This window comes from Vibrio rumoiensis 1S-45 (assembly GCF_000286955.2).
Taxonomy (GTDB): domain Bacteria; phylum Pseudomonadota; class Gammaproteobacteria; order Enterobacterales; family Vibrionaceae; genus Vibrio; species Vibrio rumoiensis_A.
In genome coordinates this window covers 1-42,884 of sequence record NZ_AJYK02000065.1, presented here as the reverse complement: position 1 = coordinate 42,884, position 42,884 = coordinate 1, and the positions used below count along the sequence as shown (strand labels likewise).

At 38.6% G+C, this 42,884-nt stretch carries 31 protein-coding genes and 2 pseudogenes; 7 read left to right on the top strand and 26 right to left on the bottom strand.

Annotated elements, in window-relative coordinates:
- Nucleotides 1–11 precede the first annotated feature (11 nt).
- Complete coding sequence (gene wecB / locus A1QC_RS09200; protein ID WP_026025749.1) at nt 12–1,097, bottom strand: non-hydrolyzing UDP-N-acetylglucosamine 2-epimerase; 1,086 nt, start codon at nt 1,095–1,097, stop codon at nt 12–14.
- Nucleotides 1,098–1,674: 577 nt separating this feature from the next.
- Here wecB and A1QC_RS15780 point away from each other — a divergent pair.
- A pseudogene (locus A1QC_RS15780) lies at nt 1,675–2,851 on the top strand (IS3 family transposase).
- A gap of 301 nt (nt 2,852–3,152) precedes the next feature.
- Here A1QC_RS15780 and A1QC_RS09185 read toward each other — a convergent pair.
- Nucleotides 3,153–4,664 carry a CoA-acylating methylmalonate-semialdehyde dehydrogenase gene (locus tag A1QC_RS09185; protein WP_017024539.1) on the bottom strand — a complete coding sequence of 504 codons (1,512 nt, stop codon included), beginning with the start codon at nt 4,662–4,664 and terminating at the stop codon, nt 3,153–3,155.
- Nucleotides 4,665–5,018: 354 nt separating this feature from the next.
- Between A1QC_RS09185 and A1QC_RS09180 the strand changes: the two genes are divergently transcribed.
- Nucleotides 5,019–6,191 (top strand): Gfo/Idh/MocA family protein, encoded by a 1,173-nt coding sequence (locus A1QC_RS09180; protein WP_017024537.1) that lies wholly within the window; start codon nt 5,019–5,021, stop codon nt 6,189–6,191.
- Between the two features lie 117 nt (nt 6,192–6,308).
- Here A1QC_RS09180 and A1QC_RS09175 read toward each other — a convergent pair whose 3' ends face one another.
- The 5 genes from A1QC_RS09175 to iolD form a co-directional block, all read right to left on the bottom strand.
- The gene (locus A1QC_RS09175) at nt 6,309–7,130 is read right to left on the bottom strand and encodes a MurR/RpiR family transcriptional regulator (RefSeq protein WP_017024536.1); all 822 of its coding nucleotides are present in this window, start codon (nt 7,128–7,130) and stop codon (nt 6,309–6,311) included.
- 124 nt (nt 7,131–7,254) lie between these two features.
- Nucleotides 7,255–7,995, bottom strand: a complete 741-nt coding sequence (locus A1QC_RS09170; RefSeq protein ID WP_017024535.1) for a sulfite exporter TauE/SafE family protein — start codon at nt 7,993–7,995, stop codon at nt 7,255–7,257.
- A gap of 58 nt (nt 7,996–8,053) precedes the next feature.
- Nucleotides 8,054–8,944, bottom strand: a complete 891-nt coding sequence (gene iolE, locus A1QC_RS09165) for a myo-inosose-2 dehydratase (protein ID WP_017024534.1) — start codon at nt 8,942–8,944, stop codon at nt 8,054–8,056.
- Between the two features lie 22 nt (nt 8,945–8,966).
- Nucleotides 8,967–10,838, bottom strand: a complete 1,872-nt coding sequence (locus A1QC_RS09160; protein ID WP_241796584.1) for a bifunctional 5-dehydro-2-deoxygluconokinase/5-dehydro-2-deoxyphosphogluconate aldolase — start codon at nt 10,836–10,838, stop codon at nt 8,967–8,969.
- 344 nt (nt 10,839–11,182) lie between these two features.
- A complete protein-coding gene (gene iolD / locus A1QC_RS09155) occupies nt 11,183–13,123 on the bottom strand; it encodes a 3D-(3,5/4)-trihydroxycyclohexane-1,2-dione acylhydrolase (decyclizing) (RefSeq protein ID WP_017024532.1) in 1,941 nt (646 codons plus the stop codon).
- Between the two features lie 251 nt (nt 13,124–13,374).
- Here iolD and iolB point away from each other — a divergent pair, with 251 nt between their 5' ends.
- Nucleotides 13,375–14,190, top strand: a complete 816-nt coding sequence (gene iolB / locus A1QC_RS09150) for a 5-deoxy-glucuronate isomerase (protein WP_017024531.1) — start codon at nt 13,375–13,377, stop codon at nt 14,188–14,190.
- Between the two features lie 86 nt (nt 14,191–14,276).
- Here iolB and A1QC_RS09145 read toward each other — a convergent pair whose 3' ends face one another.
- From A1QC_RS09145 to A1QC_RS09125, 5 genes are all read right to left on the bottom strand, one after another.
- Entirely contained in the window at nt 14,277–14,996 is a 720-nt protein-coding gene (locus A1QC_RS09145; RefSeq protein ID WP_017024530.1) for an exonuclease domain-containing protein, read from the bottom strand.
- Entirely contained in the window at nt 14,993–16,852 is a 1,860-nt protein-coding gene (locus A1QC_RS09140) for a DUF294 nucleotidyltransferase-like domain-containing protein (RefSeq protein WP_017024529.1), read from the bottom strand. Before A1QC_RS09140 ends, A1QC_RS09145 begins: the two co-directional genes overlap by 4 nt.
- A 57-nt stretch (nt 16,853–16,909) precedes the next feature.
- Entirely contained in the window at nt 16,910–18,607 is a 1,698-nt protein-coding gene (locus A1QC_RS09135) for a solute:sodium symporter family transporter (RefSeq protein WP_017024528.1), read from the bottom strand.
- Between the two features lie 82 nt (nt 18,608–18,689).
- Nucleotides 18,690–19,676, bottom strand: a complete 987-nt coding sequence (iolG, locus tag A1QC_RS09130; protein WP_017024527.1) for an inositol 2-dehydrogenase — start codon at nt 19,674–19,676, stop codon at nt 18,690–18,692.
- 595 nt (nt 19,677–20,271) lie between these two features.
- Nucleotides 20,272–21,096 carry a shikimate 5-dehydrogenase gene (locus A1QC_RS09125; protein ID WP_017024526.1) on the bottom strand — a complete coding sequence of 275 codons (825 nt, stop codon included), beginning with the start codon at nt 21,094–21,096 and terminating at the stop codon, nt 20,272–20,274.
- 170 nt (nt 21,097–21,266) lie between these two features.
- Here A1QC_RS09125 and A1QC_RS09120 point away from each other — a divergent pair, with 170 nt between their 5' ends.
- Complete coding sequence (locus A1QC_RS09120; protein WP_017024525.1) at nt 21,267–23,045, top strand: SgrR family transcriptional regulator; 1,779 nt, start codon at nt 21,267–21,269, stop codon at nt 23,043–23,045.
- A 41-nt stretch (nt 23,046–23,086) separates the two neighbouring features.
- Here A1QC_RS09120 and A1QC_RS15830 read toward each other — a convergent pair.
- Nucleotides 23,087–23,200, bottom strand: a pseudogene (locus tag A1QC_RS15830) (IS982 family transposase); the annotation flags it as partial.
- A 277-nt stretch (nt 23,201–23,477) separates the two neighbouring features.
- Between A1QC_RS15830 and A1QC_RS09110 the strand changes: the two are divergent.
- Nucleotides 23,478–24,032 carry a YgjV family protein gene (locus A1QC_RS09110; RefSeq protein WP_017024523.1) on the top strand — a complete coding sequence of 185 codons (555 nt, stop codon included), beginning with the start codon at nt 23,478–23,480 and terminating at the stop codon, nt 24,030–24,032.
- 73 nt (nt 24,033–24,105) lie between these two features.
- Here A1QC_RS09110 and uxuA read toward each other — a convergent pair whose 3' ends face one another.
- The 6 genes from uxuA to A1QC_RS09080 all read right to left on the bottom strand — a co-directional run bounded on the left by uxuA (nt 24,106) and on the right by A1QC_RS09080 (nt 30,859).
- Nucleotides 24,106–25,170, bottom strand: a complete 1,065-nt coding sequence (gene uxuA / locus A1QC_RS09105) for a mannonate dehydratase (RefSeq protein ID WP_017024522.1) — start codon at nt 25,168–25,170, stop codon at nt 24,106–24,108.
- A 21-nt stretch (nt 25,171–25,191) separates the two neighbouring features.
- Entirely contained in the window at nt 25,192–26,694 is a 1,503-nt protein-coding gene (locus A1QC_RS09100) for a mannitol dehydrogenase family protein (RefSeq protein WP_017024521.1), read from the bottom strand.
- A gap of 193 nt (nt 26,695–26,887) precedes the next feature.
- Nucleotides 26,888–27,853, bottom strand: a complete 966-nt coding sequence (locus tag A1QC_RS09095; RefSeq protein ID WP_017024520.1) for a TRAP transporter substrate-binding protein — start codon at nt 27,851–27,853, stop codon at nt 26,888–26,890.
- A gap of 39 nt (nt 27,854–27,892) precedes the next feature.
- Nucleotides 27,893–29,197 carry a TRAP transporter large permease gene (locus tag A1QC_RS09090; RefSeq protein WP_026025745.1) on the bottom strand — a complete coding sequence of 435 codons (1,305 nt, stop codon included), beginning with the start codon at nt 29,195–29,197 and terminating at the stop codon, nt 27,893–27,895.
- Nucleotides 29,198–29,261: 64 nt separating this feature from the next.
- On the bottom strand, nt 29,262–29,762 hold the full coding sequence (locus A1QC_RS09085; protein WP_017024518.1) for a TRAP transporter small permease: 501 nt from the start codon (nt 29,760–29,762) through the stop codon (nt 29,262–29,264).
- Between the two features lie 326 nt (nt 29,763–30,088).
- Entirely contained in the window at nt 30,089–30,859 is a 771-nt protein-coding gene (locus A1QC_RS09080; protein WP_017024517.1) for a GntR family transcriptional regulator, read from the bottom strand.
- Between the two features lie 177 nt (nt 30,860–31,036).
- Between A1QC_RS09080 and uxaC the strand changes: the two genes are divergently transcribed.
- The gene (uxaC, locus tag A1QC_RS09075) at nt 31,037–32,452 is read left to right on the top strand and encodes a glucuronate isomerase (RefSeq protein ID WP_017024516.1); all 1,416 of its coding nucleotides are present in this window, start codon (nt 31,037–31,039) and stop codon (nt 32,450–32,452) included.
- A 92-nt stretch (nt 32,453–32,544) separates the two neighbouring features.
- Entirely contained in the window at nt 32,545–34,044 is a 1,500-nt protein-coding gene (locus tag A1QC_RS09070; protein ID WP_017024515.1) for a UxaA family hydrolase, read from the top strand.
- 373 nt (nt 34,045–34,417) lie between these two features.
- Here A1QC_RS09070 and A1QC_RS09065 read toward each other — a convergent pair whose 3' ends face one another.
- From A1QC_RS09065 to A1QC_RS09035, 7 genes are all read right to left on the bottom strand, one after another.
- Nucleotides 34,418–35,824 (bottom strand): EmmdR/YeeO family multidrug/toxin efflux MATE transporter, encoded by a 1,407-nt coding sequence (locus tag A1QC_RS09065; protein WP_017024513.1) that lies wholly within the window; start codon nt 35,822–35,824, stop codon nt 34,418–34,420.
- Between the two features lie 4 nt (nt 35,825–35,828).
- Nucleotides 35,829–37,457, bottom strand: coding sequence for a hypothetical protein (locus A1QC_RS09060; protein ID WP_017024512.1), 1,629 nt, complete (start codon nt 37,455–37,457; stop codon nt 35,829–35,831).
- 9 nt (nt 37,458–37,466) lie between these two features.
- Nucleotides 37,467–38,513 carry a pectinesterase family protein gene (locus A1QC_RS09055; RefSeq protein ID WP_017024511.1) on the bottom strand — a complete coding sequence of 349 codons (1,047 nt, stop codon included), beginning with the start codon at nt 38,511–38,513 and terminating at the stop codon, nt 37,467–37,469.
- A 132-nt stretch (nt 38,514–38,645) separates the two neighbouring features.
- On the bottom strand, nt 38,646–39,926 hold the full coding sequence (locus A1QC_RS09050) for an ABC transporter substrate-binding protein (protein ID WP_017024510.1): 1,281 nt from the start codon (nt 39,924–39,926) through the stop codon (nt 38,646–38,648).
- A 20-nt stretch (nt 39,927–39,946) separates the two neighbouring features.
- Complete coding sequence (locus A1QC_RS09045; protein WP_017024509.1) at nt 39,947–41,083, bottom strand: ABC transporter ATP-binding protein; 1,137 nt, start codon at nt 41,081–41,083, stop codon at nt 39,947–39,949.
- A 15-nt stretch (nt 41,084–41,098) separates the two neighbouring features.
- Complete coding sequence (locus tag A1QC_RS09040) at nt 41,099–42,013, bottom strand: carbohydrate ABC transporter permease (protein ID WP_026025741.1); 915 nt, start codon at nt 42,011–42,013, stop codon at nt 41,099–41,101.
- Between the two features lie 2 nt (nt 42,014–42,015).
- Nucleotides 42,016–42,884 (bottom strand): carbohydrate ABC transporter permease (locus A1QC_RS09035; protein WP_017024507.1); only part of this gene is annotated, 869 nt, incomplete at its 5' end.

The window sequence follows — 42,884 nt, the reverse complement described above, 5'->3', positions numbered from 1 at the left end:
AAACATCAAAACTAGTCATTAAAAACCTGTCTAATTTTATTCAAGATAAGTTTAGATGCTTGACCATCCCCATATGGATTAACTACATTACTCGCTTTACCCATTTCCAACATAGATATAGCAGATTCAACAATTCGACTCTCATCTGTTGCGCCAGACAAAACAGACAACCCTAATGCCAAGGCCTCCGGTCTTTCAGTTGTCTCTCTTAATACTACAACTCGTGTACCATAAGTTGGCGCCTCTTCTTGTATACCTCCAGAATCAGTCAATACTAATGGCGCGCTCAGTAGCACTTGTTGTAACTCAATATAATCTAATGGCTCAACCACATTCACAAAGTCACAATCAACCAAATTATCTAGAACCGACTGTTTAACTTTGGGGTTAGGATGAGAAGCAAACAAAAAATGTAAATCAGGTTTGCACTGTGCTAGTGTTTTTATGGCTTGGCAAATCGTCGGAATATATTCCCAGTTTTCTCTACGATGTGCCGTTACCAATACAGTGTTACTAACCTCAACCTTTAACACCCCACTTTCTATTAGATAATTTTGAGCATCAATTGCCGTATTTCCCGTGACTAAAATTGTCGCTGCATCAACCCCTTCTTTTAATAAAGATTCTTTTGCTAAATCAGTAGGAGCAAAATGTAAATTGGCAATTTTCCCTACCAAAGTACGATTTGATTCTTCAGGAAACGGATGTTGTAAATTGCCCGAACGTAAACCTGCTTCAACATGCCCAATAATCGGCACCTGATTATAAAAAGCAGCCAGAGCCCCGGCTAGTGTTGACGAAGTATCGCCATGCACTAAAACACACTGATATTTTTTACTTTGTAATATGCTTTCTACGCTCTTCATCAGACCGCCAACTAAATCACTTAGCGTTGCTCCTATTGGACGCTCTAATACATAAGTTGGTGCAATAGAAAAAAAATGAAATGTCTGATCTGCGAGTGAATCATGCTGACCAGTATGACACCAATCAATATGAACATTCTGTTCCTTAAAGTATTTATAGATTGGAGCCATTTTTATTATTTCAGGTCGGGTTCCTGTCACGATTAACATGTTACACATTTCAAAACTCACAGTGTGTCCTTACTTCCATATCAACAGAAATTATCTAGAGAGTAGATTGATTTAATATTTAGAATATATGAGCTTCCATAAACCTAAAAAATTAGAGACTATCCGCAAAATATTGATAATGACCACTCAAAAGAGTCATAACTATGCAGCGAAAGTCACAAATAAAGATAATTATTACATACTCCTGACGATATAGAACGTGACACTTCTATCACCAAGATCTATAAATTATACTTTATCTCATAAGTGAGACAGCCTCCCCCCCCCTCCCGCAACATAAAACCCAAATATATAAACAGCAGACACGCAAAATCACTCAATAAAGAGTGTTATTTATCAATTAATTAATTAGATTTTGTAGAGAGAAGATTTGGAGCGTGCGGCGGGAATCGAACCCGCATCATCAGCTTGGAAGGGTGTTAACCCACCCTAACGATAAATAGCCACATTTAAATATGTAATTAAAAATTAACAAGTTAAAAGCATAAAAACAATACCAAAATACTGTAGTGGCATAGTGAATTTGGTCACTTAGTTAGAGGTGATATAATCACCTCATAAGTTAACAGGTGACACTATGAAAAAACGTACAAGACGACTATTTAGCGCAGAATTTAAGTTAGAAGCAGCGCAGTTAGTCCTAGATCAGGACTACTCAGTGACTGAAGCTGCCCAAGCCATGAACGTGGGCAAGTCCACGATGGATAAGTGGGTTCGCCAGCTCAGAGAAGAGCGCCAAGGAAAAACACCCAAAGCTGCACCTATAACCCCTGAGCAAATAGAAATTCGGGAATTGAAAAAGAAGCTGGCTCGGCTTGAAGAGCATAATGAAATACTAAAAAAAGCCACGGCTCTGTTGATGTCGGACTCACTGAACAATTCTTGATAATCAAGAAACTCAAGCAGAGCTACAGCGTAAAAACATTATGCGAAGTCTTCAATGTTTACCGAAGTAGTTATAACTATTGGCTTAAACGCCCAACGGTAATTAATGCTGAAACAGTAAAACTTCGCAGCTTAGTTAGCGAGGCTCACGCCGCAAGTAATGGCTCAGCGGGAGCGAGAACCATTTCAGATATAGTTACCAATCAGGGCGTAAAGCTGAGCCGATACCGAGCAACAAAGCTTATGAAAACTCTTGGTTTAGTGAGTTGCCAAGAACCAAAGCATCGTTACAGAAAGGCTTCACAAGAACATATTGAAATTCCTAATCACTTAGGTCGTCAGTTTGCTGTGACCGCCCCAAATGAAGTCTGGGTTGGCGATGTTACGTATATTTGGACAGGTAATCGGTGGATGTATTTAGCGGTTGTTATCGATCTTTTTGCTCGCAAAGTGGTTGGTTGGTCGATGTCTTTATCACTGATACTCGGTTAACAGGTAAAGCTCTTTCGATGGCTTATGAGTCTCGTGGTAAGCCTAAAGGTGTCATGTTCCATAGCGATCAAGGTAGTCACTATACCAGTCGTAAATACCGCCAATTACTGTGGCGTTTTCAGATAAAACAGAGTTTATCTCGCAGAGGAAATTGCTGGGATAATGCGCCAATGGAGCGCTTCTTTAGAAGTCTGAAGACGGAATGGGTGCCAACTGTCGGTTATCGTAGCTTCGCTGAAGCTCAGCAAGAGATCACCCGCTACATTATCGGATATTACTGCCAACTTAGGCCACATCAGTATAACGGTGGCCTAACGCCCAATGAATCAGAACGATTATATTGGGAAAGCTCTAAAATCGTGGCCAATTTTAGTTGACCACTACATATCGTGGTTTTGAAAAAAGGGGGGTATTTTGAATGCCACTAACGAGAAATAGTTACTACCCTATTTTAACAGTAAGAAATTCTCACCAGTGCTAACTCCAAACAATACAATCAAAAACTACAGTCAATTTTTGTAGCAAAACACATACACACAATTAACATGGAACTTCGAACAGACTAATAAAAAGCCTGTAAACAATTAAGTTTACAGGCTATTAATAGGCAAGTGCGGCTTTTATTTCACTCAACTAGTCATGATTAATAAACAACCACTAAGATCAAAAATTAAAACATTACCCTAATGTAGGCATCACAAATGAGCTTTCATGCTGCTTCAAACGGACACTCGCAGGCCAAATACTTGTCACTGTTTTCATACGAGTATAGAAGCGCACCCCATCATTACCATGAACATTTAACGGTCCAAAAATAGAGCGTTTCCAACCACCAAAACTATGAAACGCCATAGGCACAGGAATAGGAATATTAATTCCAACCATACCAACTTGAACATTTTCACTAAATTGACGAGCGGTTTCGCCATCCCTTGTAAAAATAGCTGTCCCATTGCCGTATTCATGTTTGTTAATTAATTCAAGCGCAGTATCATAATCACTTACACGCACTATTGCGAGCACAGGTCCAAAAATCTCTTCCTGATAAATACTCATCTCAGGAGACACATTATCAAATAATGTTGGACCAACAAAAAAACCAGTTTCATGATCAGCGACTTTTAATTCACGCCCATCAACAAGAAGTGATGCTCCCTGCTGAACACCTGAATCTATATAGCTTTCAATTTTTTCTTTATGCTGTTGAGAAATAACCGGCCCCATATCATTCTCACCTTCTGAAATCACGCCTGGACCCACTTTCATTTTACTTATGTGATTTTGTAATCGTGAAATCAATTGTTCTGCCGTTTCATCTCCAACAGCTACCACCACTGATAGTGCCATACAACGCTCGCCAGCAGCGCCATACGCCGCCCCCATAATTGCATTTGATGCCATATCCAAATCTGCATCTGGCATTACTATACAATGGTTTTTAGCGCCACCTAGTGCTTGACAACGCTTACCATGTGCTGATGCTGTTGAATATATATATTCAGCAATTGGTGTAGAGCCAACAAAACTAACGGCTTGCACTCGGTCATCTGTTAGCAAGACATCTACAGACTCTTTATCACCATTTACGACATTAAAGACCCCATCAGGTAAGCCTGCTTCAGAAAGTAACTTTGCAATTTCAATCGCAAGAGATGGATCTTTTTCTGATGGTTTTAATACAAATGTATTACCTGTCGCTAAGGATATTGGAAACATCCACATTGGAACCATAGCTGGGAAATTAAATGGCGTGATACCAGCACAAACACCTAAAGGTTGCATTAGTGAGTGAGAATCTACACCAGTACCTACATTAGCAGAATGTTCACCTTTTTGAAGGTGAGGAATGCCGCATGCGAATTCAACAACTTCTAAACCACGAGTCAATTCACCTAAAGCATCTGAATACACTTTCCCATGCTCTTGAGAAATCAATTTAGCTAAACGGTCACTGTTTTCTTCAAGTAATGATTTGAACTTAAACATAATCCGAGAACGTTTTAATGGAGATAATCTAGACCATTTTGCAAATGCATCTTGTGCAGAAGCGATAGCATCTTCTGTATCTTTTACAGTACTAAGTGCTACTTGCTTAATTTTCTCACCACTTGCTGGATTATAAACAGGCGAAAATCGGTTGGTTAAAGACTCAACTAACGCACCATTAATGTAATTATGCAGGGTTTCCATGTGTTATCTCCTAGGTAATTTAATTACTTGATAAACCACACAACTAAAATGTCGGTTAACACAAGCAATGGATATGATTCATTTCATCACTAGCATAATAAGAAATAAACATTTCATTTTCAAGGTGCGATATTTATTTTGTTTCGACAAAATGATTGATGTCACATAATGAATCGTCCTAACTCTTAATGATAGTTAAGGCCTGATGATAAAAGCCAAGATTCATCTTACTTTGATTGCACATAAATAATAAAAATGATTCTCCGATCACGATAAATGAAAATAAAATTTCAAAATAATATAAATTAATATAAATTTGAAATAAAAATTTCAAAGGCCACATGAGGATTCAACATGTTTAATGAAGAGATAAAATTACAAGAACCTTTACGTTTAGGTATGGTCGGCGGTGGTCGAGGAAGCCAAATTGGCTACTCTCACAGAAATGCGGCTCAACGAGATGGTTTATTTCAACTTACAGCTGGTGCTTTTGATCTTAACCCTAAACGATGTAAAGAGTTTGGGTCTAATATCGGTATTGATCCTGAACGTTGCTACGACAACTACCAAGATTTATTTAAATTAGAAGCTCAGCGCAGTGATGGTATTCAAGCCGTATCTATTGCTACGCCAAATTCGACTCATTACGAAATTTGTAAAGCGGCTCTACTATCTGGATTACATGTTATATGTGAAAAACCCATCACTTTTACAACAGAAGAAGCCAAAGAATTAAAAGAGATTGCTATTAATCATAATAGGGCCATTGGTGTAATGTACGGCTATACAGGCTACCAAATGATTCACCAAGCCAAAGAAATGGTTCAACGTGGTGACTTAGGAAAAATTCGTGTTGTGAATATGCAGTTTGCACACGGCTTTAATAATGAAGAGCTTGAAAAAGATAATCCAAGCCTAAAATGGCGAGTAACACCTGAAGTTTCTGGCCCTACATTTGTGATCGGTGATATTGGTACTCATGCATTTTATTTATGTGAAATGATAACCGACCTAAAATTAAAGAGACTTTCTTGCATGCGCCAAAGCTTCATCGAAAACCGTGCGCCACTCGAAGATAATGCCCATGTAATGATGGAATTCCACGGGGGGGCAGTTGGAACACTGTGGGCTTCAGCTGTTAACTCAGGCTCTATGCACCAACAAAAAATCCGTATTGTCGGGGAAAAAGCGTCCATTGAATGGTGGGATGAGCAACCAAACCAGTTACGTTATGAAGTTCAAGGGGAGCCTGCCCGTATCCTTGAAAGAGGAATGGATTACTTATACCAAACGATTGAAGCTATCGCATCAAATCGTATAGGAGGTGGACACCCTGAAGGTTACTTTGAATCATGGTCTAACCTATATCACCGTTTCGCATTAGTTTTCAACGCCATTAATAATGATGATATAGAAACAGCTAATAGCATTTGGTACCCAGATGTCAATGCCGGAATAAACGGGGTAAAGCTATGTGAGAAATGTGTTGAATCTTCAAATAACCAATCTTCCTGGGTCAATTTCTAGTTGATAAAACAATAATACTTCATTGTATTTTCTAAGAAATTTACTCATAAAAAAATGCACTTACCTATATAGCAAGTGCATTTCTTACTTGATATCAAATTTCAACATTAATATTTGTCATCTTTTAAAGGCTAAAGATACGGCTAATGTTTGAACTAAACATAATGATGCAGCCTGTGACCTAAATGCTTCCACTTTAGCTTCCTTAACCACAAAACATACATCTGATGATGACGTTAAAGGGCTAACTTGACTATCTGTGACGATTATTTGTTTCGTCGCGGTGCCAGATAGAGCATGACTGATTGCTGTGGTTTCTTTAGAATACGGTGAAAAACTTATCACAACTAATACATCATCATCTTCGATTGTACTGAGCTGCTCTTTAAACATCCCACCTAGGCCATCTATTAAAAATGCTCGTTTATTCAAATGCCTTAGTGCATAGCTCAAATATGAAGAAACACTAAAAGACCGCCCTAAACCAACAACATATATATTCTTTGCCTTGTGCAAAATGTCTACAGCTTCATTCAATTTTTCTACTGACATTTGTGCCGCAAGTTGTTGCATAGCACCGCTATTTGCACGTGAAAATTCTTGCAAAATTTCAATAGGTTCTTCCGGAGATGCGGCTTCACCTTCTAATTCTTTTAGAAGTTTCACTCGATCAGTATAACTCGATGTCTCTTCCAACAAGTTACTTCGAAATAATTGTTTCATTTCATTGAAACCATTAAATCCAAAAGCACTAGCAAAACGAATAAGCGTTGATGGGGGGACATCAGCTTGCTCAGCAATAACCGACACTGTTTCAAAGGCTACACTATTTTTATTATCTAGCACGTAAGCTGCAACTTGCTGTAACCTTTTACTTAACTCATCATAACGTGTACGAATATGATCTTCTAACTCAGTGAGTGTTGTGGCAGATGACATTATCGTTCCCTATTAATATTCAGATTTTTAATTCTATATAAAACGAAATGAAAATAAAATTTTTTGTTCATTTCATTACTGATATAAAACATACTTGTCTTAAAAAGGTGATTAAGGACACATTTTATAAAGGTAAAGAGTCCCAAAACAGCTTCCCACCAGAAATCACTAAACTAAAGTAGCACACATTATATATAAGTCTTCGATTGACCTTATTCAAAAAAAGAACACCCAGCCAGACTCCCAAAGGAGCTAAGGGCATCAATACCAGGGAGGTTAAAATATTTTCTTTATCAAACGCCCCAATCACAGTAAATGTAAACAACTTCAAAATATTCACTGTAGTAAAAAACACCACCATTGTAGCAATGAGGGTTACTTTATTAAGCTTTAACGGCAATAAATAAATACTTGCAGGCCCCCCTCCTGCATGAATAGTGGTACTTGAAAAACCACTTAAAGCACTCCAAAAAAACGTTCTTTTTAGATCACTTTTTATCGATTGAGATGATGATATGTAAAAGGATAAACCAAACCATATACATAAAGCACCAATCGTCGCACTAACAATATTTGTTGGAATATAAGATAGAAACAAGCTTGCAAATAACACACCGCAGCAAGCTCCCGGCATCATATTCTTTAAAAGACTATAATTGGCATTTCGCCAATGATGCTGCACTGCAAAGATGTCCATTAACATTAAAACAGGCAATAAAATAGCTGCCGCTTTAACTGCTGGTATAACAAGAGATATAAGAGGAACAGCAATCACGCCTAACGAACCACCTAATCCACCTTTACCTATTCCATAAATTAATACAGCTGGAATTGCGACAAAATAAAACCAAGGGTCTTGAATCATTACAATTTACTTATATAAAAAAAGGCGCCTAATCAGACGCCTATATTACGATTCAATATCACATCAATTTAGCATCTGTTGCAAATTTTTTTAGATTATTGAAGCCCAAAGTAGCAAACTCTAATGGATTAGCAATCGCTGGATCTTGCTCAGCTTCAACAACGAGCCAACCAGAGTAATCCACCTCTTTTAACTGTTTAAAAATCGATGGATAATCAACACAGCCATCTCCAGGAACGGTAAAGACCCCTTCTAATACTGAATCAAGAAAGCTTAGATTTCTATTTTTAACATCTTTCAGTATATCTGAACGGATATCTTTACAATGAACATGGTTAATACGCTCAATCCAACGTTGCGCTACTTTTACTGGATCTGCCCCAGCAAAAGTTAAGTGTCCTGAATCTAATAGCAAACCAACTTCATTACCTGTATATGACATTAAATTATCGATATCACTTTCATTTTCAATCACTGTACCCATATGATGGTGGTAGGCAACCTGTACCCCCATACTTTGAGTATACTTAGCAAATTCCGTCAATTTTCGACCATATTCTTCCCAACGATCGTAAGGAAAACTAGGACGTAAATGAACTGGTGTATCTTGTTTGCCATGTATACAATCGGTAACTTCACATACCACCATTACTTTTGCACCAAGCTCACGTAACAAAGTTAAGTGTTCTTTTACGGCTTCAATTTCCTCTTCAACACTACGTGTTAATAACTCCATCGAATACCAACCGGAAACTAGTTTTAAATCATGATTATCTAAAATAGGCCCTAGCACGCTCGCTTGCCTAGGAAATTTATTACCTAGTTCAAAACCTGAAAATCCAGCTTGTTTACCTTCTGATAAGCATGTGTCTAAAGGCGTCTCTGCACCAAGTGTTGGTAAATCATCATTAGTCCAAGTTAATGGGTTTATTCCTAATTGTACGGTCATTATTTACTCCTTTACCCTTCACTTATTTACGAGAACGCCATAAATCAATTAAATTGTGATAATTAGATTTAACTTGATCAATTAGCTCTTGATCATTGATTTCATTTGCAAACCATTTTTTAGATGGCTCACCAAATAAAGTCCGCCCCACCGCAAAACCTTTCACTTTATTATTGTTTGAAGCTTGTATAAAGCCGGATTTAAGCTCTTCTTGGGGAGCATCAAGTCCTAGCAAAACAACACCACAACATTGAGGATCTCGCTCATCAATAAGGTCAGAAGCAGCTTGCCAAGAACTTTCGGCTAATGGAGGTAGCTTCCACCAATCAGGCTTGATACCTAAGTTATAAAAACGCTTCATTGCTCGTAAGTAAAGATCATCATTTTTTTCGATATCTTTAGGCAAAATTATTTCAATTAATAATTGATGACCCGACTTACAGCATGCAGCGTACACTTCTTGAATTTGATGCTCTTGGGTTAAGCGAAGTGAATGTTCATCTTCAGGATTAAAGAAAACAAGGCACTTAACAATATGCTCTAACGGCCAATCAATTAGCTGAGAACCAATATTGCCATGCTCAAGTTCTAGTGGCCTTGAACCAGGTAGCTCTATTGGACGACCTATCCACCAACCTTGTCCTGTTATTTCATTCAAGACATCTTGCCCAAATGTACTATCACAAAGCAGCCCTGACTTACCTTCTAAACCTGCTTCTTTAGATACTTCTCGACTAGCTTGCAATATCAATTTTTTCAGCGGTTGAATTCGCTCAATATCGGTATTGGCATTTTGAGCCATCTCAACAAATTGAATACGGTGGTCAAATGCCATAACACATAACTCATCCCATGAATGTTTACGTGTTGTTGTTCGATGTAAGTGATTTAATTCCTTGTCAAGATCAGGCCGTTTCACCTCTTCTACTCTGGATAAATAATTATCTAATTCCAGCTTCGTTGGCATAGCCGGTGCGCATCCATGGCGTGATACTACTAAAGCACCACATGCATTGGCATAACGACATGCCTGCTCCCACCCTTCACCATTGAGATAACCTCTAAGTAAACCGGACATAAAAGCATCACCAGCACCTAAGACATTCAACACATCAACACGAACACCGTGAACTGTAATCCCATCATCTAGTTGAGCAGGAATCTCTCCTGTAAAAACAGAGCAACCTAGTGGGCCACGTTTACATACAAATTCAGCATTAGACACCTCTCGAATAGACGTTAAAGCTTTGATGGTATCCGTTGAACCTCCAGCAATATGGAACTCTTCTTCCGTACCAACAATAACATCGAATAAACCAAGTACCTCTTTTAGTTGATTAGTCACTTCACCGGACTCAATAAAACGAGTTTCACCATCACCCAGAGAAGTTAGCCCCCAAAGGACAGGTCTATAATCAATGTCTAATGCTGTCTTAACGCCATTACGACGAGCATACTTCAGTGCAGTAAGAACCGCTTCACGCGTTTTGGGATGAGAAAGATGAGTACCTGTAATAGCAAGACAGCGTGCTGATGCTATATATTCCTCAGTAAAATCATCGGGCGATATCGCCATATCAGCACAATTCTCGCGATAAAAAATTAGTGGGAATGTATCTTCATCTTTAATACCTAAAAGCACCAAAGCCGTTAAGCGCTCTTGATCGGTGATAAGATTACTTGTATCACAACCAACACGGTTCAACTCCTCACGTAAAAAACGTCCCATATGCTCATCACCAACCCGTGCAAGCATAGAAGATTTCAAACCTTGAACCGCTGTACCATACGCAACATTGCCAGATGAGCCACCAAGATACTTATTAAAAGATCCCATATCCTCTAAACGAGAACCAATCTGCTGGCCATATAGATCAACTGCGATTCTTCCCATACAAATCACATCTAACTGTTTATTAGTGTTCACATTACCGCTCCTTCGTTCTACCAACCAGCTTTACGCAAACAAATCAATGTGCAAATCCAGTATTAGTATTGATATCAATCATTCTACATATCATTTATACGAAATATTCATTTCATTTTCAATCTGTTTGAGATTAAAAATTTCATTATGTGATCGGAGCGAAATTTTAATTTCATATAATTGCACTCTATGTAAAATAAAAACCTGAGCCAGTAAATACCGACGTCAGGCTTTTAATTGCTGATAACAGAGAAGTTCAATTTAAAGTGTCTCAGTTAACTTAATGACTCTTAACATTGTTTATATAAAAATTAATAACGTCTAATATGGTTTCTCACCATTTCATCTATTTGTTCAGCAGACTCAACAATTTCTTTTTTATCAGCAAGCTGCGCTGTCCCTACTCGCCACCAGGCCTCATAACCATGTGTCATCGTTTTGGGAAGAACTTTGATATCTATTAAAGTAGGTACATTTTGTTTTTTGGAGTCTTCAATTGCTCGAATTAATTGCTCTTCATTAAATACTTTATACGCTTTACAACCATAACTCTCAGCATTTTTAGCAAAGTCAACCGGTACTAAACTTCCGGTCATTTTTCCCGTCTTAGGATCTCTAAAACGATTTTCAGTACCAAAACTTCCCATTCCTTGGCTCATTTGTAAATTATTAATACAACCAAAACTAGCATTATCAAATAAAATCAAATTGACTTTTATACCCTCTTGAACTGCTGTTTGTAATTCAGAATGAAGCATCATGTATGAACCATCACCGACCATTGCATAAACCGGTTGTTCTGGAGACGCAATTTTTGCTCCAATAGAAGCAGCGACTTCATAGCCCATGCAAGAATAACCATATTCCATGTGATAAGTATCTGGTAATTTTGGCTCCCATAAACGTTGTAAATCACCAGGTAAAGATCCCGCTGCGCCAACAACAATCGCATTTGGTTCGAGGTGCTTATCCAATAACCCCAAGACCCGAGTTTGTGTCAATTCTGTTTGTAAGAAATCTCTATATTCGGTTAATTCGGAATCAAAATGCCCTTCGACCTCAGGTGAAAATCCATCCTCAAACCTTACATCAAATAAACGCGTTCTTTCTTTCTGCCAAGACTGTTTGATCTCTATAATTTCATTATCATATTGAGCCTTATAGCCAGATATACTAAGAGCTTCTGAAATCGCATCCAATGCCTCTCTAGCATCGGCAACAACCGGTGTTGCATCAAGCTTACAAGCATCGAATTCGGCAACGTTAATCGTCAAAAAGTCAACATCTGGATTCATAAATAAAGACTTTGACGCAGTAGTAAAATCGGTAAACCTAGTACCAACACCTATTACTAAATCGGCATCTTTAGCAATAATATTTGCGGCTAATCCACCCGTTGTTCCTATCCCACCAAGATTCAGAGGATGCTCCGCAATAATTGCACTTTTTCCTGCTTGTGTTTCACCAAACGGGATAGCGAATTGTTCAGAAAATAATTTGAAACTTTCATGAGCCTCTGAATAACGAACACCACCACCACAAATTAAAATTGGTTTTTTCTTCTTTTTAATCAGATCAACAGCATCATCTAACATAGGTTTTGTAGGAAGGCGTCTCTCCATTCTGTGCACACGTTTTTGAAAAAAGTATTCAGGAAAATCATAGGTCTCCCCCTGAACATCTTGGGGTAGACATATCGTTACTGCACCAGTATCTGCAGGATCAGTTAAGACTCGCATTGCCTGAATCATCGCAGTCATTAATTGTTCAGGTCTATTAATTCTATCCCAATAACGAGAAACGGGCTTGAAGCAATCATTGGTGCTAATCGAACCATCGTGATATTGCTCAACTTGTTGCAATACAGGATCAGGTTGGCGCGAAGCAAAAGTATCACCAGGTAAAAATAAAACAGGTATTCTATTCGCTGTAGCTGTCGCTGCAGAAGTAATCATATTCGCAGCACCTGGGCCAACTGATGAAGTTACTGCATAGATTTTCTTTCTTTTATGTTGCTTTGCAAATCCCATAGCAATGTGGGCCATGCCTTGCTCATTACATCCTTGATGTACCAATAAATGACCTGGATCTTGCTCTAAAGCTTGACCTATTCCTACAACATTACCATGACCAAAAATAGTAAAAACACCATGAATAAAAGGATGTTCAACATCATCTACTTCAATAAATTGTTGGTTCAGAAATTTCACCAATGCCTGAGCTGTTGTCATTTTTATATTAGCCATAGCCATATTACTCCATAATCAATAATGGTATTTTCTACTTAATTCGCCCATTCGGAACGATCAACTTACCAAGGATACCAGTCAACTATATGGAATATAAATTTCATTTCAAAGTATTTATGAAATACATTTAACTTTTGTGATCTTGTTAAAGGTTCTTCAAATACCACCATTTAACATGTTACTCGAGCATTTCAATTACCATAAATGAAATGTATATTTCATTATACTTTTAATTTTGAACGTTAAGGATTGTCATGTCTAAATTATTATCTAAGTATCAGAAGCCCGATACTCAAGGAAGAACTCAGCATATCACGCCTGAATTAGCCAATTGGAAATATGTAGGTTTTGATGTTTACGAAATTGCAGCAGGGCAAACTATTAACCTTCCGGCTAGTGACAGAGAAACCTGTTTAGTCTTAGTTGCAGGTAAAGCTACAGTTAGCACCCACAATCAAAGCTTTGAAAATATCGGCGAACGTATGGATCCTTTTGAACGAAAAAAACCATACGCTGTGTATATAACCAATGGTGAAAGTTACTCTGTTACTGCCCTAACCCACTTAGAGTTGGCCGTATGTACTGCTCCTGGCAATAATGGGCATTCAACTCGCCTTATCGTGCCAGACAATATCGATGCAGAAGCAAGAGGCAAAGGAAATAACCAAAGATATGTCCATAATATATTACCTGACTATGCAGATGCGGATAGCTTATTAGTGGTCGAAGTTTATACCGATGAAGGCTGTACGAGCTCTTACCCAAGCCATAAACATGATCAATCAAATGAACCAACAGAAACCTACTTGGAAGAAACCTATTATCATAGGCTCAATCCAACACAAGGTTTTTGTATGCAACGTGTTTATACTGATGATCGTGAACTTGATGAAAGTATGGCTGTGTATAATAAAGATGTCGTGAAGGTACCAAAAGGATACCATCCAGTTGCTACCATCGCAGGATATAATAGTTACTACCTGAATGTAATGGCTGGACCATCAAGAAAGTGGTTATTTACCTGGGAAGATGATCATGAATGGATAAACTCTGCAGAATACTCTAAATAGAATGTAAAATAATAAAAACTCGATCAAATGATCGAGTTTTTTATTTAAATTAACACATATAACCTTTCTTATTTCTATTTCTTCATTTAGGAAGACTGTGAACGAGAAAGCAACTCTCCTATTGTAACTCGCTTTTCCGAGAATATTTCTTTAATTAATACAAGAAATAGCTCACCTGTTGCAACTGCATCAGCAAAGGCATTATGAGCCAAATACGGAGGCAAACCTTTTTTTTGACGAATTTCACTTAATCGTAAATCTGGTTTAGCTTGACCCCAATAATCAGATAATGACTTCTCTAACTTTAAAGTATCTAAAAATACGATAGGTAAAGGCGTATCGTGACTTAATGCAAGCGCGCGTCTTAAAAAGCGTTGTTCGATTTCAGCGCAATGAGCAACAACCACCTTCCCTGCTAACGACAGCACAAGCTTTTCCATACATTCTTTTTCAGTACAACCACCAATAAGGACTTCAGGAAGTATATGATTAATAACCGCCGTTTCGGGTTTTATAGCATTAGCTGCCAACATATAAAAATGTTGCGCACTAGAAAGAGATAAAATTTGGTTTTTAATATTAACACTACCTACTGATAGAATTTCATCGTTATAACTATCAAGCCCTGTTGTTTCAAAATCTAGAACAATAAACTCGATATCTTCGATCAAGGTATCTGGAGAAGGAATAGGGTATTCAAATAAAATCGAGCAAGAATTAGGAAGCACACCTTTTTTTATTTCATTGATCCTTTTTCTCTCTAATTGTTCTAATGGATGAAATGATCTCAATAATTGTTTAATCATACTAGCTTCCCTTTCGCATGATAACGTTGCTGAGCAGCTTCTTGATAACGTGTAATAATCCGGAATGCGTCTTTGAGATGGTTACGCTCAAAAGGGGTTAAGTTGGCAGGGGAGATATAATTTGTAATTTCTTGATCAGTCAATATTGCGGTAGATTGATGACGAAAGCGAACTTTATTAATAAAAGCGAGTGCCTCTTGAAGCTCCTGCTTACTTGTTTGACTAATCACCCCTTGTTCAGCGGCCACACCCAACCTAGTATTAGTATCTGTCAATAAGCACCCTGCATTCAAAGCATAAATCCGTGAAAGCTCTACAATTAAACTAACCGCTTGTTTTTTAATATTTAATACGTCTTTATTTTCACCGTATTTTGTCAATACAAATTGACGAAATAGGCCCAAAGGAGGACTAACTCTCGTTGAATTTGCTACTAAAATAGATAAAATTCTGTTGTTTCCATTTAAATATGTTTTTATAGTTTTCAGAATGTCATCGACAAGATAAGCTTTACCAAATAAATGACGGATATCTAAAAAGACACTAATATCAAGAATTGATTGAGGATCAGGGTTAATAATCCAATGCTTATAATAATTTTTCCATACTGTTAATGATACTCTCCACTCATCATTACTCGCCATTTTATTTGCAGGACACAAATCATACCCACAAGCATTTAGCCCGTTACATACAAAATTAGACAATTTTCGAAAATATACGCTTTCATTTGGTGTAGGTTCTTTTTCTAATATCAATCCATTATCTTGATCAGAGTTTAAATGAATCTCATGCCTAGCCTGTGATCCTGCAACAAACCAAGAATACTCCATCGGTGGTGGACCTAGTTTTTTTTCTGCCAGTTGCAATAACCTTTTATTAAATGCATCGGCAATCAAAGTCATAATCTGTTGTATTGATTTCGATTTAACCCCAGTTTCTAATAAAGAATGAAAGACCGCATAACGTTGAGGGACTAAAGCAACTAACTCTTCTATGGATTCTTGACGATAGATACGGCTAATAAGAAAGATTGCCTGTGCATGGTTTTTTTCAACTAAACTCGTTGCGGTTAATACACCAATCACATCATTACCATCTATGATAGGCACACTACGAATATTATATTGCATCATATATTCGATAGCTTCCAATAATAAAGTGTCTTTCCCTAGGACTTGTGGAGATTCCGTCATTACAGTCCTAATTGGCTCAAAAACACTACTCGCTTTAGCTATAACTCGCTTTGTAAGATCTCGGTCTGTTACAATGCCAACAAGCTTTCCATCTTCAACAACCAACGCATTCGACCGATGTTTTTCAACCATCACATTTGCAACATTTTGTATCGACATCGAAGATTCGACTTGTGCTACTCGACGGTTCATCACATGCTCGACGGTCTTTAAGTATATCGATTCATCGGTTGCTAGTTTTTTTTCTGAATGGGCTAACCGAATAAAATCATGATCAGAAAAATGATCTCGTATTTTAGGAGTCTCATCCATTAACTGCTGCAGCGTAGTTTTAGGTATTCGGTATAATAATGTGTTTTCTATTGCTTTAACGGTATATTCACTTTCTCCATTACGGTAAAGCTGTGTGAAGCCAAATATATCCCCTTCACCAGTCCTGGAGCGTAAAGAACCATCATGGTGCAACTGTTCAATAGCCCCCATACGCACAATATATAAACCTTGACCTACTATTTTTTCACTTGTTAAAGTCTCATCCTTCATCAAATAAATAATGTCAACTGAAGAAGCTAAAGCGTTTTGTGATTCAAACGTAAGCAAATCAAAAGGATCTATTTTTGCAATAAAGGCAACAATATTAGGGAGTAAAGAATCTTCCATTTTTATTTCCCAAAAATCTCCTTATAAAGAAATAAGGAGATTTTTTATAAAGTATAATTATAATATTTTTGGTGTATTCGTAACTTTAGAACTCTTAATGAGCTCTCGGGCTATGGTCCAAAAAACATAGGTTAATGCTATACAGGCCAATACATAATAACTAAACATTAACCAACTCGGTACATTTTGTGCTAAGAAAATATACATGGATACTGAAGCTAATGTAATTAGCACTGATATAGGTGCAGTCATAGACCAAGGATTAATATCAACTTGCTCAGTGTAAACATCATTATACTCTTCTTGTGGATAGAAATAGCCGACCACTAACATAAATATGACGTTACCAACAAACAACAAACCAACAAGATGAAAAAAGTGTATATCTACTTTAATAACAAAATTAAACAGAATATATGCTGACATCCCAAATAATAAGCCTAATTTAGCTGCAATTGCTGGTACACGTTTTGTCAGAAGGCCAACTAAAACAACACTTAAAATTGGAGAGTTAAATATACCTTGAAGCTGTTGAATTAAGTAGAACAAGCCATCTGGTGCATTAGCGACTAAAGGAGCTACAATCATAGAAATGATAGCTAACCCTAAACCTAAATACTTACCTATTGTAACAACTTGAGATTCAGTTGCGTTAGGATTTAAAGACTTCTTATATATGTTGACTGTAAATAAGGTAACCGATGAGTTCAACCCCCCACTAAATGTTGAGAAAACAGCTCCTACAACAACTGCAGCAAAAAAGCCGACCAACACTTCAGGTAGAACCAATTGAACTAGATTAGGGTATGCTTGATCTGGATTTTCCAGTTGACCATTAAATACATGAAAAGCAATGATTCCAGGAAGAATAATAATACTAGGAATCATTAACTTAAAAAACGCGCATAATAGTACACCTTTTTGTCCTTCAGCTAAGTTCTTCGCCCCTAACGCTTTCTGTACTATTGATTGGTTACAGCACCAGAAAAACATATTAGAAATAATCAAACCCGTAAATAATGTAGAAAATGGTACCAATGAATCATCACCCCCTATAGAATTGAATTTTTCAGGATGATCTTGATAGACCTCTGTAAGGCCTGACAAAACATCGCCGTTACCAACATAAGCTAAAGCGAATAATGTGACCATCAAACCACCGACTATTAAACCAACACCGTTAATTGTGTCTGCAACAGCAATGGCTTTAATACCACCAAAAATGGCATATAAAGCGCCGATACCACCAACTCCCCATACCATCAACCAAAGTGCCGTCGATTTTTCCACTTCAAATACATTTGATACTTGAAATAAACTTTCTAAAGCAATTGCTCCTGTGTATAAAACAATAGGTAATAATGAGATAACATACATACCAAGAAACAAGATAGAAGTAATCGTTAAAGTTTGTTTATCAAACCGTTTTTCTAAATACTCTGGAATACTGGAGATCCCAAGTTTCAAATAACGGGGTAAAAAGAAAATAGCAAATAAAACGATGGTCATCGCTGCCATCACTTCCCATGCCATAACAATAAAGCCAGTTCTAAATGATAGACCATTTAAGCCAACTAAATGCTCCGTAGAGAGGTTCATAAGCAACATTGAACCCCCTATATACACTCCTGTTAATGAACGTCCACCTAAGAAATAACCCTCAGCTGAATCAGTAAGATGAGAATTACGTGTCTTATAATATGAAAACCCTGCTACAAATAAAGTAAATGCTAAAAAAGAAATAAACGCGAACATGGTTCCTCCAAGATTTTTCGTTTATTAACTAGCCCAAGTCCATCAGGCTAGTAATAGAATCAAATATCGCCAAAAGTTGAAATTACATTTGTATTTCTTTACCTGTAATTAAAGACTCCAGAGCTTTATCTGCAATACGTAAAGCTTGTTCGCCATCAAAACCAGTACATTCTGGTTTTGACCTTTGAGCTAAAATATCAGTAAAATGTTGCCATTCCGCACGATAAGCTTGCTCATATCGCTGAAGAAAAAAGTGTTCTGGTTTAGCTGATACACACCCAAAATCACTCCACTGCTCCACTGTATTTTCATTAATATTATTCGCTTTTAGTAAACCTTTTTCACCATGCAACTCAATACGTTGATCGTAACCGTAACCTGAACGGCGACTATTTGAAATTGTCGCCATAGCTCCTGATGCAAACTTCATTACTACAAAAGCGGTATCAATATCACCTTCTTCTCCTATCTCAGGGTCAATAAGGTTACTACCTTGAGCATATATAGAAACGGGCTCTTCTCCCATGATATATCGCGCCATATCGAAATCATGAATTGTCATATCTCGAAACATTCCACCTGAAACTTTAATGTATTGCGCTGGTGGGGGTGATGGATCTCGAGAAGTGATAATTAATGATTCTGGCTTTCCAATTGCCCCAGATTGAACCTGGTTGCGCAATGTAAGAAATTGCGGATCATAACGACGATTGAAAGCAACAAATAGTGGTACTTGACTTTTTTCTACCACTTTTAAACATTCTTGAACACGGTCTAAGTCAAGGTGTACAGGCTTTTCGCAAAATATTGCTTTCCCCGCCCTAGCTGCCATTTCAATAAGTTCTGCGTGTGTATCTGTAGCAGAAGCAATAAGCACCCCCGCAACCATAGGATCAGCCAAAGCCTCTTCTGTTGTTTGAACCTTCGCTCCATATTGTGTGGCAAGCTTTTGAGCTCCGTCATCATACGGATCAATGATAGAATACAATTGTGTTTCTTTATGGGCAGCAATATTAATTGCGTGTACTTGGCCGATACGTCCAGCGCCAAATAATGCGATATGATACATAGGGTCATCTCCTCTCTACGGGAACTTTTAATCATTTTAGTTAGCTCTTAATTTCACATTACAACCAGCATCGATCTTGCAAGCTGCTAAATGACTTTATTGAGCATTCATTATTGTGAATTTACACAAACACCATATACATGAAAATAAAGTTTCACAAGAAAGTAGTTATGAAATTTTTATTCTAATCGTGAAAATGAGATTTTGTTAACACTTAATGACAAAATAACCACCAAATCACAATGTAGATACCACAAAAAACTAAGTACACTTCCACTTAGAATTCTCGTGTTTAAACCACCTTAAACGAAAAGCAATTATGAAAAACCACGTTATACAGGATCGCAAAGTATTAAGATCTTAAAAGAAGTGAAAAACATTATCGGCAAGGTAGACCGACATAAGAGTGAAACGCTCTTGGAGCCAGTTAGGTTGGAGTTTATCAGCTAAGTTACAGTATTAATTTTATGAATGTTTATTGGAAAAGCAGACTAAATATCAGCAACAGTGACTACATCCGCTTGCTATAAGACAAGCGGTAATAGTAATGAACTTATTATTCATGTAGAGCATCATGCTGATGTTTTATTTAGGTTTAATATTCACTTCTCGAATAAGCCGCTGCTTGTTCAAAAAGCAACTGACTCGGTCTAATTCCAGTGTATAACTGGAACTGCTCAACAGCTTGAATAGCAAAAACTTCACTGCCAGTGATCACTGTTTTATCTATGGATTTTGCATATTCAACCGCTGGCGTAACAGACGGAATAGCAACAACATCAAACAGCACTTGCATATGTTCAATTTCTTGCTCAGAAAAGCAAAATCGTCCTTCTTCTGGGCCTCCACTCATACCTAGTGGAGTCGCATTAATCAGTAGATCAGCCTCGACATCACTCATATCAGCTTGCCATTTGAAACCACATAAATCGGCCAGCGCCTTACCACTCTGCTCATTGGTAGCCACTATCACACCATTAGTAAACCCCAAATCTCTTAAGGCACACGCTACCGCCTTTGCCATTCCACCACTTCCCTTTAAAGCAAATGAGGAATCTGTTGGGATCGCGTATTTAGTTAATAGCGTAGAAATAGCAATGTAATCGGTATTATACGCTTTGAGGTGGCCGTCTGTATTAACGATAGTGTTTACTGAATTAATCGCTGCCGCAGAAGGATCGAGTTCATCCACTAATGCTATGACTTCCTCTTTAAATGGCATTGAAATAGCGCAACCGCGAAAATTAAGGGCCCTCATCCCTGTTATCACGCCAGTAAGATCTTTACTAGTAAATGCTTTATAAAGGTAATTCAACTCCAATGCATTGTAGAGGTAATTATGAAAGCGCGTACCAAAGTTGGTAGGTCTTGCAGCTAAAGACATGCAAATCGTTGTATCTTTATTAATTTTTGTGTTCATCCAAACTCTCCATTTCTTTATTTATGAATAGGTATAACCACAGCAAAATGTCTTGATATCTAGTGATACTCGCTTTCCCACGGTGAGATATACCTTGTTGATGAAGTTAGGATGATATAAATTGAGGCAATTAAAAACTGATACATTTAAATTAAAAAAGTTCCTCTTTTATGGCAAGTAACAGACTCGAACAACAATATCTCAAGCTGCTTAACCACTTCGGTGAAACCAAAGTATCGGTTACATTACAAGAGCTTTCTGACTTACTTTTCTGTACCAAGCGGCACATGAGAAATCTTTTGATTCAAATGCAAGAGTCTGGCTGGATTGATTGGCAAGCAGAATTTGGCCGTGGGAAACGTTCGGCATTAACTCTATTAAGTAATAAAAACCAGTTACTTAGAAAGAAATCTGAAATCTTAATTGATAAAGGTCGCTTCAATGAAGCGATTGATCTTCTCGGCTCAGATAAACACTTAGTTGCGCCATTATTACGCTCGAAACTCGGATTTAGAATTAATCCAGATAACCAAATTCTGCGAGTTCCCTACTATCGAACAATGTACAATTTGTATCCAGGGACACCTTTGCGCCGGTCAGAGCGCCACCTTATTCGTCAGATCTTCAGTGGATTAACCAGAGTAAAAGAGGAAACAGGTGAAGTAGAAGGCGATTTAGCCCATCATTGGCGGAAAATCAATCCGTTTATCTGGCGTTTTTATATAAGGCCTGCAGTTCAATTTCACGATGGTCAGCCGTTAACTTGCAACGATATTGTTACCTCTCTTAATCGTACTCGAAAGCTTGCCCTTTTTTCACATATTGAGCAGATAAAAATTGTCGGACCACATTGTATAGAATTTGAACTCAGTGCAGAAGATGATAACTTTCCGCAATTATTGGCAACAGCCTCTGCACTGATATTACCGAGCAATCACGATGAAGTAGAACATTTTTCGCGCTTACCAGTTGGTACAGGCCCCTATCAAGTGGTGCAAAATGACGAACGCCTTTTATGTCTTAAAGCATTCGATGGTTATTTTGGCTTTAGAGCTTTGCTGGATCAGATTGATATATTGATGTGGCCAAATCTAACTCATCAATCTGATGTCACCGCAGAAGAAACGGAACTATCGCTATCATACAAAGCCAATTCAGCCTGGTTGAGTTCTAGCTTGAGTGACCAAGAATATATCGCAGGTGTTGAGTCTGATCTGACTGGTGGCCCTTCTGACCTTTTTGAGGACATGTTTTTAGAACAAGGTGGATATTTCTTACTCTGCGATAGTCACTCGGACAAGTGGCAAAAACCAGAAAGCAGGGCTTGGTTGCAGCAACTTCTTAACCCTTATTCCATATTAAAAGAGCTGAGTCCTGCTATTCGTTATTTATGGGTTCCAGCAACAAGTTTACTACCGAATTGGTGCCACCGGATAGCCCCGACCAACCCTACGTCTCCTTTTAAGGTCAAAGCATCAAACACCGTGATTCGCTTAGCCTATCATGAACACCATCCAGAGTTTCCAGCTCTAACCAATGCGATAGCGACCCTGCTTAAGCAAAACAATATTGATCTAGAGATAGTTACGTTGCCTTATGAACAATGGGCGCAAGGTACGGCTGATAATATTGATCTCTGGTTAGGTACCATCAATTTTCCAGTACCAGAAACATGGCATGTTGGCGCTTGGTTACTCAGTTCACCATTGATGCGCAGATCAATTAGTGGCAGAGATAACGACCTATTGCAATCCTGGCATAATCAATGGCGCAGCGGAGAAATAAATTCCGAACATCTTATTTGGCAAGTAGTACGCTCAGGTTGGTTACAACCATTATTTCATCATTGGATGCGCCTGAAAGGTCCATCAAATGCTCAAGGTATCCACCTTAATAACTTAGGTTGGTTTGATTTTCGTTCGACTTGGTTTGAGCCAGAAGACAAATAGTTACTTATCTACCCTAATTAACCTCAGATCTGCATAATAAATTATTTTTCTAGCCGAGTAACTTTAATACTCGCTCTACAAGTAATTAATCCTGCGACTAAATTCACTATGAAGCTGATACAGCCTCTGTGCCTCGTATGCTCTATCTGGTGTAAACATCCCTTTTTTAGTGACACTCAAAATTAGAGTTTTCTCGTTGCTGTGATTTGGCCAAATATTCCCACGGATCTCAATCATGCTAATACTTTGCTTAATGCCACTCATTCATTATTCTCTGCGCGCCATCACCTTTTACTGAAATAGCATTTCAATTTACTTCAAATCTACTCTAATCATGGTACTCTAATTGGTATAACAACTTTGAAGTCATTCGACCATTTAGCAAGCGCCTACAGTGGCTAGGCTTCACTTTTCTTCGTTTAAGGCTATTACATGGAATATTTAATTAACCTTTCTTTTGCACAATGGCTTGGCTTTCTTAGCTTTGCCTTGGGGATTTCTACTTTTTATCAAAAAGATGACCGCAAATTAAAGATTTTAATGGTGATATTCCAGTTAAATAACGTCTTGCATTTCTACCTTTTGGGTTCAAATATTTCGGCAATAAGCACACTTTTATCTTTCTTACGAACGGTAACAGCCATTAAGACCTCAAATAAAGTTGTGGCAGCCTTTTTTGTCATAGTCAGTATTGCACTTGGTTTATGGATAGCTGAAGGACCACTTGATTTACTGCCTATCGCTGGATCGGTATTAGGCACCATTGCCGTATTTCTCCTAAAAGGCATTCAAATGCGAATTGCCTTTATCATCGGTGCGGTATGTTGGCTGGCCAATAACATTATCGTTGGTTCCATTGGTGGATCACTTTTAGAGGCGACATTACTAACAGTCAACTTATTTACTATAATGCGCTTATATCGTCACAATAAGAAACTAGAATCCAGTGAAAGGCTAAATTCTTCCCTAGTTGATGAAAAAAAATAACCCCAACAAACAACAAAGGCGATGTACTTTAAGTTTCAGTACATCGCCTTTCTCAATTTATTATCAATTTACATTACGATTTGTGGTTTAGCGTATCCCACAAACCGTTTATATACATAATTCCAAGTGCACGATCATATAAGCCGTAGCCCGGTCTAGCCCACTTTTCCTCCCCCCAAATATGACGCCCATGATCAGGTCGAACATAACCTTGATAGTCATATTTATGAAGCGTTTTTACTACTTCGACAATATCAACCGAACCATCACAAGCACGGTGTGAACTTTCGATAAAATCTCCATTTTCAAAACGCTTTACGTTACGAATATGCATAAAGTGTATGCGGTCATGGTAGCTTTCGATAATTGCAGGAATATCATTATCAATTGAACCTAATGAGCCCGTACATACCGTTAAACCGTTATGAGGTCTATCGACAAGTTTTAAGAAGCGCCCGATATTTTCCTTATTAATAATGATGCGTGGTAGTCCAAAAATCGGGAAAGCGGGATCATCAGGGTGAATCGCCATTTTGATATTACATTCTTCAGCCACCGGAATAATTTGCTCTAAGAAATACTGTAAATTTTTCCATAAATCTTCAGCAGTAAAGCCTTCATACTGTTTGAATGTCTGCTTGAGATTCGCTAAACGCTCTGGCTCCCAACCCGGCATGGTCACATCGGTGTTTTTAGAAATCGTCTCAATCAACTCAATAGGATCAATTTCATTAATTTTACTTTTTTCAAAAAACAAAGCATTCGAACCATCTGGCATTTTTTTATAGAGATTAGTGCGAGTCCAATCAAATACTGGCATAAAGTTATAACAGACGACTTTGACACCAAATTTAGCCAGCACCCTAAGGGTTTGCTTGTAGTTTTCAATGTATTGATCTCGAGTATCAAGACCCAGCTTAATATCTTCATGCACATTGACGCTTTCTACCACATCAATATGAAACCCATATTCTTGCGCTTGTTTTTCAACTTCCGCCACACGCTCTGGTGACCAAAGTGAGCCTGCAGGCATGTCGTGCAATGACCAAACCACACCTTCTACACCCGGAATTTGTTTAATTTGGTCTAAGGTAATTTTATCATTTCCTTCACCATACCAACGAAATGTCATCTTCATAATACTTACCCTTGCCTGCGCTTACACAGTTTGAATAAATTGTTGAACACTTTGCTTGGATCCGTGCTCAATCAGTTGATTTAAAGCATCAATTAACTGGGCTTTAAATGTAGAATTACTCGCTAATTCAGCTGAAAACACCGAATCTAGCGATAAAAATGCGCTAACTATATCCGAAGTAGACTCACCATGTTTTAACCATATATCACTGAACGTTGCTTTCAACGGATCTCTTACATCAATAGTTATTCCCTGCTCGTCTACACCACTAACATATTTCGTCCACGCAGCGACCGCTAAGATCAAACCAGAAACATTGATACCATGAGTTAAGCCATAACCAATGGTCTGTAAAAAGCGTTGTGGCAGTTTTTGAGAACCATCCATCGCAATCTGCCAGGTTCTATGCTGTAGAGCGGTGTTTTGATATCTTGCAATCAACTGGTCTTTATAGGCTTCAAGATCAATTCCTTTTACATCGACTGAAGGGCTAATCTCTTTATCCATTAAGTAACGTATAAAAGCACTAAAAGTTGGATCTGACATGGTTTCCGAGACGGTTTGATAACCCGCCAAATAACCCAAATACGCAATAGAAGAATGAGTACCGTTGAGTAGCCTTAGCTTCATATTTTCGAACGGAATAACATCATCGGTCAGCATAATATTGGCGATAGAGGTTTTTTCCCAAGCCGGTCGATCGTTATTAAATTTATCTTCAATCACCCATTGTAAAAAGGGTTCTGTAGTCACGCAGCAACCATCTTCTACCCCTAATTGATTGGATATTTTATTAATATCACCTTGGGTCGTTTGAGGTACAATTCGGTCGACCATGCTGCAAGGAAAATTAATATTCTCTTTAATCCATACCGCTAACTCAGGATCCAGTTGCTGTGCAAAATCCAACACCACTGATTTTAATACATGACCGTTTTCAGGCAGGTTGTCACACGTTAACGGTGTAAATGGTGTAATACCATTCTCTTTACGAGTTTTGATGGCAGAAACCAAGAAGCCAATTGCGCTATGTGGCTGATCAATATGCTGTAAATCATGTTGAATTAACGGATGATTGATATCTAAATGACCCGTTGATGGCAAATGGCAATAGCCTTTTTCTGTAATCGTCAGAGAAACAATTTTCACTGCTTCGCTGGTCATATAACCAAGAATTTTCTCAACTTGATTACTAAAAAGCACCTCTTCAACGGCACCAATCACTTCAAGGTTAACCTGTTCGTCTTGACCGACTGCAACTGTGTATAGATTGTCTTGGCTTGAGAACTCTTGCTCTACCCCTGTTTCTGATTCAGGTTTACCGGCTGCTCGCCAATTATTGACGCCGACAATTTTCCAGTCGCCACCAAATTCTTTCATCGCGACATCGGTAATTAACGCCTGATGTGCGCGATGAAATGCACCAAAACCTAAATGTACAATACCAACTTTTGCGTTGAGATTATTTTGATTAGGGAGTGAGCTTGCTGTGACATGCTCTAGATTAACTCGATTCAACTTCATAATACGTTCGCCATTTCATATTGTTTTTTAAATTGACTGTTAAAACATTCTTCTACTGCTCTAAACCAACTTAAAAAACAATAAGTCATTTGATTGGGTTCTCTTTGGCTGAAAGGTAAATAATAAGGCTCAGGCTAACCTAGTGCGTCGACCTGAACCTTACGACTATTACTATATAGCTAAGACCCTTTGATTATTTAGTGTTTTGAATATCACTAAGCATATCGACAAGATCAGGATTCTCTTTCTTAAACTTCTCGTAAACTGGTTTTACCGCTTCTTGGAACGATGCCGTATCACTATCTACGAATGTGATACCTTTGGTTTTCAGATCTGCCGTTGCATGGTCAACATACTTCTTCCAGTTAACTTCTTGCTGCTTCGCCGTTTCTTTTGCCACTTTACGGATAGTTTCTTGCTGCTCAGGTGTCAATTCATCCCAAACGCTGGTTGAGACAACGAGCACGTCAGGCACCATTGTGTGTTTGTCGTAAGAGAAGGTTTTCTTCACTTCAAAATGACGAGAAGAATAATAAGATGGAATGTTGTTTTCTGCCCCATCGACTACCCCTTGCTGTAGCGCTGAATACAATTCGCCGTATGGTAGTGGAACAGGTGTTGCCCCTAGAGATTTGATGATATCAATCGCCAATGGTGAGTTTTGAACACGAATCTTCATGCCCTTCAAATCAGCAGGTGTTTTGATTGCTTTATCGGTATAGAAACTACGCGCACCCGCATCCAAGAATGCCAAGCCAACAAAACCATCATCACGCGAGGATGCTAAAATTTTGTCACCAATAGGTCCATTAAGTACATCGCGATACTGCTGCTCACTGCTGTATAAATAAGGAAGAGATAAGATCTTATAATCTTTCGAAAATGACTCCAGCGGAGCAGCACTCACTTTAGTAAAGGCAACCGTACCATTTTGTACCATTTGCAATAAGCTAGTTTCATTACCAAGTGTTCCATTGGCGTACACTTTGACTCTGATTTTGGTTTCATCTTTAACTTGGTCAGCAAACCAACTTAACGATTGGTGTACTGGATGCTCAGTTGGTAGTGCATGGGCTAATTTCAATGTTTGAGCATAAACACTAGAGGTAAAGGTTGCTCCAGCTAAGATTCCTGCAAGCATTAACTTATTCAGTTTCATATTATTATTCCCTTCTTTGTTTCTACGTTATTGAACTTATTAAGATACATATCCCGCCAAATGAGGTAGCCACATAGTGAGTGATGGCACCATAATGATCAGCCCCAAAGTTAGAACCATAATTAAGAATAAAGGTATTAACTTAGGCACCACATCGCCGAGTTTGTTACCAGAGACACTACAGCCCACAAATAGAGCCGTACCTACTGGGGGCGTGCAAATACCGATACAAAGGTTAAACACCATGATGATGCCAAATTGAATTGGGTCGACACCAAGTTCAACGGCGATAGGTAAAAATATCGGTGTAAAAATTAGAACCGCTGGAGACATATCCATAAATGTCCCCACCACTAATAAAATCAAATTCATTAGCAGCATAATAACCAGCGGGTTAGTTGAATAATTAAGAACGAAATCTGCAATCGCACCTGGAATATCAGCATTGGCCATAGACCATGACATTGCCGAAGATGTTGCTATCATGAGTAATACGATAGAAGTCGTAATCACACTATCAAGCAAGATAGGCGCTAGATCTTTAAACTTTAATTCACGATAAGCAAAGCCTAAAATCAAACTATAAACTACCGCAATAGCAGAGGCTTCCGTTGCAGTAAACGCCCCACCTAAAATCCCCCCCATAATGATCAACACTAAAAATAAGCTTGGAATGGCATCCCAAATCACTTTCATTGTTTTTTCTTTTTGAACAATTTTCTCTTGGGGGATCTTATATTTTTTACCTAACAACAAAATACCAATCATGATCCCGAAACCCATTAAAAGACCCGGAATGTAACCTGCAATAAAGAGATATTGCACAGAGGTACTACTGACTAAAGCATATAAAATTAAGATATTAGAAGGCGGAATTAACAATCCCGTTGGGCAAGAAGCAACATTCACCGCAGTTGAGAAATCTTTAGGATACTTATGTTTCTCCTGCAATGGTTTCATTATCCCACCAACAGCAGCGGCAGCGGCGGCGGCTGAGCCAGATAAAGAGCCAAACATCATATTAGCAATAACATTCACATGAGACAGTGATCCTGGAAGCTTACCACCGAGTAACATAGCGAAATTAATCAGCCTATTCGCTAAGCCTCCCCGGTTCATTAAATTCCCGGCCACAATAAAAAACGGTAAGGCTAATAAACCAAAGCTATTTAACCCATTTGTCAATTGTTGTGAAACTAAAATCGATGCTTTATCTATTGGAAAATCAATAAATATAGTTAGTAATGCCGCACCACCAATCGCAAAGGCAATGGGAATACCTATTAATAAAAATATTGCTAACGATCCAAATAGAACCACAATGGGCAGTAAATCGTAGACCATATCAGGCATTGAATTGATGTAGTCTTGAGTAAATATTAAATCAACCAGTGTCATGATACTTTCCTCAACGAACTATTTGATATATTGATTTGAGAATATCAATACATGCGTAATAGCAGATAATGACACCCGAAAACGGTACAACCGTGTAGACATAACCAATTAAAAGTTGATGCCCACCGATAGATAACCCAGGAGAGACTTGATTGTGATGCAGCGTCGTCATCATAAAGTTCCAGCCGCCGTATACCAAGGCAACAGAAGAAAACAACAAGACAAAACAACTAATAACAATATTAAGAACATGCTGATTTCTAGTCTTGAGTCGACTGACCAACAACTCTAAGGCTAAGTGGCGTTTAATTGAGAACGTATAGGCTCCACCTAAAATACCAATCCAAATTAACAAATAACGGGAAAGTTCATCGGTAAAAACGGAGGGGTCATTTAAAATAAAACGAGTAAATACCTGCCATACAACCGAAAACACCATCATTGCCATAAAAAATATGAGGGCATATTCTAATATTCGGTTTAATAATTTATTAAATACTTCTACATTCATTAGCACACTCTTCCACAGCAATAATTATTATATTTTTATAAGCAATCGTTTTCCTGCTTAAATAAAACACCTTATTGAGTATCTTAATGTGACTATAATCACGGCATGTAAATTTTTGAACCGTGGTTTTATATTTTAAATTAAAAAATGCTAGCAGACCTATATTTTTAAGATGTTATACCAATTTTATCGCGATTTTGTGAACTAAATTTGTGCAATATGAGGAAAAATGTTCTAAAGGAGTGCAGTTGGGATAAAAATTTATGGCTAGGAATGTAGAAATAGGTTAGCAAAAAAACAACTAACCTATTAATATTTAATCATTTTTATATATCTAATGGCTTAGTTTCAAACAAATACTTATCATAAGGAGTATCTTCTGCTGAAGAGGCATCATACAAAAATTGCTTAGTGCTTTCTAAATGCTGCCACATCTCTGCTTTTGCTTGCTTCGAGTTTTTAACCTGTAAGGCCTTTACAATCGCACCGTGCTCATCCGCCCAGGTATTGATATTTGATGAATCGATATGTTCGTGCAATTGATTCCATAATGGGTTCTGTTTACGGGTAAACCAAATCAGCTCAATGATTAAAGAAAGCACCGAGTTTTTGGTGATTTTACCGAGTTGAATATGAAATTCCTCATCCCATGCTGAATCAGTATCGTCGGCATTTAGGTAACTCTCTTTTTGTATTTTATCTAATAAATCAATATCTTGCTTTGTTACTTGACTCGCAGCAAAAGAAGCAATAGTACATTCAACCACTTGCCTTGCTTGTAAGAGTTCAAATGGGCCGGCTTTCTTCATTTCTTCAATAAGGTAACGAGCGAATTCTTCCTCGCTTTCACTTAGCCCAGAAGATTGCTGCGAAATCGTCGAGACCACATGAATCCCCGATCCTTTCCTCACTTCCACCAGCCCTTCCAGTTCGAGCATGATCATCGCTTCACGTACAACCGTTCGACTAATGCCAAGCTCTTCAGCAATAATTCTTTCCGGTGGCATTTTCGTCCCTACCGGATATTGGCCAGATAGTATTTTTTCTTTTAACTTTTCGCCAATAACTTGATACAAACGCTTGTTTTCAAAAGACATCATTCACCTAACTATTAAATTAAACCCAAGAAAACTATCACAAGGGAAACCATATTATGCTGATCAATATCGAATATAGATAAATTTCGATTGTTTAATTTTGTGATCTACAAACTTGTTATACCAATTCAATCTCATATTATACCAGAAATGTCTATTTTATTTAGGTGGAAGGTCATGTCAAAATTTTTAACGGAAGATTTCTTACTTACAACGAATATCGCGAAAGAGCTTTATCATAATGTGGCAGCGCATCAACCGATTATCGACTACCACTGCCACCTTCCCCCAACACAAGTTTCTGAAGATTATCGCTTCAAAAACTTAACCGATATCTGGCTAAAAGGTGATCACTACAAATGGCGTGGCATGCGTACTAACGGTATTGAAGAGCGTTTTTGTACAGGTAATGCTTCGGATAAAGAAAAGTTCTTTGCCTGGGCCAAGACTGTTCCCCAAACCATTGGTAACCCACTCTTCCACTGGACTCATTTAGAATTACGCCGTCCCTTTGGAATTACCGATACCATTTTAAATGAATCTACCGCTGAAAGTGTGTGGAATCAGTGCAATGAGATGTTAGCTTCACCTGAATTTTCCGCTCGCAACATTATGAAAAAAATGGATGTTCGCATGGTCGGTACCACTGACGACCCGATTGATGATTTGGTTCCTCATAAAATCGTAATGGATGATAAAGATTTTGACGTTCAAATGCGTCCTAGTTGGCGACCAGATAAAGCTTTTAATGCTAACGCGGAAGACTATTCACAATACTTAAGCAAACTTGGCAAGCTCACCAACATTGAGATTCAACGCTTCTATCATCTATGCGATGCACTCACTATCCGTTTGGACTATTTTGAAGCTCATGGCTGCTGCATTTCAGATCACGCTCTTGATACTGTGGTCTTTGAAAACGCCAGCGAACAAGAACTAGACTCAATTTTATCCAAACGTTTATCAGGTGAACTATTAACTGATAAAGAAGCCGCACAACTGAAAACCGCGATTCTCATTTTCTTAGGTAAACAATACGCACAACGTGGTTGGGTTCAGCAATATCACATCGGCGCATTACGAAATAACAACCAACGCATGTTCAATCTTATTGGTGCTGATGTTGGTTTTGACTCAATTAATGATGCCCTAGTTGCTGCCCCACTATCTAAATTACTCAATGCATTAGATGTTGAAAACGCATTACCAAAAACCATTTTATATTGTTTGAATCCACGAGATAACGAAGTCATCGCAACCATGTGTGGCAACTTTCAAGGCGGTGGTATTGCGGGCAAAATTCAGTTTGGTTCTGGGTGGTGGTTTAACGATCAGAAAGACGGTATGTTGCGCCAAATGGAACAACTTTCCCAGCTTGGCCTACTCAGTCGTTTTGTCGGTATGTTGACAGATAGCCGCAGTTTTCTTTCTTACACCCGTCATGAATATTTCCGCCGTTTATTGTGCCGCTTAATTGGCCAATGGGTGGAAGATGGTGAAGTTCCTCTGGATATGCCACTACTATCAAAAATGGTGGAAGATATTTGCTTCAACAACGCTAATCAATATTTCAACTTAGGCATTAAGAAGTAATTGCCTTCAACTAAGGCTATTCGTTTTTCGGATAGCCTTCCCCTATTGCCATGATGCCACCAAGTATTCTCCGGCATCTATTGGAGAGCCAGATGAAAAAATGGATTCGTATTCACCCCAAAGACAATGTTGTGATAGCACTCGTTGATCTAAATAAAGGGTCGAAGATTAAGATCACCAGCAACCTTTTTATTACTCTTCAAGAAGACATTACTAAAGGTCATAAAATTGCGTTAGATGATATGACGATAGGTGATTTGTTATGGAAATACGGGGAATCTTTTGGTCATGCGACGGATGATATTCCGCAAGGTAGTTGGATACATAGTCATAACAGCAAAACTAACTTATCCGATAAATTAGCTTACCAATATCAGCCTAAAATCTTTACATCTAGCGAGATTCCGAATCTTGATCAAACTGCAGTCAGTATTTATCGCCGCGGAAATGGCGAAGTCGGAATTCGTAATGAGCTATGGGTGATCCCCACGGTTGGCTGCGTTAATGGCATCGCACAGACTATGGTGAACCAATTTTTAGCCAGCAACCCTCAACTAGAGATTGATGGCGTCTACGTATTCCCACACCAATTTGGTTGCTCTCAATTAGGCGATGACCACATTACAACTCGTAATTTATTACAAAGCATCGCCAAACATCCTAATGCCGGTGGCGTACTGATTTTAGGTTTGGGCTGTGAAAACAACCAAGTCCCTACCTTTATGCAAGGTTTGGGAGATTACGATCCAAATAGAATTAAATGCCTGATCTCGCAATCTGTCGATGATGAAATTCTCGCAGGAAAAAGCTTATTAGAAGATCTATATGAAACAATGCGACACGATAAACGCGAACCAGGTAAGTTATCCGAAATTCATTTTGGTCTTGAGTGCGGCGGTAGTGACGGATTATCAGGGATCACCGCCAACCCATTACTCGGTAAGTTTTCAGATTATGTCATCACTCAAGGTGGAACAACCGTACTCACCGAAGTACCTGAAATGTTCGGTGCTGAAACCTTGTTAATGCAAAGAGCAACAACTTATGAAGTATTTAATAAAATCGTTAACATGATTAATAACTTTAAAGATTATTACACCAAACACGATCTACCAATTTATGAAAACCCCTCTCCCGGCAATAAGGCTGGAGGCATTACTACCTTAGAAGATAAATCGCTAGGTTGTACTCAAAAGTCTGGCACGAGTCCGGTGGTCGATGTACTCGACTACACACAAAAAATTACCACTTCTGGTTTAAACTTACTAAACGCCCCAGGAAATGATGCGATTGCCACCAGCGCACTTGCCGCTTCAGGTTGTCACATGGTGTTATTTTCAACCGGTAGAGGTACCCCTTACGGCGGATTTGTTCCAACAGTGAAGATTGCGACAAATTCAGAACTAGCCGATAAGAAAAAGCACTGGATAGATTTTAATGCTGGTAAATTAGTATCTGAAGATATTTCGATGGATCAATTACTAAAAGAATTCATCAAAACCATCGTTACTATCATCAATGGAGACAAGAGTAAAAATGAAATCAATCAGATAAGAGAAATTGCCATCTGGAAAAGCGGAGTGACGCTGTAACAATCTAGGGTCAAGCTATATCGCTGCTCTAATAATAAAACAGGCATTAATATAAAAGAGCGTTTCAAAAAACTTGATCTCTATCATATAAACTGGTCTAATTGTGACAAATATCACACAGAGCTAAGGTTACAATGAACACTATTACTGCAAATCAAAGCACTTTTAACAATTCCAAATTAAAAGATTCCGCTGCTACCGCATTGAGCCTGATCTTGATCTACGGTTCTGCGTTAGGCTTTATCGCTCTAACAGCGCTAACTTGGGTTAAGTTTTAATTTAAAAGCTTATTTTCCAAAGCATTAAAAATTCAAAAAGGAGCCTATTGTTGGCTCTTTTTGCTATTTTTATTCCAAGTAAACCCGCTTACATTTTAACGAGAAACATCTCTAAAGTATCGGGCTAACCATTTCTGATTCAATAATCGCAAAGTGAATAGCATTCCTCGCACTATCCAATCACTGAACATTCCTATCCATACCCCATACACACCGAAATCAAGTACTACGCCAAATACATATCCGCAGCAAATCCTAAAACCCCACATGCTGAGAATTGCCGTCCACATAGTAAACTTCACATCTTTAGCACCTTTAAATGCAGCAGGAAGAACAAAAGAAGCAGCCCAAACTGGCATCATAATGGCATTCATATAGAACAAGTTTACCACCACATCAATCACTGACTCTTCAGTGGTATAAAGCAATGCAATGTAATGAATAAACGGTACGAGCAGTAAGGTTGAACAAACTAATAAAATGGTGGAAGTAACTAAAATCAGCACCAATTCTTGTTGTGCCATTCTTGGTCTATTTTGCCCTAGGCGTTTACCCACAATAACCGTGGCAGCCATACCTAATGTATTGCCGGGAATATTGATCATCAATATGATAGAGAATGCGATGACATTACCCGCCATCGCTACGGTTCCCATTCCTGCCACCATTAAAATAGTGATCATTTTACCTATGTTGAACATCAAGGATTCAACACTAGCAGGAATACCTATCCCTAAAATATCGGCAAGTACTTTGCGGCTAAACTTAGAAAAGTACAATTTAAACGGGATCACAAAACGAGAGTTTTTGGCTAAATACGCCAGAATAATAAAAGCCCCGACCCAACGCGCTAAAGAAACACCTAAACCGGCTCCAAGCAAACCCAAACCTTGCCAATCACCGACACCGTAGATCAATGGATAACTAAACGCGATATTCAGTAAATTGGTTAAGATATTGACTCTCATCGGTAAGCGACTATTACCAACTGCTCTTAATACCCCGCTGCCTGCAAGAGTGATCGCAAGCGCAGGATAACTCAACGCCATTGCGGTAAGGTAAACCTCAGCAAGGTGAATAACCTCAGGCTCTGCGCCATAAGCCACGATCTCAAGTAATGACTTTCCACCAAGCAATACCACAACACAAAAAAGCACACTAATCAGCGCATTTAGAGTAATGGTTTGCCGAGCTTGATCGAGCGCTTGTTCACTATTTCTTCGCCCGTATGATTGAGCAACAATCACAGTTCCGCCCAGCTCAATAGCCGCGAGAACCGAATAAATGATGTAAGTGAAACTGTCGCTTATCCCGATCGCGGCGGTTTGAGACTGACCTAAGCGACTGACGAGAATCGTGCTAATGATCCCCATCAATACCACGCATAACAGCTCAATAAAAATCGGCCACGCTAGAGGGAATACATCACGAATCAATAAGACCTTGTGACGCTTACGTAGCGTTAGTGGCCAATTTTTAAACAACGAAAAGGTCAGGTTCATTTCACTATTCTATGGTTACCCCATAAATGATGTCGCGATCATATACAGTTTCAATTCGGTCACCTTGGCTCACTTCGCCATGCAAGTAACCACCGTTTGAAATGTGTGTAGGCATGTCGGCATATTGACCTTGATGCGCTGCTTCTAATGCAATAAGAGCGAAAGAAGCTGGATCATCAAAACGAGCAAAACGATGTTGCTCTGATGGTACAAAATACCCACGATGAAATTTCTGCTCTATTATATTCTTACCAATTGAATCTGCGAGTAATAATAATTTTTCTTGCCCAGTAAATTCATAGAGATCGAGCAACGCGAATAATAAATATGGAGAGGCGATGGCGGTATCTATATTCACCTCTGTTAACCACATTGTATCAGGAGCAATTAAACCCAGTTCAAAGCGTGCAAACATTGTTGCAGTAAGCTCTTTGATCTCGATATCATCACTATTAATACTGGCACGTATCAAAGGCAATAAATACGCAGGATCTACAGATTGGCGTTTTAATTCTGTCCCCTTTTTGCCGTAATAACCATCGCGGGGGAAAACGTAACCCGTCATATCATGGCCATTATTCCACATAGGAACGATTTTATTTTCCATCATATCCCAAGCGAATTTAAAATAAGCCTTAATACCACTTGTCACCCAAGCTAACATTTCTTCATCACCGGTTTGCTTAGCACACTCTAAAATTGCTAGCGGGTTATCCACTACTACTGGCCAACTATCACGAAATAGCACATTAGCCTCTTTTGCTATTTCACCAAATTCGTCTCCAAATTGCCGCTTAGCTCGGTCTCCAAACCACGAATATGTCAAAGTATCATCATCGGGAATAGGCTCTCTTTGTAACGGTGAGGAAAATTGATAAACAGGCATACCAGTATCTGGATTACGCGCTAACACAAATTGCTTATAGAGATGTTTAGCCCACATTTCAGCATGAACATCCACTTGATGTTGAGAATAAAATATTGCCGCGTAAATCAAGTCAGTAGAAGCATTAACAAATGTTAAACCGACCGTTTCAGGTAGCTGTGGCCAGAGGCTAGGATCAACCACTGGCTTAGGTTGATGATAGGTGAAAACATTATCTATGGGTTTGATGCCATATTGACCATGTCGACTTAAATCTAACTTCTGCCAATCCAAGACATGAGCTGCCCAAAAACCATGTAAAAATTGGGTAGTCCTCTTTGCATCCACTTGATAAAGACATTCATAGTAAGGGAAATGATGCTTCAATTCGTGAACACGTTCTTTACTAGCTGGCCCTTCGATTTCTCCGGTTTGTTGGTTAATAAAACGATGCCCTCCCCAGTGAAATAGCCCACTTTCTGAATCGGTATAATTATCGAGAAATTGCTTGGTCATTTTTGTCGCCGTGTTTTTCCAATGATCATTCTTAGTGACAACAGATAACCCCACCAAAGCACGTAATACATTCTGTTGGCTAGCAAAATTACTCATTACTGCTTTCGTGCCATCAGGGTAAGTCCAATATACCGGTTTATTGGTTAAAGTATCTGCTCCATCAGCAAGCAAATACAAATCATGATTTAAGAATTGGTCGAGAATACGCTGGTAATAATTCGTCAATAAAGAAAGGTTAGATTGTCGTGACATAGACAACTCCTAAAATTGAAATGAGAAATGAAGCCAAGAAGATAGGCTGTGTTGTACTTGTTGTAGTCGCTGGTGATATTGCTTTATAGGCAACGAATAGGTCATCGCTCTTTTACGCACAATTTGTTGCTGATCATTGATGATGAAATTATTGAACTCTTCAAACCGTGAGTCGTGCGGGTAAAACCAAGCTTGGTTGCCATTTTTGTCTTTTCCCGACATTTTATCCCAGCCATATATATGATCGGCCATTAAACAATCAACAAACGCACAATGACCGATAGCATTGGGATCTGCATAATTACCATCATAAAATTCGGCCGTAGGGTGCCATGGGCGGCCTAGCGCATAACTCGATTCAGGTACTCCAGTTTCCTTTAATAATCGACATTGTAAAAATACAAAACCAAGCAATTGGCTCACATGAGTGCTAGGCGCACTGATATAGCCATAGGGCTGACCATTTTTAATATCAGATCGGTTCCTTGCCACTACATCACATTGTGTAAACACCGCTTGTCCTGCGCCAAAAATGAAATCGATCGCTCCTAAAATTTGGCATTGATGAAAATAACTTTTACCGCCATTAACAAATAGAGTGTCATGGTAACTTTCAAGAATAAGGTGTGAGCATTGAACACAATCAGCACTATTACCGATTAATAAAGCGACTGACTGAGTGTGTTGGATCCTTAATCGCTCTGGAATGGCTTGGTTTTCTAAAAAATTAAATTCATTTTTTATCGTTAAATAACTGAGTGAACAATGCTTAGCTTCAACCCCTACCGTTCTGGAACCATAAGTGCCAGAAATACGGCCATCCGGCTGAATTTTTTGGTTACAGCAATTAGCGGTAATTATGGTTTCAGATTGCTCATAGCCCGTTAAGTGAACATTATCACGAGCTAATAAAATTCGTTCCCGATAGACTCCGGGATGAATGATAATTTGATAATGTTGATCATTATCCGGCAATGAATCTATCGCTTGCTGAATTGAAGTAAAGTCACCATTGTGTGGATCTTGCGAAACAACGATTGGTTGATAACTATCCATAAGATGAACCCAAGCCTCCTTGCCATCCCATTACGCCATATCACTTACAGGTAGTAATACTTGTATATCAACTAAAAAGCCCTACCTCACGTAGAGGTAGGGAAAGTGGATAACTACTACAATGAAAATCGATTAACGTGTCAGCTTTTTCAGTAAGCGGTTACCTTTCCTTAAGAAGCTTTTTGCTGCTTCTTCAGGTGTCGCTTTACCGTAATCAATGTGTTGCATTTCCTCACTAAACATTTCCATTACCTGAGCATTATCTGTATATGGCGTTGCCACAATTTTCTTCGGCACATCAAGTGCTTGTTGATACCCGCGATATTGCAGGCTGTTTTTGTCTAATTGACCCGTTTCAGTCAATGTATTCAAACCACTTTTACTTAATGGAATACTACGACTAAGCCCTAGCGCTTTCACACCATCTGGATCATTTAATAAGAAGTTAACTAATTTAGCCGCTTCTTCTGGGTGCTCGGTGTTGCGGCCAATAGAGAACATCATTGATGGACGAGATAACAAGCCAGCATCTGTTGCACCATCAACCATCGGGTAGTCGGCTAATTCAAGCTGCATTGGTGGTTTTAGGTTATCTGAATATTTAGCAATGGCAGAATCCCACATGTATACGCCACCAAATTCACCTTCAATCCAAGGTCTCATTTCATAAAGGTTTGAACGACCATAAGAAGCGAACTCTTTGGTTGATGGGAAGACATGGTTTTTCACTTGATCGGCATACAACTGGAAGAACTCCGTCATTTCTTGTTGATCAAATTGCAGCATGCCATCGGTACCAATGATGTCTTTATTATACTTTTGAATCATGTATGAGCGGTTCATTGCAAAAACATCACGCGCTTCAATTACCAGTGGGTAATATTTCTCACCGAGTTTTTCTTTAAACACTGGCCCTGCATTCATCAACTCATCCCAGTTTTTAGGATAAGACAGGCCCGCTTTTTCCCAAGAATCTTTATTAAAATAGAAAACACGCGAAGTCATACTCACAGGTAAACCATTAAGTTTTCCTGCATTGGTACTCATTTCTATCGACGCTTCTGGGAAGTTTGATACACCTAGCTCTTTTGACAGCGATGTCATGTCATAGAAACCACTGCCATCTTTAGAGAAAATTGGCATCCAGTTCCAGTTCGTTTGCATCACATCTGGCTCTGTATTACCGGCAATTTGCGTGGTTAAGCGAGAAAGGTGACCATCCCAACCGGTATATTCACCTTTTACTGAAATATCAGGGTATTTTTCTTGGAATCGCTCTAACGCGGCATTGGTTGCTTGGTGACGTTCATTTCCCCCCCACCAAGACATACGTAACTCAACATCGGCAAAGGCATTAGCAGAAGCGACTGCAAGCGCAAGTGTCGTGACTGTCGTTATTAGATTTTTTTTCATAATAAGTCCCTTATATAGTTTTAGTTATCTAATGAAATGTTCTTTTCTGATACCGCATCGAAAATATGAGTTTTTTCCATTTGTACTTTAAAACGTACATTCTCTTCCGTGCCAAATCCCACACGGCTTTTGACCACATCAACAGGAACACGAGCGGTTAGTGTTTTTGTTCCAACTTTGAAATAAACAAACATCTCATGCCCCATGTTCTCCATTCGGATGATGTCACCTAAGATCACATTAGAATCATCTTCATCCTCTCTCGCGACAGTGATGTCATCGGGACGAACCCCAAACACCGTTTTGCTATAGCCATTCAAGCGAATATTTCCAGCCTTACTTTTAGGCACTAATAAACGTTGCCCTTCTAGCTCTGCGTAAAGATCATCACCTTCTTCCTTTAAAACCACCTCATTCAAGTTCATCTCTGGTGCACCAATAAAGCCAGCGACAAACATATTTATTGGGTTGTTATAAAGCTCCTCTGGTGTATCCACTTGCATGATTTCACCCAATTTCATCACGCAAATTCTGTCACCCATGGTCATCGCTTCTGTTTGGTCATGGGTAACATAAACTGACGTTGCCGGGTTATTAGTCGCTTTTAAATGCTTATGAATATCAGAAATACGCACTCGCATTGACGCTCGAAGCTTGGCATCTAGATTTGATAGAGGCTCATCAAATAAGAACACTTCTGGCTTTTTGACAATCGCACGACCGACCGCAACACGCTGTGCCTGGCCACCAGAAAGCTGACGAGGCAATCGATCAAGCAAGTCTTCAATTTCTAAAATACCCGCAGCCTCTTTAACTCGCTGTGCAATTTCTTCTTTTGGTAACTTTTGCAGCTTCAAACCAAATGCGAGATTCTCTTCTACCGTCATGTGTGGATACAAAGCGTAGTTCTGGAATACCATTGCAATACCACGATCTTTAGGTGCTAAATTATTAACTACTCTCTCACCAATTCGAATTTCACCACCGCTGATATTTTCCAATCCGGCTAGCATTCTCAATGTGGTTGATTTAGCACAGCCAGATGGACCAACTATCACTAAAAACTCACCATCTTGAATGGTTAGATTGATACTATGAACTGCTTTGAAGCCATTCGAATACACTTTTTCTAATTTTTTAAATTGAACTTGAGCCATAATTTATTACTCCACTTAACCTTTAATGCCGCTGTTTGAGACGCCTTCAACAAAGTATTTTTGAGACATGAAGAACACCACGATGGATGGAATGATTGCGATAGAAGCCATTGCTAAAATCTCATTCCAACGAGCCCCTTCTGTCACATCAATCGACATTTTCAGAGCAAGTGCAATTGGATACTTATCAACACTGGATACGTAAATCAGTGGACCTAAGAAGTCATTCACCGACCACATAAACTGGAATAGTGCGACCGAAATAATTGCCGGACGAATAACCGGAACCACCACATGCCAAAGAACCTGGAATGAATTACAACCATCAATCATGGCGGCTTCTTCCATATCCGTTGGGATACCACGTAAGAATTGCACCAACATAAAGACAAAGAAGCCTTGTGTTGCAAATGCCAGTGGTAAGTACAGCGGTAAATAACTGTCTAACATCCCCATTTCACGGAACATTAAATATTGTGGAATAAGTAAAACGGTTTGAGGTAAAAGAATGGTTGCGATTAAAGTAGCAAACCAAAACTTTTTCCATGGAATGTCAAAACGTGCAAACCCATAAGCCACAATGGTAGAAGACACAACGGTAAAAAATACTTTTGGAAGAACATATAAAAAGGTATTAATAATATAATGACCAAAAGTAAATTCTGTTCCTGTTTTCCAACCATTAATAAAACCATCTAAGCTCCATTCTTTTGGAATAAGGCTCATTGAGGTGAATATTTCGTGATTAGGTTTTAGCGCTGCGGTAAACATCCATAAAAGTGGGTACAACATCATTAGTCCCACTAAAATTAATACGACATACCGAATTAACGCATTAATCTTTTCACGACGAATCGTTCTATTATTTTCTGCGTTAGCATCTAATTTTGAGGCATTCATATTCTTCTCATTCGTTACTATTGTATTCATAATTATTTCCCACCTTTATCGCCAGAGTAGAAAACCCAATATTTAGAAGAACGGAAAGTAATTGCCGTAAATATTGCCACTACAACAAACAATGACCATGCCAATGCACTGCCATATCCCATATCAAAGAATTTAAATGCTGTTTCATAAATATAAAGTGAGATTAAATAAGTTGATTTCATCGGACCGCCACCTGTCACAACATAAGGCGCTGTAAATTCCTGGAAAGCTTGGGTCGTTTGCATAATAAAATTAAAGAAAATAACTGGAGTAATCAGTGGTACAGTCACTTTCATGAACATTTGCCATTTACTTGCACCATCAATCATCGCGGCTTCATATTGTGATTGAGGAACGTTTTGTAACGCTGCTAAGAAGATCACCATGGCTGAACCAAACTGCCAAGCGCGTAGTAAAGTAATAGAAAATAGAGCAAATGAAGGCTCACCCAACCAGTTAATTGGGTCTAAACCAATCACTCCTAGCATGCCATTTAGTACGCCATCAATTGCAAACAAGGCGCGCCATAAAACTGCGATAGCGATACTACTACCTAAAATGGATGGGATGTAATAAGCGGTTCTAAAAAAGCCAATACCTCGAAGTTTGAAATTCAAAATAAAGGCAATAAATAGTGCAAAAGCAAGTTTGACTGGAATGGTCAAGAAAACGTACATAAACGTCACGCTCATTGACTTCCAAAACGTGTCATCTTCAAAAAGCATATACTGATAATTATCTAGACCAACATAGTTTGGTTGGGTCATCAAGTCATAATCAGTAAAACTCATCAAAAACGACGATACAAAAGGAAAAGCCGTAAATAATATCAACCCTATTATATAAGGGGATAAATATGCTAATCCTAATC

What these genes read in the sequence shown, in the direction of transcription:
- A1QC_RS09185 (WP_017024539.1), bottom strand. Translation starts at nt 4,664, where the DNA reads ATGGAAACCCTGCATAATTACATTAATGGTGCGTTAGTTGAGTCTTTA.
- A1QC_RS09180 (WP_017024537.1), top strand. Translation starts at nt 5,019, where the DNA reads ATGTTTAATGAAGAGATAAAATTACAAGAACCTTTACGTTTAGGTATG.
- A1QC_RS09175 (WP_017024536.1), bottom strand. Translation starts at nt 7,130, where the DNA reads ATGTCATCTGCCACAACACTCACTGAGTTAGAAGATCATATTCGTACA.
- A1QC_RS09170 (WP_017024535.1), bottom strand. Translation starts at nt 7,995, where the DNA reads ATGATTCAAGACCCTTGGTTTTATTTTGTCGCAATTCCAGCTGTATTA.
- iolE (WP_017024534.1), bottom strand. Translation starts at nt 8,944, where the DNA reads ATGACCGTACAATTAGGAATAAACCCATTAACTTGGACTAATGATGAT.
- A1QC_RS09160 (WP_241796584.1), bottom strand. Translation starts at nt 10,838, where the DNA reads ATGGGAAGAATCGCAGTTGATCTATATGGCCAGCAGATTGGTTCTCGT.
- iolD (WP_017024532.1), bottom strand. Translation starts at nt 13,123, where the DNA reads ATGGCTATGGCTAATATAAAAATGACAACAGCTCAGGCATTGGTGAAA.
- iolB (WP_017024531.1), top strand. Translation starts at nt 13,375, where the DNA reads ATGTCTAAATTATTATCTAAGTATCAGAAGCCCGATACTCAAGGAAGA.
- A1QC_RS09145 (WP_017024530.1), bottom strand. Translation starts at nt 14,996, where the DNA reads ATGATTAAACAATTATTGAGATCATTTCATCCATTAGAACAATTAGAG.
- A1QC_RS09140 (WP_017024529.1), bottom strand. Translation starts at nt 16,852, where the DNA reads ATGGAAGATTCTTTACTCCCTAATATTGTTGCCTTTATTGCAAAAATA.
- A1QC_RS09135 (WP_017024528.1), bottom strand. Translation starts at nt 18,607, where the DNA reads ATGTTCGCGTTTATTTCTTTTTTAGCATTTACTTTATTTGTAGCAGGG.
- iolG (WP_017024527.1), bottom strand. Translation starts at nt 19,676, where the DNA reads ATGTATCATATCGCATTATTTGGCGCTGGACGTATCGGCCAAGTACAC.
- A1QC_RS09125 (WP_017024526.1), bottom strand. Translation starts at nt 21,096, where the DNA reads ATGAACACAAAAATTAATAAAGATACAACGATTTGCATGTCTTTAGCT.
- A1QC_RS09120 (WP_017024525.1), top strand. Translation starts at nt 21,267, where the DNA reads ATGGCAAGTAACAGACTCGAACAACAATATCTCAAGCTGCTTAACCAC.
- A1QC_RS09110 (WP_017024523.1), top strand. Translation starts at nt 23,478, where the DNA reads ATGGAATATTTAATTAACCTTTCTTTTGCACAATGGCTTGGCTTTCTT.
- uxuA (WP_017024522.1), bottom strand. Translation starts at nt 25,170, where the DNA reads ATGAAGATGACATTTCGTTGGTATGGTGAAGGAAATGATAAAATTACC.
- A1QC_RS09100 (WP_017024521.1), bottom strand. Translation starts at nt 26,694, where the DNA reads ATGAAGTTGAATCGAGTTAATCTAGAGCATGTCACAGCAAGCTCACTC.
- A1QC_RS09095 (WP_017024520.1), bottom strand. Translation starts at nt 27,853, where the DNA reads ATGAAACTGAATAAGTTAATGCTTGCAGGAATCTTAGCTGGAGCAACC.
- A1QC_RS09090 (WP_026025745.1), bottom strand. Translation starts at nt 29,197, where the DNA reads ATGGTCTACGATTTACTGCCCATTGTGGTTCTATTTGGATCGTTAGCA.
- A1QC_RS09085 (WP_017024518.1), bottom strand. Translation starts at nt 29,762, where the DNA reads ATGAATGTAGAAGTATTTAATAAATTATTAAACCGAATATTAGAATAT.
- A1QC_RS09080 (WP_017024517.1), bottom strand. Translation starts at nt 30,859, where the DNA reads ATGTCTTTTGAAAACAAGCGTTTGTATCAAGTTATTGGCGAAAAGTTA.
- uxaC (WP_017024516.1), top strand. Translation starts at nt 31,037, where the DNA reads ATGTCAAAATTTTTAACGGAAGATTTCTTACTTACAACGAATATCGCG.
- A1QC_RS09070 (WP_017024515.1), top strand. Translation starts at nt 32,545, where the DNA reads ATGAAAAAATGGATTCGTATTCACCCCAAAGACAATGTTGTGATAGCA.
- A1QC_RS09065 (WP_017024513.1), bottom strand. Translation starts at nt 35,824, where the DNA reads ATGAACCTGACCTTTTCGTTGTTTAAAAATTGGCCACTAACGCTACGT.
- A1QC_RS09060 (WP_017024512.1), bottom strand. Translation starts at nt 37,457, where the DNA reads ATGTCACGACAATCTAACCTTTCTTTATTGACGAATTATTACCAGCGT.
- A1QC_RS09055 (WP_017024511.1), bottom strand. Translation starts at nt 38,513, where the DNA reads ATGGATAGTTATCAACCAATCGTTGTTTCGCAAGATCCACACAATGGT.
- A1QC_RS09050 (WP_017024510.1), bottom strand. Translation starts at nt 39,926, where the DNA reads ATGAAAAAAAATCTAATAACGACAGTCACGACACTTGCGCTTGCAGTC.
- A1QC_RS09045 (WP_017024509.1), bottom strand. Translation starts at nt 41,083, where the DNA reads ATGGCTCAAGTTCAATTTAAAAAATTAGAAAAAGTGTATTCGAATGGC.
- A1QC_RS09040 (WP_026025741.1), bottom strand. Translation starts at nt 42,013, where the DNA reads ATGAATACAATAGTAACGAATGAGAAGAATATGAATGCCTCAAAATTA.